This window comes from Roseateles sp. (assembly GCF_039929605.1).
Lineage (GTDB): Bacteria > Pseudomonadota > Gammaproteobacteria > Burkholderiales > Burkholderiaceae_C > Pelomonas.
This window is the reverse complement of the sequence record NZ_JBDSQX010000099.1, coordinates 1-56,519: the sequence shown is the minus strand read 5'-3', so window position 1 is coordinate 56,519 and position 56,519 is coordinate 1. Positions and strand designations below refer to the sequence as shown.

The window sequence follows — 56,519 nt, the reverse complement described above, 5'->3', positions numbered from 1 at the left end:
GATACGACGACGGCTGCCATGCAGTTCGTCGAGAACCACCCGTGGATCGAGCGCTTCGCTATCAACTACCACCTCGGCGTGGACGGCATCTCGATGTGGTTCGTGCCGCTAACGGCCTTCATCACCGTCATCGTCGTCATCTCCGCCTGGGAGGTCATCGAGACGCGCGTCAACCAGTACATGGGCGCGTTCTTGATCCTGTCGGGTCTGATGGTGGGCGTGTTCTCGGCGCTGGACGGCATGCTGTTCTACGTGTTCTTCGAGGCCACGCTGATTCCGATGTACATCATCATCGGCGTGTGGGGCGGCGCGAACCGCGTCTACGCGGCCTTCAAGTTCTTCCTCTACACGCTGGCCGGCTCACTCTTGATGCTGATCGCGCTGCTCTATCTGTACACACAGGCCGGTGGCAGCTTCGACATCCAGACCTGGCACAAGCTGCCGCTGTCGGGTACGGCGCAGACCTATCTCTTCTTCGCCTTCCTGGCCGCCTTCTCGGTGAAGGTGCCGATGTGGCCGGTGCACACCTGGCTGCCCGACGCCCACGTCGAGGCGCCCACCGGCGGCTCCGTCGTGCTGGCGGCCATCATGCTGAAGCTGGGTTGCTACGGCTTCCTGCGTTTCTCGCTGCCGATCGCACCGGATGCGGCTCGCGAATGGGCTTGGCTCATCATCGCGATGTCGCTAATCGCCGTCGTCTACATCGGCCTCGTGGCCCTGGTGCAGAAGGACATGAAGAAGCTGGTGGCCTACTCATCTATCGCCCACATGGGCTTCGTGACGCTCGGCTTTTTCATCTTCAACGAGCTCGGTGTGTCCGGTGGCCTCGTGCAGATGATTGCCCACGGCTTCGTGTCGGGCGCCATGTTCCTGTGCATCGGCGTGCTCTACGACCGTGTGCATTCGCGAGAGATCGCGGCCTATGGCGGTGTCGTCAACACCATGCCCAAGTTCGCCGCCTTCGCCGTCTTCTTCGGCATGGCCAACTGCGGCCTGCCTGCCACGGCCGGTTTCGTTGGCGAGTGGCTGGTCATCCTCGGCACCGTGCAGTTCAACTTCTGGCTGGGCGGCATCGCGGCCACGGCTCTGGTCTTCGGTGCGGCCTACACGCTGTGGATGATCAAGCGCGTCTACTTCGGCGACATCGCCAACGACAAGGTCCGCGCGCTGACCGACATCAACAGCCGCGAGTTCCTCATGCTGGCCCTGCTGGCCGTGGCGACGCTCTTCATGGGCCTGTATCCCAAGCCCTTCACCGACGTGATGCACCAGTCGGTCACCGAGCTGCTCAAGCACGTTGCGCTCACCAAGATCCCGGCCTGATCCCGAGCAGAGGCAAGAACAATGAACGACATGAACTGGCTCGCGATCTACCCTGAAATCCTGCTGCTCGTGATGGCCTGCGTCGTTGCGCTGGCGGACCTGTGGGTCACCGACGAGCAACGCCGCCCGACCTACTGGCTGACCCAACTGACGCTGGTCGTCGTGGGCGGCATGCACTTCTACTACTACGACGCGGGCGCGACGTCCTACGCCATGCAAAACATGGTGGTGGCCGACCCCATGGGCCACTTGCTCGCGGGCTTCGCCTGCCTGGCCACGCTGATCACGCTGGTCTACGCGCGTCCCTACGCGGCGCACCGCGAGATGCTCAAAGGCGAGCTCTTCATCCTCAGCCTGTTCTCGCTGCTGGGCATCAACGTGATGCTGTCGGCCAACAACTTCCTGGTTGTCTACCTCGGCCTGGAACTGATGAGCTTGTCGTTGTACGCGCTGGTGGCGTTGCGCCGCGACCATGCCGTGTCGACCGAAGCCGCGATGAAGTATTTCGTCCTCGGCGCGCTGGCGAGTGGCTTCCTGCTGTACGGCCTGTCGATGATGTACGGCGCTACCGGCTCGCTGAACATTCCCGAAGTCTTCGACGTCATCTCCAAGGGCATTCCGAACAAGTCCGTGCTGGTTTTCGGCACCGTCTTCGTCGTCGCCGGCCTGGCGTTCAAGCTCGGTGCCGCACCCTTCCACATATGGGTGCCCGACGTCTACCGGGGCGCACCTACCGCCGTCACGCTGCTGATCGGCGGCGCGCCCAAGCTGGCCGCCTTCGCGATCACCGTGCGTCTGCTCGTCGAGGGCATGATCGGCCTGGCCGTGGACTGGCAGCAGATGCTCATCGTGCTGTCCGTCATGTCGCTGCTCATCGGCAACCTGGCGGCCATCGCGCAGAGCAACCTGAAGCGCATGCTGGCGTACTCGACCATTGCCAACATGGGTTTCATGCTGCTGGGCATGGCCTCTGGTGTCGTCAACAACAACACCTTGTCTGCCGCCAACGCGTACAGCTCGGCCATGTTCTACGCCATCACCTACGTGCTGACGACGCTGGGCACCTTCGGCATGATCATCCTGCTGTCGCGCCAAGGCCATGAGGCCGAGGAGATCAAGGACCTCGCCGGTCTCTTCAAGCGCAGCCCGTGGTTCGCGCTGGTCATGGCGCTCTTCATGTTCTCGCTGGCCGGCCTGCCGCCCACCGTCGGCTTCTACGCCAAGCTTGCCGTGCTGCAGGCGCTGGTGTCCACCGGCCTGCCGTTCTACCTGTGGCTGGCGGGCTTTGCGGTCGTCGTGTCGCTGATCGGCGCCTTCTACTACCTGCGCGTCGTCAAGGTCATGTTCTTCGATGAGCCGACCGACATGGCGCCGCTTGCCGCGCCCGCCGATGTGCGCTTCGTCATGACGCTGAACGGCGCGGCAGTGCTGGTTTTCGGCCTGCTGCCCGGCGGCCTGCTGGAGCTGTGCAAGGTCGCGATCCGCCAAGCCTTGGCGACCTGAGGCGCGGCCAGGCATGGACCAGTCCGTCGCCGTCTGGCTGGTCCTTGCGTTGGCCGCCATCGCGGCCAATCTGCCGTATTTCAACGAGCGGCTGCTGCTCGTCGGCCCGCGCCGCGCGCCCAAGGCGGCCTGGTGGCGGCTGCTGGAGCTGGTGCTGATGGCCGCGCTCACCTTCGGGGTTGGGTCTGCGCTGGAGGCCCGCATCGGCCAGCGCCACGCGCAGGGCTGGGAGTTCTACGCGGCGGGTGCCTGCCTCTTCATCACGCTGGGCTTTCCCGGCTTTGTCTGGAGATACCTGCGCCGTGGCCCAGTCTCAAGAGCCTGACGACCATCTGATCGAGCGCCCGCTCGAAAGCACTCAGGTCTATCGCGGCCATTTCCTCGACGTACGCCGCGACCTCATCGCGCTGCCCGACGGCAACACTTCACACCGCGAATACATCCGCCATCCTGGCGCCGTCATGGTTGTGCCACTGCTCGACGACGGCCGCCTGCTGATGGAGCGCCAGTACCGCTACCCGATGGCGCGCGTCATGCTGGAGTTCCCGGCCGGCAAGCTTGATGCGGGCGAGGCCCCGCTCGTCTGCGGCCAGCGCGAGCTGCTTGAAGAAACCGGCTACAGCGCCGCCGAATGGGCCTATGCCGGCGTGCTGCACAACGCCATCGCCTACTCGGACGAAGGCATCCACATCTACTTCGCGCGCGGCCTGCAGCGTGGCGAGCAGAAGCTCGACGATGGCGAGTTTCTGGAGATCGTCACGCATACAGCCGACGAACTCGACCGCCTGGCGGCCAATGGCGAGTTGACAGACGCGAAGACGCTGATCGGCCTGCTGTGGCTGCAGCGCTGGCAGCAGGGCGCCTGGGCACTCGACTGGCAGCCGGCCTGACGTCGCTGCGCCTGTCCGTTGCGCAGGCCGGGCCCTCGTGCATGACCTCTGGCGGCTTTGTATCAGGCCGTTACCCTCAAGCGTTTTGTCTTCCGAACCCCGTCCTCAGAAGAAGGTCTTTCCATGACTCGCGCAACGCCGATCCTCACCGTTCTGACGCTGGCCCTGGCCCTCACCGCCTGCGGCAAGGGTGGCAAGCCCGATGACGCCAAGGCTGCGGCGGCCAAGCCCGCTGCCCCTTTGCTGCTGGCGCCCGAGGACCTGCGTGCGGTGGGGCAGAGCGGCCTGATCGGCGGCGCCGTCATCTCCGGCGCCATCGAGCCGGCGCGCCGCGCCGACCTGCGTGCCGAGGTGGCCGCCGTCGTCGTGCAAGTGGCCAAGGACAACGGTGAGCGCGTGCGCGCGGGGGACCTCATCATTCGCCTCGACCCGACCTCCATCCGCGACGGCCTCACGTCCGCCGACGAGGCCTTGCGCGCTGCCCAGCAAAGCTTCGAGCAGACCGAGCGCGTGCTGACCCGCCAGCGCACGCTGAACCAGCAGGGCATGATCTCCATGCAAGGCCTCGAAGACGCCGAAGTGCGCCGCAACGCCGCGCAGAGCGAACTGGCCGCAGCCAAGGCGCGTGCTGCCACGGCGCGCCAGCAGGTCTCTCGCACCGAGATCCGCGCACCGTTCGACGGTGTCGTCAGCGAGCGCAAGACGTCGGTCGGTGACACCGTGCAGATCGGCCGCGAACTCGTGAAGGTCATCGACCCGACGTCCATGCGCTTCGAAGGCCAGGTCTCCGCCGACCGCTTGGGTGAACTCAAGGTCGGCCAGCCGGTGGCCTTTCGCATCAATGGCTTCGGCGATACCGAGTTCAGCGGCAAACTGTCCCGCATCGACGCTTCTGCCAACGCGACGACCCGCCAGGTCGAACTCATCGCCGAGTTCAACGACCGCAGCAAGGCGCCGCAGGTGGCCGGCCTCTACGCCGAAGGTCGCGTCGAGAACGCCGATCGTCGCTCGCTGGTGCTGGCCGAAGGCTCGGTGCAGCGCCAGGGCGACACCGCCGTCGTCTGGAAGGTGGCCGGCAATCAGTTGAAGAAGGTCACGGTGACGCTCGGCGAGCGCGACGACCGCCGCGGCGAGGTCGTGATCGTCTCGGGCCTGGCCCTGGGCGACCAAGTGCTTCGCGCGCCCACCGGCAGCCTGGTCGACGGCGCACCGGTGCAGCGCGTTGGCGCCGGTGCCGGCGCGGCCTCCGCCATCCCGGCGGCCGCCGCTGCCAGCAAGTAACCGCAGGAGGCTGCATGTTCCTCTCCAACTTCAGCATCAACAAGCCCGTCGCGACCGTGGTCATGGTCATCGGGCTGATGCTGGTGGGCCTGCTGGCGCTGTCCAAGCTCAAGGTCAACCAGTTCCCCGAGGTCGAGCCGCCGGTGCTCGTCATCAACATCCCCTATCCGGGTGCGTCGCCCGAGACGGTGGAGCGCGAGGTCGTCAACCGCATCGAGAAGGCGCTGCAGAGCATCTCCGGCGTGGATCGCTCCAACTCCACGTCGCGCGAAGGCAGCGCCACCATCGTGCTCATCTTCGACTTCTCGAAGAACATGATCGAGGCCGCCGACGAGGTGCGCAACGCCATCGCCTCGGTGCGCTACAAGCTGCCCACCGAGATCCGCGAGCCCATCATCACGCGGGCCGACCCCGGCGCCCAGCCCATCCTGCAGCTGTCGCTGTCCAGCACGATGCTGACGCACGCCCAGCTCAGCCGGCTGGCCGAAGACCAGCTCGCCGAGCGCTTTCGCGGCATCACCGGCGTGGCGGTCGTCACCGTCAATGGCGCGCTCAAACGTGAGCTGTCCATCCTGCTGCGCGCCGAGAAGCTGCGCGAGTTCGGCGTTTCGGTCACCGAAGTCACCACCGCCGTGCGCGCGCAGAACACCACCGCGCCGGTGGGCAAGGTGCGTGGCGAGCTGGAAGACCAGAGCATCCGCCTGCTCGGCCGCCTGGAGAGCCCGGCCGAGTTCGAGCAGATGATCGTCAAGCGTTTGGTCACAGCCACGGGCAACACCGTCGTGCGCCTGGGCCAGGTCGCCGAAGTGAAGGACGGCTTTGCCGAGATGACCGGCTACAGCTTGCGCAACGGCCGGCCCAACGTCGGCCTCTCGATCACGCGCTCACGCGACAGCTCCACGGTCAGCGTCGCCGTCGCCGCCCGTGCGCTGCTGAAGGAAGTCGAGAAGGACCTGCCCAAGGGCACGACGCTGGAAATCACGCAGGACGGCGGCAAGGACGCCGAGAACAGCCTCGACAACGTGACCCATGCGCTGGTGTTCGGCGCCGGCCTGACGATCTTCGTCGTCTACGCCTTCCTGAACAGCTGGCGCTCGACGCTGATCACGGCGCTGTCGCTGCCCACCTCCGTGCTGGCCGCTTTCATCGCCGTCTGGCTGCTCGGCTTCTCGCTGAACTTCATGAGCCTGCTCGGTCTGAGCCTGGCCATCGGCGTGCTCATCGATGACGCCATCGTCGTGCGGGAGAACATCGTGCGGCACATGGAGCGCGGCAGCGACCGGGTCACCGCCGCGCGCGAGGGTACGGCCGAGATCGGCCTGGCCGTTGCGGCCACCACCTTCGCCATCGTCGCGGTGTTCGTGCCGGTCGCCTTCATGGGCAACGGCCCCGGCCAGTGGTTCAAGCCCTTCGCACTGACCGTCGTCGCCTCCGTCATCGTCTCGCTGCTGATCAGCTTCACGCTCGACCCGATGCTGTCGGCCTACTGGGGCGACCCCCCGGGCTACCACCACGCCGAAAAGAAGGGCATCAGCAAAGTGCTGCACCGCTTCAACGAGTGGTTCGACCGCGTGGCCAACGGCTACGGCCACGTCATCGCCTGGGCGCTGCATCACCGCCGCTGGATGGCCGCGTTCGCCGTGGTGAGCTTCGTGGGCGCCATCGCGCTACAGGCCACGATTGGCGGCTCCAGCTTCCTGCCGCAGGCCGATGCCGGCTTCCTCATCATCGACGTGCGCGCACCGGCGTCCAGCAGCCTGGAGTATTCAAAGCTCAAGCTCGACGCCGCTGCGGCCCTGGCCTCGACGATGCCCGAGACCAAGGCGACGACGGCCTATCCCAACGCCAGCGGCGGCCGCATCTATGTCGACATCGGCAAGAGCACCGAGCGCCAGCGTTCGGCCGGCGACGTCGCCAAGATCCTGCGCGAGCGGGTCGGCCGCCTCGTCGGCGCCGAGTACGTCGTGCTCGACGACCTGAACAACGGCGCGCAGAAGCCCGTGCAGATCCGCTTCTACGGTGCTGATTCGCGCAAGCTCCAGGAGATCACGCAGCAGTTCGTGACCACGCTGCGCGGCGTCAAGGGCGCGGTCGATGTCGGCTACTCCGAGCAGGACCCGCAGAACGAGCTGCAGATCGAGCTCGACCGCGGCCTGGCCAACCAGATGGGCATCTCGGTCAACGACGCGGCCCAGGCGCTGCGCGTGGCCTTTGCCGGCGTCGAGGTGGGCGACTGGATCGACCCGACCGGCGAAGCCCGCGACGTGGCCGTGCGCCTGCACCCGGCCGACCGTGTTGACGCCGCCAACATCGAGCGCTTGCCCATCACCGTCACCGGCACCAACCGCATGGTGCCGCTGGACCAGATCGCCACCGTCACGATGGGCAAGGGCCCCGGCCAGATCCAGCACGGTGACGGCAAGCGCACCATCACCGTCAGCGCCAACGCCCAGGGGCGCGCGCCCGGCGAGATCACGTCGGAGGCGAAGAAGTTGGCCAGCGCCATCAACTTCCCCCCGGGCTTCGGCGTCGAGCTGGCGGGCTCCGCACGCGACCAGGAAGTGGTGTTCACCGCCATGATCACAGCGCTGCTGTCGGGCATCGCGCTGATGTACTTTGTGCTCGTCATCCAATTCAACAGCTTCACGGCGCCGCTGGGCGTCATGCTGTCGCTGCCGCTGAGCCTGATCGGCGTCGTGCTGGCGCTGATCCTGACGGGCGGCACGCTGAACCTGATGAGCCTCATCGGCGTCATCATGCTGATGGGCTTGGTGGCCAAGAACGCCATCCTGCTGCTGGACGCGACGCGGCAGGAAGAGAGTGCCGGCATCGACCGCGAAGAGGCGCTGATGCATGCGGGCCGCAAGCGCTTCCGCCCCATCCTGATGACGACGCTGGCGCTGATCGCCGGCATGCTGCCGGTGGCCGTGGGCATCGGCGAGGGCGGCGAGTTCTACCGCCCGATGGCCGTGGCCATCATCGGCGGCACGATCACGTCGACCTTCCTGACACTGCTGATCGTGCCGACCTTCTACGACAGCATCGAGCTCGCCCGCGATGGCGCGTTGGCCAAGTTCCAGCGCCGCGTGCCGCGCTTGACGGTGGTGGGCGCTTTCTTCGTGACCCTGATCGAGGCGGTGCTCACCTTGGTGATGCTGCGCTTCGTGTTCCGCATGATCGTCAAGCTCGGCCGCCTCGCCACCGGCCGCCGCGTGCCGGTCACACCAGCCGCCCAGGGTTGAGCAGGTCGAGCGGGTCCAGTGCCCGCTTGATCGCCCGCATCAGCGCGAGCGCCGTCGGGTCCTTGCGCTGCGCCAGCTCCTCGCGCTTGAGCCGGCCGATGCCATGCTCGGCCGAGATGGAGCCGCCGCGCTGCTGCACGGCGTTGTAGACCAGCTCGTTGATCGCCGGCTCGTGCCTGGCCAGGAACTCGGCCGGCGCGATACCCGCAGGCGCCTGCACGTTGTAGTGCAGGTTGCCGTCGCCGAGGTGGCCGAAGTTGATGACGGCTATGCCCGGCAGATAGTCGGCCAGCACCGCATCCATCTCGCTGACGAAGCTGGGGATGGCCGACACCGCCAACGAGATGTCGTGCTTGATGTTCAGCCCCGCCTGGGCCTGGGCCAGCGGGATGGATTCGCGCAAGTGCCAGAAGGCGTTCGCTTGCTGCAGGCTCTGAGCGATGGCCGCGTCCTGCACGGCGCCGCGCTCGATGGCGGCCTGCAGCAGCCCTTCGAAAACGCTGCGCGCATGCTCGGCGCTCTCGGCGTCGGACAGCTCCAGCAACACCGTCCATTCGGCGGCACCCAGTGGCTGGGCCAACTGCGGCAACTCGCGGGCCACGAGCGCCAGCGACGCGCGGCTCATCACTTCAAAGCCGGTCAACGCATCGCCTGCGCGGTCGCGCGCCAGGCCCAGCAGCGCGACGGCATCGTTCAGCGTGCCGCATGCGGCCAGCGCCGTCAGCCGCTCCTTGGGCTGCGGATAGAGCTTCATCGTTGCTGCGGTGATGATGCCCAGCGTCCCCTCGCTGCCGATGAAGAGGTCGCGCAGGTCGTAGCCGGTGTTGTCCTTGCGCAAGCCGGACAGGCCGTGCCAGACGTCGCCGGTGGCTGTTACCACCTCCAAGCCAAGACACAGCTCGCGCGCGTTGCCATAACGCAGCACCTGCGTGCCACCGGCATTCGTCGCCAGGTTGCCGCCCAGCGTGCACGAGCCCTCGGCCGCGAGGCTGAGCGGGAACAACATGCCGGCCCCGGCGGCGGCGGCCTGCACCTCGGCCAGCACGCAGCCGGCCTCGGCCGTCAGGCTGGCGTTGGCCAAGTCGATCTCGCGCACGCGCTTCATGCGCGATAGGGTCAGCACGAGTTGGCGGCCGCTGTCGTCCGGCGTCGAGCCGCCGACCAGCCCGGTGTTGCCGCCCTGCGGCACGACAGCGACGCGGTGCTGGTGGCAGAGCCGCATCACTGCGGCCACTTCGTCCGTGCACGCTGGCCGAGCGACGGCCAGCGCGCGGCCCACGTAGCGCTTGCGCCAGTCGTTCTCGTAGGCGGCCAGGTCGCCACCCGCCAGCAACCCCGCCTCGCCGAGCCGCTCACGCAGCGCGTCGAGCAACGGGTTCATATGGCCTTCGCTGCCGCCAGCCGCTGGCGGATCTGCGCCGTGCAGGCGATGAAGATGACGGCGCCGAGGATGACTTCACCCAGCGCCAGCCACTGGCCGAGGCCGCCCTCGCTCGTCGAGCGCACCAGGCCTTCCAACACGTAGAGCCAGATGGCCAACGACAGCCAGCGGTAGGTGTACATGCGGTAGCGCCACAGCCCGACGGGCGCGGCCAGCAGCGGCAGCGCCTTGACGGCGAGCGTGCCGCGGCCGGTCGGCGCCAGCCACAACTCCCAGGCCAGGCACAGCAAAATCAGCGCGACGGTGGCCCCCAAAGCGACGTGATGGGAGAGGCGCTCGCGGGCCGTTGGTTCGGTTCTTTCAAGGGCAGGGGACATAGCTGCGGCATCATAGAAGCCATGTCCCTGCCGCCTGCCGCTCCCGTCTCCGCCGATCCCGATGCGCCGCTGGCGCGCAACCCCATCGCCTTCGCGGGCAACTTCGTCACCGACCTGCTGGCCTGGCCCTGGCTGCAGACGCTGCACACCTTCCGCCAGCGCTTCCGCGAGGAGAAGCTCGGCCTCACCGCCGGCAGCCTCACCTTCACGACGCTCATCTCACTCGTGCCGCTGCTGACGGTGATGCTGGCCATCTTCACGGCCTTCCCGATGTTCTCGAACTTCCAGGCGGCACTGGAACAGTACTTCCTGAAGAGCCTGATCCCGCCCAACATCGCCAAGCCCGTGCTTGCCTCGCTGACGCAGTTCGCGGCCAAGGCCAACAAGCTCGGTGTCGTGGGCCTGGTCTTCCTCGGCGTCACGGCGCTGGCGCTGATGCTCACCATCGACCGCACGCTGAACGCCATCTGGCGCGTGCCGCGGCCGCGGCCCATGGCGCAGCGCGTGCTCGTCTATTGGGCCGCGCTGACGCTGGGGCCGCTGCTGCTGGGCGGCAGCCTCACGCTGACGAGCTATGCCGTCAGCGTCGGCGAGGGCCTGTTCACCAAGATGCCGGGCAACCTGGCTGCGCTGCTCGGCGGGGCCGACATCCTGCTGCTCGGCCTGGCCATGGCGGGGCTCTTCCACTACGTGCCCAACACCCACGTGCGCTGGCGCCACGCGCTGCTGGGCGGCGCCTTCGTATCCATCGGCTTCTCGTTCGCCAAGTCGCTGCTCGCCTGGTACTTGAAGCTGGTGCCGACCTATTCGACGCTCTACGGCGCCTTCGCCACCGTGCCGGTCTTTCTCGTCTGGGTCTACCTGGGCTGGGTGATCGTGCTGCTCGGCGCCATCCTGGCGGCCAACACGCCCAGCCTGACCGGCCGCCTTCACCTGCGCCCCGACACGCCGGGCCAGCCCATGGCGCTGGCGCTGGAGGTGCTGCGCGAACTCTGGCGCGTGCGCGAGGCCGGCCAGCAGGGCTTGTCAGACCTGGGCCTGGCCAGCGCCTTGCGCGTGGACCCGCTGCAGCTCAGTCCCGTCGTCGACAAGCTGCTGGCGATGGACTGGCTGGGTCGCTTGGAAGAGGAGGGCGCCCAGCGCCTGGTGCTGTTGTGCTCGCCCGAACGGGTAGCGGCTGCGCCCTTGATCGCCACCTTCTTGGCCGAGCGCCATGGCTTGCTGGCCAACCTGTGGGCGCGCGGTGAGCTGTCCAGCCTGACGCTGGACCAGTTGCTCACTGAGGCTGGAAGCGCCCGCTCCTAGGAGTGCAGCACCACCAACAGGGCCGTCGCTGCGGACTTGCCCACGTTGCGGATGGCATGCGGCCCGTCCACCGCATAACGTGCTGTCTCGCCGGCCTTGAGCTTGCTCGTCACGCCTTGCGCGGTGACCTCCAGGCTGCCGGTCAGCACGCTGAGGTGCTCGCGCGAGCCGGGCTCGTGGGCTTGCGAATCGAGCACGCCCCCGGCCTGCATGCTCAGCTCGTACCACTCGAACTGACCCGCCAGCTCGATGGGCCCGAGGATGCGCAGCTTGCACAACCCGTCCGGGCTGGTGAGCCCCGGCGTCGCGTGGGCCGGTACGGTCTCGATGGCCGGCGTGGCCGTGCGTTCGGTGCCGAGCAGCTCGCCCATCTCCACACCCAGCGCGTTCGCCAGCCGCCACACCACGGCCACCGTGGGATTAGCCTGGTTGCGCTCGATCTGCGACAACATCGACTTGCTCACGCCGGCCCGCTTGGAGAGATCATCCAGCGACAGGCCACGGCTGGCGCGCAAGGCTTGCAGCGCGGCGCCGACGCGCGGCGGTTCGAGATCGGTAGCGGGCTTGTTCATGCTTGACGGCAATAGACGTTTTTCAGATACTGCACGAATGTTCGATATATCGAACGCGTCCACTGCCGAATTGTGCACCAGGAGAGTGGCCATGAGCCAAGCCTTCTTTCAACACCTGCAAACCGAACTCGACGGCATCCGCGCCGCCGGCCTCTACAAGTCCGAGCGCGTCATCACCACGCCCCAGGGCGCCGTCGTGCAGACAACCGAGGGCCGCGAGGTCATCAACCTGTGCGCCAACAACTACCTCGGGCTGTCGTCGCACCCGCAGGTGATCGAGGCGGCGCATGAGGCGTTGCGCACCCATGGCTTCGGCCTGTCGTCGGTGCGCTTCATCTGCGGCACGCAGGACGTGCACAAGGAACTCGAAGCGCGCATCGCCCGTTTCGTCGGCTGCGAGGACGCCATCCTCTACGCCGCCGCCTTCGATGCCAATGGCGGCCTGTTCGAGCCGCTGCTGGGCGAGCAGGACGCCATCATCAGCGACGCGCTCAACCACGCCTCCATCATCGACGGCATCCGCCTGTGCAAGGCGCAGCGCTGGCGCTATGAGCACAACAACCTCGACGACCTGGAGCGCTGCCTGAAGGAAGCCAAGGAGAAGGGCGCCCGCTTCACGCTGGTGTTCACCGACGGCGTGTTCTCGATGGACGGCACCATCGCCCAGCTCGACAAGATCCGCGCGCTCTGCGACCGCTACGACGCGCTGCTCGGCATCGACGAATGCCACGCGTCAGGCTTCATGGGCAAGACCGGCCGCGGCACGGCCGAGCACCGAGGAGTGTTCGGCAAGATCGACATCATCACCGGCACTTTCGGCAAGGCGCTGGGTGGCGCGAGCGGCGGCTTCACGGCCGCGCGCAAGGAAGTCGTCGAGCTGCTGCGCCAGCGCTCGCGGCCCTATCTCTTCAGCAACACGCTGGCGCCCAGCATTGCCGGCGCGTCGCTCGCGGTGCTAGATCTGCTGGAAGCCTCCACGGCGCTTCGCGACAAGCTCGAAGCAAACACCGCCTGGTTCCGCGAGGCCATCCAGGCCGCCGGCTTCGAGATCAAGCCCGGCACCCACCCGATCGTGCCCATCATGGTCTACGACGCGGTGATGGCGCAGAAGCTCAGCGCGCGCATCCTGGAACTGGGCATCTACGCGGTGGGTTTCTTCTTCCCGGTTGTGCCCAAGGGCCAGGCGCGCATCCGCGTGCAGGTGTCGGCTGTGCATGAACGAGAGCATCTGGAGAAGGCCGTTGCCGCGTTCACGCTGGCGGGCCGTGAACTGGACCTCATCAAATGAAGATCCTCATCATTGGCGCGAATGGCCAGATCGGCACCGAGCTGGCGACGGAGCTGGCCAAGCTGCACGGCAACGACGCCGTCGTCACGAGCGACCTCAGTCCCAAAGGCCGCGTGCCCCAGTTGCACCACGAGACACTGGACGTGACCGATGCCGGCGCGCTGGCCACCATCGTCAAGCGCCACCGCATCACGCAGATCTACCACCTCGCTGCGGCCCTCTCGGCCAATGGCGAGAAGCACCCGATGTGGGCCTGGGACCTGAACATGAAGGGCCTGCTCAACGTGCTGGAGCTGGCCCGGCACGAGAAGCTGGACCGCATCTTCTGGCCCAGCTCGATTGCCGCCTTCGGCCCCAACACGCCGGCCATCGACACGCCGCAGACGACCGTGATGGACCCGACCACCGTCTACGGCATCTCCAAGCTGGCAGGTGAGCGCTGGTGTGCCTGGTACCACGCCAAGCACGGCGTGGACGTGCGCAGCCTGCGCTACCCCGGCCTCATCAGCTGGAAGACGCCGCCCGGCGGTGGCACGACGGACTACGCCGTGGAGATCTTCCATGCGGCGCTTCAACAGGGTCGCTACACCTGCTTCCTCGAAGCCGGCCAGGCGCTGCCGATGATGTACATGCCCGACGCGCTACGCGCCACCATCGAGTTGATGCACGCGCCGGCCGACCACGTCAGGCAGCGCGGCAGCTACAACCTCGCCGGCGTCAGCTTCACGCCCGAGGGCATCGCCGCCAGCATCCGCCGCCGCTTGGCCGCCTTCACGATGGACTGCGTGCCCGACTTCCGCCAGGCCATCGCCGCGAGCTGGCCGCAGCGCATCGACGATGCTGCGGCACAAGCCGACTGGGGCTGGGCGCTGAAGTACGACCTCGACGCGATGGTCGACGACATGCTGACGAATCTGGCACGGGAACTGAAACGCACCTGAAAGGCCGTGCGCGCTGCCGCTGTTAGGCTGACCCGCATGACAAACATGCTGCCTGCCGGCCTGGTGACCGTGGCCCTGATGTCCGCGCTGCAGGCGTTCGCGCAGGTTGCGTCTGAGGCCCCGCCTGAGAAGGACGAGAGCTTTCGCTACTTGCTCGGCGCGTCCGTTGCCAGCGTCCCGGAGTACGACGGCGCCAGCCAGCGCCAAATCAAGATCAGGCCGCTGTGGGCGGCCCGCTTCGGCCGCATCCGTGTCGCCACCTCGGGCGGCAGCGCCTTGCTCGGCTTCGGCCGCGAGAGTGTGGGCGCCGGGGCGAGCACCCAGCTCATCGAGGGCAAAAAGTGGCGCCTCGGCCTGTCGCTGCGCGTCGACAGTGGCCGCAGCAGTGGTGATGCCGACACGACGCGGGGCCTGCCGGATGTGAAGCGCACGCTGCGTGCCCGGCTCAATGCGGGCTACAGCTTCACCAAGGACTGGAATGCGAGCGCCTCGGTGTCCCAAGACGTTTTGGGCCGCAAGGGCGGCATGACGGCGGGGCTGGATCTCGGCTGGCGCTTCTACCGCAGCGACGAGACGGAGTGGACGACCGGCGTCGGCCTGTCCGCAGCCAACGGGCTCAACCTGCGCAGCTATTTCGGCGTGCCGGCTTCGGCCGCCGCTGCTTCGGGCAAGCCGGCCTACGAGCCGGGCGGCGGGTTGCGTGATACGCACATCGGCGTCAACTTCAAGCATGCGCTGACCCCGCACTGGTTCGTGTTCGGCGGCGCCGGCGCGAGCCGCCTGCTCGGCCCGGCGGCCGCCAGCCCGCTGGTGCAGAGCCGCACGAACACCACAGCCGCCATGGGCGTCGCCTGGCGGAATTAGCGGCGACCTCTACAGCTTGACGCGGCCACGCCAGATGTCGGCGTACATGACCCAGTCGCCGATGAAGCTGTAGAGCGGGTACTTGAAGGTGGCCGGCCGGTTTTTCTCGAAGAAGAAGTGGCCTATCCACGCAAAGCCGTAGCCGCACAGCAGGCCGTTCAGCAGCCAGACGAAGGCGCCCGTTCTGAACAGTTGCCACAGGCAGACCAGCACCAGCGTCGAGCCGATGAAGTGCAGGCGCCGGCAGACAACGTTGCTGTGCTCGCGCAGGTAGAAGGGGTAGAAGTCGGCGAAGCGGGTGAAGCGTTCGGTGCTCATGCGCCGATTCAAGCGCGCGGCAGCGCAGGCAAACATGGTGTTTTCTATGGGGTGGAAGCGCAGGGATAGTGTGCTATGTTGCCCATGAAATTTGCCTCGGAGGCACCTATGAAAGTCGTCGATATCCTGCGTGTCAAAGGCGGCACCCTGTTCACCGTCACGCCCGACGAACTGCTGAAGGAGGCGATCGCGGCCATGGCCGAACGCGACATCGGCTCACTCGTCGTCATGGAGCATGGCGACCTCGTCGGCATGTTGACCTTTCGCGAGGTCATCCAGGCGGTCGTCAAGAACGGTGGCGAGGTCGGCACGACCATCGTGCGCACGGTGATGGACGATGCGCCGCTCACCTGCACGCCCGAGACCGAAATCGACGAGGTGCGCCGCATGATGCTGGGCCGCCACGCGCGCTACATGCCCGTGCTGAACGGCAAGACGCTGATGGGCGTGATCTCGCTGTACGACGTGGCCAAGGCCGTGGTGGACAGCCAGGACTTCGAGAACCGCATGCTCAAGGCCTACATCCGCGACTGGCCGGTGGAAGAGAACGCCGAGCCTGAGTCCAAGCTCTAGGAAGTTCGCAACGCATGAAGGCGGCCTTGCAGGGCCGCTTTTGCTTTTCAGGGCCGCCTAAAATTCAGCGCATATGTCAGGCAGCACCTTCGGCGAACTCTTTCGCGTCACCAACTTCGGCGAAAGCCACGGCCCGGCCATCGGCTGCGTTATCGACGGCTGCCCGCCGGGGATGCGCTTGAGCGAGGCCGACATCCAGCCCGAGCTGGACCGCCGCCGCCCCGGCACCAGCCGCCACGTCACGCAGCGCAACGAGCCGGACGCGGTGGAGATCCTGTCCGGCGTCTACGAAGGCGTCACGACCGGTACGCCGATCTGCCTGCTGATCAAGAACACCGACCAGCGCAGCAAGGACTACGGCAACATCCTCGACACCTTCCGCCCCGGCCACGCCGACTACACCTACTGGCGCAAGTACGGCGTGCGCGACCCGCGCGGCGGCGGGCGCTCGTCGGCGCGGCTGACGGCGCCGATGGTGGGCGCCGGCGCGGTCGCCCGCAAATGGCTGCGCCAGGCCTACGGCACCGAGTTCCGCGGCTGCATGACGCAGCTCGGCGATATCGAGATCCCGTTCGAGGGCTGGCAGCACGTCGGCCAGAACCCGTTCTTCGCCTGCAACGCCAGCAAGATCGACGAGCTGGAGGCCTACATGGACGCGCTGCGCAAGGCCGGCGATTCGGTCGGCGCGCGCATCCGCGTCGAGGCCACCGGCGTGCCTGTCGGCCTGGGTGAACCGCTGTTCGACAAGCTGGACGCCGACATCGCCTACGCGCTGATGGGCATCAACGCCGTCAAGGGCGTGGAGATCGGCGCCGGCTTCGGCGTGGTCGCGCAGAAGGGCACCGAGCACGGTGACGAATTGAGCCGCGACGGCTTCGCCAGCAACAACTCGGGCGGCATGCTGGGCGGCATCTCCACCGGCCAGGACATCGTCGCCAGCCTCGCCATCAAGCCCACCAGTTCCATCCGCAGCCCCAAGGCCAGCATCGACCGCGCCGGCAACCCGGCCGTCGTGGAAACCTTCGGCCGCCATGACCCCTGCGTAGGCATCCGCGCCACGCCCATCGCTGAGGCCATGCTGGCCCTGGTGCTGATGGACCATGCGCTGCGGCATCGGGCTCAGTGCGGTGATGTGGTGCTGCCGGTCGACCCGATTCCGGCAGCCCGTCCGGACTGAGCCGCAGTTCGTCGGCCAGGCCGCCGGGCCGATCCCGGGCCGGTGCAGCTCAGCCCTCACAAACCGCGTTTCGTCACACCGCCGCTGCGCCTTGGCGCCTCTGTTTCTAGACTGCTGTGTCTGTGGCAGAGAGTGTCTGGGGGAGTCATGCGCAAGTCCGTGAAATTGGGTGGCATCGCAGCCGTTGTGCTGCTGGTGGGTGGCGCCGGTGTGGCCGTCATGGCCAGCAAGGGCGACGGCCCCAAGAAGCCGGGTGACGAGAAGGCCAAGCCGACGCTGGAGTTCGTCGCCAGCGAGGTCGTCAAGCCCGTGCTCACCGCCATGCCGGCCCAGATCGAATTCAGCGGCCCGCTGGTGGCACCGGGCACGGTCGTCGTGCGCGCCAAGTCCAACGGCACGCTGCTGAACCTGGCGGTGGGCGAGGGCAGCCGCGTGAAGGCGGGCCAGGTGCTGGGCCAGGTCGACCTGGAAGAGCTGCGCTATCGCATCGCCGAGCGCGGCGCGAGTGTCGAGGCCATGCGTGCCCAGATGGACCAGGCCGGCCGCACGCTCAAGACCAACGAGGACCTGGCGGCCAAGAACTTCATCGCCCAGACGGCGTTGGACAACTCGCGCGCAGCCTACGAGTCGGCCCGCGCCAACTGGAATGCCGCCAAGGCGCAACTCGACACCAGCCAGGTGACGATGCGCCAGGCGGCGCTCATCGCGCCCATCAACGGCATCGTCGCCAAGCGCCACGCGCTGCCGGGCGAGAAGCTGGCGGCCGAGCAGCAAATCCTGAGCATCGTCGACCTCGCCAAGCTGGAGCTGGCCGGGTTGGTGGGCACGCACGAGGTGAGCCGCCTGCAGCCGGGTATGGCCGTGCAAGTCAAGGTAGAGGGCGTTGACGAGCCGGTCGAGGCCAAGATCGCGCGCATCGCGCCGGCCGCCGAGCCGGGCACGCGCTCCATCGGCGTGACGCTGGTGCTGGACAACCCCAAGGAGCTCTACCGCGCCGGCCAGTACGCCGTCGCCAAGGTCGTGCTTCAAGACGACACCCAGCGCCTGACCGTGCCTATCGCCGCCATCAGCCGCAACTCGGGGCAGGAACAGGTTTGGATGATCGAGAAGGGCGCCCTGGTGCGCCGTGTTGTGACGACCGGCCGCAGCGATGCCCGTGAAGGCCGCGTCGAGGTGCTGAACGGGCTCAAGCCTGAAGCCCAGGTGCTGGCTGCGCGCTTCGACAACCTGCGCGAGGGCGACCCGGCGCAGATCGTGGCCACCAAGTCCGCCAAGGTCGCCAGCGCCGCCGGCGCTGCGTCCGCCCCGGCGCAACAGTGAGGAGCGTGCCATGTGGATGACTCGCGTTTCCATCCAGAACCCGGTCTTCGCGACGATGGTGATGGTGGCCCTGTGTGTGCTGGGCCTGTTCTCGTATTCCAAGCTCGGCGTCGAGCAGATGCCCGACATCTCGCTGCCCGGCGCCAGTGTCGACATCCGCTACCCCGGCGCCTCGCCCGAGGCCGTGGAGCGTGAGATTGCCAAGCCTCTGGAAGAGGCACTTAACACCATTGCCGGCGTGGACCGCATCCAGTCGCGCAGCTTCGAGGGCCGCGTGCAGGCCAGCGTCGAGTTCTCGCTGAACACCGACATGAGCCGCGCCATGCAGGACCTGCGTGACCGCGTCGCCGGCGCGCAGGCGGGCTTCCCCAAGGACGCCAAACCGCCGACCGTGCAGCGCTTCCAGGCGGACAACGCCCAGCCCGTCGTCGTGATGGCGCTGCTGTCGCCCAACCGCGGTTCGCGCGAGCTGTCCATGATGGCCGACCTGATCGTCGCCAAGCGCCTGGGCCGCGTCGAAGGCGTGGCCAAGGTGGACGTGGGCGGCATGACGACGCGCGAGGTGCGCATTGACCTCGACCCGCTGCGCCTGCGTGCCTACGGCGTGACGCCGGCCGAGATCGCCAAGGCACTGGGCGAGGCCAATGCCGATCAGCCGGTCGGCCTGCTGTCCGACCAGACCTCCGACGCCATCCTGCGCGTGGAAGGCCGCGTGAAAGACCCCAAGGCGTTTGGGCAGATGGTCGTCGCCCGCCGCGGCAACCTGGCGCTGACGCTGAACGACCTCGGCACACTGGTCGAGCGCGAGCGCGAGCAGGACAGCATCGCCCGCATCAACGGCCAGCCGGCCGTGAGCTTCAACATCTTCAAGCAGCAGGACGCCAACATCGTCAAGACCGGCGACGCCGTGAAGGAGGCCATGGAGGAACTGCGCAACGTGCTGCCCAAGGACGTCGAGCTGCGCCTGATCTACGCCAACAGCGACTTCGTGAAGGGCTCGCTGACGGGCCTGAAGCACACGTTGATCGAAGGCGCACTGCTGACGGTGGCCATCGTCTTCCTGTTCCTGCACAGCTGGCGTTCCACCATCATCACGGGCCTGACGCTGCCCATCGCCGTCATCTCCAGCTTCATCGCCGTGCATGCCTTCGGCTTCACGCTGAACTTCATGACGATGATGGCGCTGAGCCTGTGCATCGGCCTGCTCATCGACGACGCCATCGTCGTGCGCGAGAACATCGTGCGCCACGTCGGCATGGGCAAGGACCACCGCACCGCCTCCTTCGACGGCACCAACGAGATCGGCCTCGCCGTCATGGCCACCACCTTCGCCATCTGCGCCGTCTTCGTGCCGGTCGCCTTCATGGGCGGCATCATCGGCAAGTTCTTCTACCCCTTCGGCATCACGGTGGCCGTGGCGGTGATGGTCAGCCTGTTCGTCAGCTTCACGCTCGACCCGATGCTGTCCTCCGTTTGGCATGACCCGCCGAGCACGCATCTGAAGAAGTGGCCCGTCATCGGCCACCTCATCCGCGCGACCGACTGGGGCATGGAGCGCCTGCACGACCTCTACGCGCACCTGATCGACTGGGCCTTCTCCGGCCGCCGCTACCGCGTCTTCGTGCCGCCCATCCCCGCCTACGGTCACCCATTCAGCGCCGATGGCAAACGCGACAAGGCCGCCAAGCGCGTCTTCCGCTTCGCAACGCTGACGCCGCGCGGCCTCGTCATGTGGGGCGCAGTCGCCAGCTTTGTGGCGGCACTGGCGCTGGCGCCGCTGGTGGGCAGCGAGTTCGTACCGCAGACCGACAACGGCTTCACGCAGGTCAACCTGCGCATGCCGGTGGCATCGAGCATCGAGCGCGGCAGCGCCAAGGTGGCGCAGATCGAGGAGATCCTGAAGAGCTACCCCGAGATCAAGACCGTCTCGACCGTGGTGGGCAGCACCGGTGAAGGCCTGTCCACCGGCCGCAACCAGGCCGCGCTGAACATCTCGCTGACCGACCGCAGCGAACGCAAGCGCTCGCAGAAGGAAATCGAGGACGCCATCCGCGCCGACATCGCCAAGATCCCCGGCATCGAGGTCAGCGTCGGCTTCGACCGCCCGATCTGGATCACCATCCTTGGCACCGACCCCGAGGTGCTGACCCAGACCGCCAAGGACCTGGTCGAGAAGATCAAGCTGATCCCTGGCGCGGTGGACGTGGACACGACGGTCAAGCCCGGCGTGCCCGCCTTCGCCGTGCGCCTGAAGGACTCGGCCATCCGCGAGCTCGGCTTGACCGCGCCGCAGATCGCTTCCAGCCTGCGCGCCTACGTCAACGGCGAGATCGCGACCTACTGGACGACGCCCGACGGCAACCAGGTCGAGGTGCTGCTGCGCCTGCCGCGCGAACAGCGCGAGCGCATCGAGCAGATGGCTAAGCTGCCGGTCGCCTTCTCCAAAGACGGCGCACCCATCACGCTGGACCAGGTCGCCACCATCGAGCCCGTGTTCAACCCCGAGGTCATCCGCCGCGAGAACCTGCAGCGCCGCGAGGCCGTGTTCGCCGGCGTGCAAGGCCGCCCGGGTGGCGACGTGAACGACGACGTGCAGAAGCTCATCAAGAACACACAGCTGCCCCCGGGTACGAGCTTCAAGGTGGACGGCGCCGGCAAGCAGCAAGCCGAAGCCTTCAACGGCCTGCTCGCCGCAATGGGCCTGGCCGTGGTGTTCATCTACATCGTGCTGGCCAGCCAGTTCGGCAGCTTCCTGCAGCCGATCGCCATCATGGCTTCGCTGCCGTTGGCGCTGATCGGCGTGATGCTGGCGCTGCTGCTGTGGCGCTCGACGCTGAACGTGTTCTCGATGATCGGCCTGGTCATGCTGATGGGCCTGGTGACCAAGAACGCCATCCTGCTGGTGGACTTTGCCAACCACGCCCGCAAGGCCGGCGCCACGGTGGCCGAGGCGCTGCGCGAGGCCGGCCTCATCCGTATGCGCCCCATCATCATGACGACGTCGGCGATGGTCTTCGGCATGCTGCCGATGGCGATTGCGCTGAACGACGGCGGCGAGATTCAAGCGCCCATGGGCCGCGCCATCATCGGCGGCGTTATCACGTCGACGCTGCTCACGCTGGTAGTGGTGCCGGTGCTGTACAGCTACCTGGTGCGGGACAAGAAGCCCGCCGTCAAGAAAGCGGAGCAGGGCGGTGGTGCGCTGCCTTTGCACGGCATGCCCGGCGCGATGCCGGCCGATAAGGAATAACCGAACCGATCTCCCTCGAGCGCTTCAGCGCTTGGGCCGGCCTCTTCGGGGGCCGGCCTTTTTGTTGGCCCGGGGAGGGCAGTCGAATTACAATCGGCGCGAAAGTAAGGAGACGCCATGGCTGAATCTACCGTCACCGCCAAGGGGCAAACCACGGTACCTGCGGACATCCGGGCTCTCATCGATGCCAAGCCGGGCACCCGCCTCGTGTGGTCGGCCATGCCGGACGGGACCATCATCGTGCGCGCCAAGACCAAGTCCATCCTGGACATGGCCGGCATGCTCAAGGCGCCCAAAGGCAGGCAGGTCAGCGTCGACGACATGAACCCCTGGCGCTGACGGGACGCGAGCCGTGCCGGCGCTCGACACCAACGTGTTGGTGCGTTACCTCGTCGAGGACGATGCGGCCCAACTCGCTGCAGCGCGCCGGTTCATCCGCCGCTGCGTCAGTGAAGGTGTCACCTTGTTCGTGCCCGTCACCGTCGTGCTGGAGCTTGAATGGGTGCTCCGCAAGAGCTTCGGCTTCGCCAAGGACGACGTGCTGCTGGCCTTGTCGCATCTGTTCTCGGCGGCGGAGCTCAGCATCGAATCGGAGCGCGCACTTGAAGTGGCGCTGCAACTGTTCCGCCAGGGCCCGGCCGACTTTGCCGACTGCCTGCACATCGCCTTGGCCGCCCAGGCCGGCGAGCAGCCGCTGTGGACGCTCGACAAGGGGGTGGCCAAGGTGGATGGCGCGCGGCTGCTGGCGAAGGGCTGAGCTGTGGATGGCCGTCGGCCCCTGCTACTTCCGTCGCTTGCAAGTCTTCAGCGCCCTCTCGACTCTGCTTGCGTCCTTCGGCGATTTCCCGAGAACCCAGGGATACGAAGGGCCGAACACATCCGCAGGCTCGCCTTCAATGGCGACGGCATGCAACAGGTAGCGCTGCCCTTCAAGATCGCGCTTCAAGCTCTCCACGGCGAAGTACCCGCCGCCAAATTGATATCGAACCGTCTGCGGAGCTTTCCAGTTCTTCGGATAAAGAACCTTCTCGACCTTCACGTCAACTTCTGCCCTTCCGCACAGCGTAATGAAGCCGCCGTCCACGGCAGGCTCGCCTTTGCAGGCACTCGGACCCTTGGCGGTCACGAAGCGGACATTGCTGGCGGTCCCAACAAAAACGTGCGTGGCCGCGCAAATCTCCTGCTCGAAGCTTGCCTCGGGGGGAGGCGGGGTGGCCATTGCTGCCGTCGCGAGCAAGGAAAGTGCGAACAAGGCGGCGGCTGTTGGATGCGGCATGGCGTCTCCCTCCCGGGCAGTGGATGCGTGGCGACTATGCCAATGAAACTTCGCGAATAACGCCTCGCAGCCATCGATGCGCCGCATCTCCATCCATGCGCGGATGCCACAGTAGCGAGACGGTGAAGGGCTGCAACGCCAGCGGCAACTCGAAGCTCAACAAGCCCTCGCGCAGATGTGCGGTATGCCGCTCCGGCACGGTGGCGATCAGGTCGGAGGCGCGTGCCAGCGCCAGCGCTTCGGCAAAGCCAGCCACAGTGACGCTGATGTCGCGGCGCAGGGCCAACAGGCTCATTGCCTCGTCGACCGGCCCGTGCGCCGCGCCGCCGCGCGAGACGGCGACGTGGCGACCGGCCGCGTAGCGCGCCGCCGTCAACTTGCCGCGACCCAGCGCATGGCCGGCTCGCACAACGGCGATGAAGCGCTCCCGGAACAGCGCCTGGGCGCGCAGCTCCGGCCCGGTGGTCGAGCCGATGACACCGGTCTCAAGATCCACGCGGCCATCGCGCAGCGGCGTGCTGTCCCGGTCAGGCTTGGGCACGAAGCGCAGGCGCACACCCGGCGCCTCGGCGGCCACGCGCGCCAGCAGCGCCGCGCCGAAGTTCTCGACGAAACCCTCGCGTGTGCGCAGCGAGAACTCGCGTTCCAGCTTGGCCAGGTCCAACGCCGCCGCCGGCCGCAGCGCCGCTTGCGCGCCCTGCACCAGCGGGCCGATGAGTTCGCGCAGTTCCAATGCCCGAGGCGACGCCACCAGCCCGCGCCCGGCGCGCACCAGCAGCGGGTCGCCGGTGGCTTCGCGCAGGCGGGCTAGGGACCGGCTCATGGCCGACGGGCTCAGCCGCAGCCGGCGTGCGGCACCGGCGACGCTGCCTTCGGCAAGCAGCGCATCGAGCGTCAGCAGCAGATTGAGGTCGGGGTCTGACATGGCGTCTGGTGCAGCAATGAAGTGCACATGATGCGTCTTCCGCCATGGCCGGTAAATGCCTAAGGTTGCGGCATGACGACCACAACCCTTGCCCCAACCGCCGCGCCACCCATCACCGGCGTGCTTGCCAGCCTGGCGTTGGCGACCTTGCTGCCCTCGCTTGCAGTCAGCAGCGCCAACGTCGCGCTGCCGACGCTGGCCACGGCGTTCGGCGCGCGTTTTGCCGACGTGCAATGGGTCGTGCTGGCCTATCTGCTCGCCACAACGATCCTCGTCGTCGGCGCCGGCCGCCTGGGCGATCTGATCGGTCGGCGCCGCGTGCTGATGGGCGGCATCGCGTTGTTCACCGTGGCATCGGCGCTGTGTGCCGTGGCACCCAGCCTTGCATGGCTGATCGCCGCGCGCGCGCTGCAGGGCGTGGGCGCGGCGGCGATGCTGGCGCTGACGATGGCCCTCGTCGGCGCGGCGCTGCCCAAGGCGCGTGCGGGCAGCGCGATGGGCTTGCTGGGCACGATGTCGGCCGCGGGCACCGCCCTCGGGCCGTCGCTCGGCGGCGTGCTCATCGCCGCTTTCGGCTGGCCGGCGATCTTTGCTGCCAACCTGCCGCTCGGCCTGCTGGCCTTGGTGATGGCCTGGCGCTGGCTGCCGGCAGATGGCGAGGTTAGGCAAACAACCAGCTTCGACCTGCCCGGCATGCTTTGGCTGGCGTTGACACTGGCCGCCTTCGCGCTCGCGATGACACAGCACCTCGGCCTGCTCGCCGTGGCGCCAATCGGCTTGCTCCTCTTCATACGCACCGAGGCCCGCGCCGCGTCGCCGTTGATCCGACTGGAGCGGCTGCGCGAGCCCGCCCTGGGCGCCGGCCTGGCGATGAACACGCTGGTCTCTGCCGTCATGATGGCCACGCTCGTCATCGGGCCCTTCCACCTCAGCGGCACGCTGGGTCTTGGCGCTGCGGCGGTGGGTGCGCTGATGTCCATCGGCCCCGTCGTGTCGGCCTTCAGCGGCGTGCCCGCCGGCCGGTTGGTCGACCACTTCGGCACGCAGCGCATGGCGCAGTTAGGCCTCGTCGCGATGGCGGCGGGCTGCGGGCTGATCGGCCTGCTGCCGGCATCTCTCGGCGCCATCGCCTACGTTGGGCCGCTCGTCATCGTCACGCCGGGCTATGCGCTTTTCCAGGCTGCCAACAACACGGCCGTCATGGACGGCGTGCAAGCCGAGCAGCGCGGCGTCGTCTCCGGCGTGTTGACGCTGTCGCGCAACCTCGGCCTCATCAGCGGCGCCTCGGCCATGGCGGCGGTCTACGCGATGGGCGGGCTGAGGGTGAGCTTCGCGATTGCTGTACTCATGCTTGCCCTGGCCATCGGGCTTGCCAGGCGCGTGCGTTGACCCGCACAATCGCCCCCGCTCCGGGGTGCCCGGGACTGGCTTGCCAGACCCAGACGCTGAGACGATCCAAAGGGATCGAACCCGTGAACTTGAACCGGCTAATACCGGCGTAAGGAGAGCGCATGCCTTGTGGCGTGCTGGCGCGGCCACCCAGTGGCGCGCACGCACCCCGCAGGCGGCCTTGGAGCAGAAGACCCACCCGCTCCAGGAGACCGCCGTGAACGCCCCCGAAAAACACCTCTCGATTGATGACCGCCTGTCGCTGACGCGTGAACCCTTTCCCGCGTCGACCAAGGCCTACGTCGCCGGCAGCCGGCCTGACGTGCGCGTGCCGATGCGCGAGATCGCGTTGACGAACGGCGAGACGGTCGTCGTGCACGACACCTCCGGCCCCTACACGGACGCTAACGCCACCATCGACGTGCGCCAAGGCCTGCCCGCCATCCGCACCGGCTGGGTCAGTGACCGTGCCGACACCGAGGCCTACACCGGCCGCACCCGTGTGGCGCTGGACGACGGCGGCAAGGAGGACAACGAGCGCATCGCCACCCTCCGCGCCGAGGCCGAGGCCCTCCAGCGTCAACCCCGCCGGGCCCAGCCCGGCGCCAACGTAACCCAGATGCACTACGCCCGCCGCGGCATCGTCACGCCGGAGATGGAGTTCGTGGCGCTGCGCGAGAACGGCAAGCGCGAGTGGATGCGCGAGTACCTGGGCGACGCCGAGCGCGAGGCGCGCCTGCGCGGTGATGCGATGGGTGCTGCCATCCCCGACATCATCACGCCCGAGTTCGTGCGCCAGGAGGTGGCGCGAGGCCGCGCCGTCATCCCGGGCAACATCAACCACACCGAGCTGGAGCCGACCATCATCGGCCGCAACTTCCTCGTCAAGGTCAACGCCAACATCGGCAATTCGGCCGTCACGTCCAGCATCGAGGAAGAGGTCGAAAAGCTCGTCTGGTCCATCCGCTGGGGCGCGGACACCGTGATGGACCTCTCCACCGGCCGCAACATCCACACCACGCGCGACTGGATCGTTAGGAGCTCGCCCGTGCCCATCGGCACCGTGCCCATCTACCAGGCGCTGGAGAAGGTGGGCGGCATCGCCGAAGACCTGAGCTGGGCCGTCTTCCGCGACACGCTGATCGAGCAGGCCGAGCAGGGCATCGACTACTTCACCATCCACGCCGGCCTGCGCCTGCCGTTCATCCACCTCACCACCAAGCGCCGCACCGGCATCGTGTCGCGCGGTGGCTCCATCCTCGCCAAGTGGTGCATCACGCATCACCGCGAGAACTTCCTGTACACGCACTTCGAAGAGATCTGCGAAATCATGAAGGCCTACGACGTGACCTTCTCGCTCGGCGACGGCCTGCGCCCCGGCAGCGGCGCAGACGCCAACGACGAGGCCCAGTTCGCCGAGCTGCGCACGTTGGGCGAGCTGACCAAGGTGGCCTGGAAGCACGACGTGCAGACCATGATCGAAGGCCCCGGCCATGTGCCCATGCACCTCATCCAGGCCAACATGACGGAGCAGTTGAAGCACTGCCACGAGGCGCCGTTCTACACACTGGGCCCGCTGACCATCGACATCGCGCCGGGCTACGACCACATCGCCAGCGCCATCGGCGCGGCCATGATCGGCTGGATGGGCACGGCCATGCTCTGCTACGTGACGCCCAAGGAGCACCTCGGCCTGCCCGACCGCGACGACGTCAAGCAAGGCCTCATCGCGTACAAGATCGCCGCTCACGCGGCCGACATCGCCAAGGGCCACCCCGGCGCCCGCGCGCGGGACGACGCGATGAGCAAGGCGCGCTTCGAGTTCCGCTGGAACGACCAGTTCGCACTCGGCCTGGACCCGGACACGGCGCGGGAATATCACGACGAGACGCTGCCCAAGGATTCGTCCAAGGAAGCTCACTTCTGCTCGATGTGCGGCCCGAAGTTCTGCTCGATGAAGATCACGCAGGACGTGCGCGAGTACGCGGCGACGCGCGGGCTGGAGGCCTCTGATGTGGTGGCCGACGGCATGGCGCAGAAGTCGGCCGAGTTCCGCGCGGCGGGCGGCGAGCTCTACATCCCCATCAAGCCGCAAGCCTGATGGATATCGCCATCGCAGGCGCCGGCGTCATGGGCCGGCTGCTGGCCTGGCAGCTGGCGCGGGCCGGGCATCGCGTGTCCGTTGTCGACCGGGCTGCTGGGCCGACCGAGCCCGTTGCCGCCGCCTTCACGGCCGCCGGCATGCTGAGCCCGTGGGCCGAACAGGAGCATGCCGAGCCCGAGATCACGGCACTGGGCTGGCGATCGCTCGAACTGTGGCCAGGCATTGCCGGCGCGCTGAGCCAGCCCGGCCTCGTGAGGACCGACGGCAGCCTGCTGCTGGCCCATGGCAGCGACGTGGGATCGGCGCAGCGCGTGCTCGCCCGGCTGAAGGGCGGCCCCGAGCCGTTGAACCGCGCCGCGCTGCAGATGCTGGAGCCCTCGCTCGCGCCCGACCTCAAGGCCTGGTGGCTGCCCGGCGAGGGGCAGCTGCTGCCGCGCGAGCTGCTGGCCGCGCTCGTGCAGCAGGCGCCCGGCGCCGACTGGCGCTGGGGTCGGCGTGCGACGGCCGTGCAGCCGCATCGAATCGAGCTGGGCGACGGCACTCGCATCGACGCCGACCTGGTCATCGACACGCGGGGCCTCGGCGCCAAGCCCGACCTGCCGACCCTGCGCGGTGTTCGGGGCGAGATCCTGTGGCTGCATGCACCGGGTGTCACGCTCAACCGCCCCGTGCGTTTGATGCACCCGCGCCACCGCGTCTACCTCGTGCCGAGGCCGGGCGATGTCATCGTCGTCGGCGCGTCCGAGGTCGAGAGCGAGGACCGCTCGCCGGTCAGCCTGCGCAGCGCCGTCGAGCTGATGGCTGCGGCCCACAGCGTGCTGCCCGCGCTGGCGGAGGCGCGCATCGTGCACATGGAAACCAACCTCCGCCCGGCCTTGCCGGACCATCGCCCGTGCATCCAGCAGCAGCCTGGATTGCTGCGTATCAACGGCCTGTTCCGCCACGGCTGGCTGCTGGCGCCAGCGCTGGCCGAGAAAGCTTTTGAACATGTCTGACTTCACGCTCAACCACGAGCCCCGACCCTGGCGCGAGGCCTTGAGCGTCGCCGCCTTGGTGGCCGAACAGGGCAGGGCGCCCGATGCCGTCGCCACGGCGATCAACGGCATCTTCGTGCCACGCGCTCGCCGCGACACGACGCTGATCCAACCCGGCGACGAGCTGACCTTGATCCAACCCATTACCGGAGGCTGACCATGTCGCCCTGGACTCTCTACGGCCGCACGCTGACGAGCCGTTTCCTGCTCGGCACAGCAGGCTATCCCTCGCCCGAGATCCTGCGCCGCGCCGTGCTCGCCAGTGGTGCGCAGGTGCTCACCGTCGGCCTCAAGCGCACGCTCGCCGCAGCCGGTGACAACGGTTTCGTCGCTGCCATCCGCGAGACGCTGCGCGAAACCGGCGGCCACCTGCTGCCCAACACCGCCGGCTGCCGCACCGCGCGCGAAGCCGTCACGCTGGCGCAGATGAGCCGCGAGCTGTACGAGACGAACTGGATCAAGCTCGAAGTCGTCGGCGACGAGTACACGCTGCAGCCCGACCCGTGGGAGCTGGTCATCGCGGCGGAGGCGTTAGCGAAAGACGGTTTCGAGGTCTTCCCCTACTGCACCGACGACCTCGTCACCTGCCGCCGCCTGCTCGACGCGGGCTGCCAGGTGTTGATGCCCTGGGGCGCGCCCATCGGCTCGGGCCAGGGCCTCCTCAACCCCTTTGCGCTGCGCACGCTCCGCGAGCGCCTGCCCGGCGTGCCGCTGATCGTCGACGCCGGCATCGGCGCGCCCTCGCACGCGGCCCAGGCCATGGAGCTGGGCTACGACGGCGTGCTGCTGAACTCCGCCGTCGCCCAGGCCGGCGACCCCATCCGCATGGCCGCCGCCTTCGGCCAGGCGATTGAGGCCGGGCGGTTGGGCTTTGAAGCCGGCGTGATGGCCAAGCAGGACATGGCGGTGGCGAGCACGCCGGTGGGTGGCCGGCCCTTCCTCATCCCATGAACAAGCCCGTCATCTGGAGCATTGCCGGCCTGGACAGCGGCGGCGGCGCGGGGCTGTCGGCCGACCAGCGTGCGGCGGACGCAGCCGGCGTTCATCTCTGCTCCGGCGCCGCCGCGCTGACGGCGCAAAACAGCGTTGCCGTCGAAGCCATCTTCCCGGTGCCGCCCGAGCAGTTGGACGCCCAGCTTGCGGCACTCGCCAGCGACCTGCCGCCCGCGGCCATCAAGACCGGGCTGCTGGGTGGCGTCGAGCAACTGCGTGTCGTCACGCGCTGGGTGGACCGCCTTCGCGAGCACGCGCCCATGGCACTCGTCGTCGACCCCGTGCTGCGCGCTTCCACCGGCGCGAGCTTTACCGACGAGGCGCTGCTGCGTGCCTACCGCGAGGAGCTGCTGCCGCGCGCCACGGTCGCCACGCCCAACCGGCGTGAAGCCGCGCGGCTGGTGGGCGAGGGCAGTGCGCCCGAACAAGCCCGCGCGCTGCAGACCCTGGGTGTGGCCAGCGTCTGCATCACCGGCGGCGATGAAGCCGGCCCGCTCGCCGTCGACTGGCTGGCCAGCCCGCACGCCAACGGCTGGCTCGCCCTGCCGCGCCGCGACGCACGCAACAACCATGGCACCGGCTGCTGCTTCGCGACCGGCCTGGCCGCCGCGTTGGCGCGGGGCTTTGTCGCTGCCGATGCGGCGGTGCTGGCCAAGATGCTGACGACCTCGGGCCTGCGTGCCGATGCCGCTCCCGGCGCCGGGGCGGGCCCGGTGCTGCCGTCGGCAGGCTTCATCACCGACGCCAGCCTGCTGCCCGCGCTGTTCGAGACCTTACCCGCCGGGTTGCCTGCCCGCCGCACCGACCCGCCCGCCGTCGAAGGCGTCTACGCCATCACCGACAGCGGCGCCCATGCCGCCCGGCTGTTCGGCGCGGGTGTGCGCACCGTGCAACTGCGCATCAAGCGTGCCGAAGGCGAAGGCGCCGCCGCCTGGCACACCCGCCTGGCCGGCGAGGTGCAGCCCGCCCGCGACGCCGCGCGTCGCCACAGCGCGACCTTCATCGTCAACGACCACTGGCGCGCCGCGCTCGCGCTGGGGGTGGATTTCGTCCACCTCGGCCAGGAAGACCTGCTGGCGCTGGACGCCACCGCCCGCGCCGATCTCGCCCAGGCCCGCGCTCGCGGCCTGCGCCTGGGCCTCAGTTCGCACAGCCTGTGGGAGCTGGCCCGCGCGGCGGCCTGGGCGCCCGATTACGTGGCCTGCGGCCCCGTCTGGCCCACGCTCACCAAGGCTATGCCGTGGCGGCCACAGGGGCTGGACAACCTGGCCTGGTGGGCGGCCATGTCGCCCGTGCCGGTAGTGGGCATCGGCGGTGTGCTGGCGCCGGAGCAGCTGATCCAGATCGCGACCTGCGGCGCCAGCGCCGGCTGCGTGGTGCGCGGGCTGACGCAGTTGCCGGTGCGCGAGTGGCTGGATGCCTGGCGCAGCGGCGCGGCCATGCCGCTGGCGACGCGGGCCGGCTGGCCGCACCCCAGCCTGCCGCGTTGATCAGCCTTGGTCGGCCTCGATCAAGGCCTGGTTCAAGGCCAGGTAGACCCGCAGCGAGGCGTGCGCGTCGTTGGCCGCGTACTGCAGCTGCTGCGGGGTCAAGGTCTTGTTGGCCCAGTTGGAGGTGGTCGCCTTCCTGGACTTGGAGAAGCGCCGGCCCAGCACGATGGCGACTGCCGCCTTCACGCCCACCTCATCCTTGAAGCCCAGCCGCTTCACCAGGTGCGCCAGGTCGATGGACTGGCCCAGGCGCAGGCCCAGCTTGCGCTGGATCTGGGGCCGGTCCGAGGCCAGGCCGAAGCCCACTTTGACGACATCGTCCGACTCGATCATGGCCTGCAGGAAGTCGCCCACACCCGGCGTGGCGGTCTGCACGATGAAGGCATCGGTCAGCGTGGCGAACTGGATGACCTCGGGGCCCGTCTGCGGCGCGCCGGCCACGAAGGTGGGCTTGCTCTCGGTGTCGAAGCCGACATGCCCGGCCTGCCGCAGCGCCTGCTCGGCGAACTCGAGTTGCGCGGCGGTCTTCAGCACGTGGATGCGGCTGGCCGGTAGCGCTTCGTAGGCCGGCAGGGCGGCGATCTGCTCAGTGGTGGGCCGCTGTAGCGGTGGTTTACGCATGGCGGCAGTATGGCCGCCTGCAACTCGCTCCACTCACGGGTTCAATATGAGCTGTCCGGCGGCTCGCCCGCCAGCAGCCTCGCCACCTGATCCGGCGGCACCGGCCTGCAGAAGCCGAAGCCCTGCATCAGGTCACAGTCCATCCCGATCAGCGCGGCTTCGTCGGCGGGCAACTCCACGCCCTCGGCGACGACGAGCATGCGCATCGCGTGGGCGACGCTCACCATGGACTCGACCAGCGTGCGGGAGTCGGCGCTGCTGGCCAGGCCGTGCACGAAGAAGCGGTCGATCTTGAGCTTGCGGCAGCGGATGCGGCGCAGATAGGCCAGCGAGCTGTAGCCGGTGCCGAAGTCGTCGATGGCCAGGCCGTAGCCCAGCCCCTGCAGCGTGAAGACAAAGGAGTCGGGCTTGTCGATGTCTTCGAAGCCGGCGCTTTCCGTCAGTTCGAACTCGATCTCTGCCGGGGTCAGATGCAGGGACTTGAGCTGCTGCAGGAAGCGTTCGCGGTGCTGGGGCTTGCGGCATTGCTCCCACGACAAATTGATGGCGACCAGTGGGCAGCTGAGGCCGAGCGCCTTCCAGGCGTCCAGGTCGCGGCGCAGGATGGCCAGCGTGGCCAGGCCGAGGTCGACGATGAGGCCGGAGCTTTCGGCCACGGGGATGAACTCGACCGGCGAGATCCAGCCGCGCTGCGGGTGCTTCCAGCGCGCCAGTGCCTCGAAGCCGTGGATGCGGCGCTGGGCGTCGTACTGCGGCTGATAGGCCAGCGAAAGCTCGTCGCCGGCCGCCAACGCGGTGCGCAGGTCATGCTCCAGCGCCAGGCGCAGGCGCAGCGCTTCGCCGATCTGGGGCGTGAAGAGCTGGAAGCTGTCCTTGCCCAGCTGCTTGGCGTGGCGCATGGCGGCGTCGGCGCAGCGCATGGCCTCGCTGGCGTTGCGTGCGTGGTCGGGCAGCGAGACGGCGCCGATGCTGACATGCAGGGGCAGCCATTGGCCGTCATGAAAGACGGGTTGGGTCAGGTCGGCCTGCAGTTGTGCGACATGGGCGCGCAGCGCGTCCTCGGGCAACCCGGGCACCAGCAGCATTGCGAACTCGTCGGCAGACAGGCGAGCCACCTGGTCTGCGTGCCGGCACAGCAGGCGCAGGCGCTGGCCGATGGCCTGCAGCACCGCGTCGCCGGTGGCGTGGTGGTGCTGGTCGTTGATCTGCTTGAAGTCGTCCAGGTCCAGGATCAGCAGCGTGGCGCCGCCGCCCTGCTGCAGCGCGCGCTCCAGCCGGCCGCGCAGATGCTCGCGGTTGGGCAGGTCGGTCAGCGCATCGAAGCGGGCGAGGTAGCGGGTGCGGCGCTCGACCTCCTTGATCTGCACACGCAGGCGCTTGGACATCCACCAGGCCAGGCCCGCCGTCGCCAGCAGCGTGCCCAGCGTGGCGCCCAGGAACTGGGCCAGGTCCAGCCACATCGGCAGGCGGCTGGCTTCCACGGCCAGCGTGCCGACGCGGCGCCCGGCAGCGTCCACCGGCACCTCCACCTGGGCGCTGCCGGCCAGCATGTCCAGGCTCGACAGCGCGGCTGCGGAGCGGGCGTAGAGCGTGAAGACGCTGCCGTCCGCCTTGAGCAACCGCGCGTGCAGGATGGCCGGGTTCTGCTGCAAGGCGGCGAGGCTCTCGCTGGCGTCGTTGCGGCTGTCGAACACCAGCGCTGCGGACACGGTCTGCGCCACGATGCTGGCCTGGGTCTGCAGGTCGCTGGTCTGGCGCTCCTTCAGGCGCAGGTATTGCAGCAGGCTCAGCACGAGGGCGAAGGCCAGCAGCGCCGCCAGCGCCACGACGAGTTCGCGCAGGCGCTCGAAGGCTTCGGAAAAACCTGGCTTCATGGCGTGGCCGTCTGATGACGCACAAAGCGGGCGAGGCGCAGCAACTTGGTGCTGATCACCAGCCCTGCGCGCCGCGCGGCGTCGAGCTCGACGTCGAAGACGATGCGGCCGTCTTCGACCTGAAGATTGATCATGGCGCCCTGGTCCAGCATCGCTGCGGTGTCGGACACCACGAGGACCGACGCCTGCGCCAGCATAGGCCGCAACGCCGGTTGTGGCGCGGGCAGATAGAGCAGGTGGCAACCGGCCAGCTGGTCGGCACGGGCGATGCGGCGCACGGCCACGGTCAGCTGGCGGATGGGTCGCCCGGACAGCGCCTGCAAAGAGCCTTCCATGCGGCCTTCCGTGCGGCTTTCGCCCACCGTGCAGACCTGCAGGCCGCCCTCCGGCGCGTCGCGCTCGGGCGGCCAGGTGACGAACATCAGCACGCGGTAGATGACCTCGGCCTTCAGCGACTCGGGGCTGGCCGTCTGCGCCAACGCCGCTGCCGACAAGCATCCAGCGAGCGCGCAGCCGGCCACCCAGCGCCAATGCGCTGACTGGCTTGAAATCCGCTGCTTGTAGGGCATGGGCGTTGTCAGAGCGAGAACCGCCAATCAAGGCGCCAGGCGCGCCCGGGTTGGGGGATGCTGCCCAGCGTCACATCCGGTGTCGAAGGGTCGAGGTTGCGCCGGTTCAGCGCGTTGTTCACGTGCAGGGCCAGGCTCTGGCGGTCGTTGAGCCGGTAGCGCAGATGGGCGTTGACGATTGCCGTGGAAGGCACTTCCTCCACACGGCCCAGGCGCGGGCCGAGCAGGTTCCACTCGGCGCCCAGTTGCCAGCGCTGCCATTCAGGCGTGACGACGTGGCCCTTGAGCATCCAGCGCGGTGCATTGCTCAGCCGGTCGCCCGCGTCGTCGCGCGCGTCCATCCATGAAGCGCTCGCGCGCCACAGCCAGCCCTCGGTTGAGCGCTGCTCCACCCCCAGGTCCACGCCGCGCAGGCTGACACGCCCGACGTTGCGGTACTGCACGACGGCGTCGGGCTCGTTGCCCAGCATCACCGGCTCGATGAGGCGGCTCATGCGCGTGTAGTAGGCGTTGGCACTCACGGCCTGGCCACTGAGCAGCAGGTATTCCCAGGCTGCCTCGGCCGAGTTGACATGCTCTGGCTTCAACGCCGTGTTGCTGAGCTGGGTGGCGCCGTCGTCGTAGAAGCGCTCGTAGAGGTTGGGCGTGCGGAAGGACCGGGCCCACATCAGCTTGAACGATTCACGCTCATCGGGCCGGAAGGCCAGCACGGCGCGCGGTGACAGCGCGGGCGAGAAGCTGCGCACGCGGTCCACGCGCAGGCCGGTGGTCAGGTGCAGCGTGGACGACAGGCGCCACTGGTCCTGCGCGTACACCGCTGCGGAGTCCTGCGAGACCCGGGAATCCAGGCTCACCCGATAGGGCTCCAGGTCGAAGTTGCGCTGCACGCCTTGGGGCGAGGTGCGCAGCTCCGCGCCCAGCATGAGCTGGTGATTAAGCAGGCCGCGCCACAGCATGCGGCCCTCCAGCGTCGTCCACTGCGCATGAGCCACGTCCTTGTTGACCAGGTCGGGCGCCTGCCCGAACACGTAGCGGCCGCGGAAGTCGTAGCCGGCCACGCTCAGGCGCACGGTGCGGTGCACGTCGTCCTGCCAGCCTTCGTCGTAGGAGACCTCGCCGAGGACGAGGCTGTCGACGTAGTAGGTGCCGGGCACGCCGGCCAATGTGCCGTAGGGCGCGGTAGCCGCATCCTTCTCGCGGCGCACGGCGTTCAATGCCAGCCGCCAGGGGCCGTGACGGTACTTGGCCAGCAAGGCCGCCTGCCGCTCGCCATCCAGGCCGCGCACCCAGCCGTCGGGGGTACCGAGTTCGGGCAGATAGAGATTCTCGCCAGCGCTGCGCTGCAAGTTCAGGCCGATAAACAAATCGCGGTCGGCGGCGCTGCTGGCGCCGTAGTGCATCTCGACTCGGCGCAGGCCCTGCTCGCCCAGGCTGGCCTGGGTGGTCAGGCCAGGGGCATCCGCGCCATTCAGCGTGACGACGTTGACGACGCCCAGCAGCGCATTGCTGCCATAGACCGACGAGCCGGGGCCCTGCACCAGTTCCACCCGCTTGACCCACTCGGCCATCACCGGCAATTCGAGCTGAGGCAGGCCCTGGTCGTAGATGGCGTCGTTGACGCGCTGGCCGTCGATGGCCATCAGCAGGCGCGAGCTGTAGTCGCCCGGGCGGTTGAAGCCGCGCAGCCCCAGCGCGCTGTAGGTGCGCGAGTTGCTGACGTAGACGCCCGGCAACCGGGCCAGCAGGTCGCCTACCGTCTGGTGGCCCAGGGCGGCGGACTCCTGCCGCTCCAGCACGCTGACCGAGGCCGGCGCGTCCATCAGGCTCTGCGCATAGCGCGAGGGGCCTTGGACTTCGCGTTTGAGCAGGGCTTCCAGCGCAGCGTCGTCGGATGAATCGGCAGGCGGGGCGGCGTGAGCTGCCAGCGGCCAGGCGAGCGAGGCCAGCCAGGCCAGCCGGGCCAGCGCGAGGAAATGGCAGGTCATGAGGTCGGTCGCCGTCACCTGCGACGGCCGATGGGAACATGCCGGAAAGCTTATCTGCGGCTCTGCTCGCAGTCGCTGTCGGATGTCACGGAGGTCGCGTTTGATGCCGCGCTTTTACGCCTCAGTCCCTGAGCCTGCGCTGCCACAGCCGGTCGGCGGCCTCGAAGATCGTCTTGCCTTGAAGTGACTCGCGGTCGCGCGCCAGGGCCAGCCAGTCCAGCGTGTCGTGGTGGCTGCCCGGCACCAAGGCGGCCGAGCGCTCGGCCACGAGCCAGGCGTGCAGCCGGGTGTAGAGCTCGGGGTGGTGCTGGCGCGTCCAGGCCAGGCCGACGAGGTCGCCATAGGCTTCTTCGCGGCGGGTGGAGCGCATGTCGAGCCAGGCCTGCTGCAAGTGGGGCGCCAGGTTTTCGGGCACCTGGGCCGCGACGAAGCCGGCCGGCAGGCGGTACCAGGCGCCGTCGAGGTAGCGGCGGCAGTGGCCCAGCTCGTGCGCGGCCATCAGTTCCAGCGCGGCGGCGCGCAAGTCGGGGTCGATCGAGTCCAGCTGGCGTTGGCCGTCCGGGTTGCCGCGCATCGAGAACACCATCTTGCAGCGGCCCTCGTCATAGCCCAGTGCCAGCGGCGCGGCGCCGGGCGCGTCCTGCGGCTGTACGACGAGGTCCAGCGGCAGCGCCAGGCTCTGCTTGGCATGCACGATGACCGGCCAGATGCCTTGCAGCCAGCGGGTTTCGAGCGCCGTCAGGTCGGCGGCGTGGGCGCTCTGCGACAGCGCGGCGGACAGCAGGGCGATGAGGATGGGCAGTCGGCGCAGCACGTCGGAGGCTCCTTTGAGAGCATCTTCGGCGCGGCAGGGCCGCTGCTTCACACGGCACGCTGCGCGCGTCGTGAACTATTCGGACAAGACCGTCACAGAGCTGTAACCGCCCGGCCGCGCGCACCGTCAATCCGTCACGAACCGCAGGACGGTTGTCGGCGGCGCCCGCATGGGTTGCCCTGCGTCGCTAGCATCGTTCGCTTCGCAAGACGGCCCCCCCGCGGGCGACTCCGATGATGAATCCTTCGTTCCGGCGCAGGCTGATGCTCGCCACCGCATTGGTCGGCTGCGTGCTGCCGGCCGTCTCGGCGCCCGGCGACGCCGAGCCTGCCAGCTGGCGCGACGCCACCACCGGCCAGCGCATCGTCCGCATCGACGACCGCCCGGGCAACTACGGCCTCTACTTCAACTACAACCCCTTCACGCCCCAGGGCGACCTGATGATCTACCTCACGCCCGAGGGGATCCGCGTGGCCGACACCCGGACCTGGCAGACGCGGCTTGTGCTGAAGGGTCAGGTGGACCGGCTGCTGTTTGCGGGGCCGAAATCGCGCTCGGCCTACTACACGCTGCGCGACGCAACGGTGGAGGAGGGCGGTCCGTTCTCGGTATGGTCGGTGGACCTGGACAGCGGCAATGCTCGCAAGATCGCTGACCTGCCCGGCGGGCGCGTGCAATCCATCAACGCCGACGAGACGCTGCTCGCGGGCGCCTATGAGGTGGAGCCGCCGCCGCCCGACATCGCCGCCCAAGGCCGGCGCGACCCGGTGACAGGCTCGCCCGCCTACGCGGGCGTGGGGCCGGATGGCAAGCCGCTGTCGTTCGCAGCGGCCAAGGGCAAGTGGATGGCGGACCGCCTGGCCGCGCGCGTGCCGATGGAGATGTACAGCGTGTCCATCGCCACCGGCGAGCGCAAGCCCATCCACCGTGCGACGGACTGGCTCAACCACCTGCTGTTCTCGCCGAGCGACCCGACGCTGCTGATGTTCTGCCACGAGGGGCCCTGGCACGAGGTGGACCGCATCTGGACCATCCGCACCGACGGCACGCAGCTGACCAAGATCCACACCCGCACGATGGCCGGCGAGATCGCGGGCCACGAGTTCTGGGGCAGCGATGGCAAGACCGTCTGGTACGACCTGCAGATGCCGCGCGGCGGCACGACCTGGCTGACGGGGCGCAACCTGGCCACCGGCGAGCAGTGGCGCTACGAGGTGGCGCGTGAGCAGGCGTCGTATCACTTCTCGCAGTCGCCCGACGGCCAGCTGTTCTCGGGCGACGGCGGCAACGCCGGCAAGTGGATCAGCCTGCTCAAGCCGGTGGCGCGCGAGAAGCCGGTGCCCGGCCTCATCACGCCGGGCCGGCTGGAGACCGTGCGCGTGGCCGACCTGGGCAAGCAGGACTACACGCTGGAGCCCAACCAGCACTTCACGCCGGACGGCAAGTGGCTTGTGTATCGCGCCAACGTCGAGGGCAAGCCAGCGATCTACGCGGTGGAGCTGCCGCACTGAGCGTGGGCTTCGCGCGCTCAGCCCAGTTCGCGGCTGGCCAACGCGGCGGCTGCGGCTCGGGTTTCGACGCCGAGCTTCTGGAAGACGTGTTCGAGGTGCTTGTTCACGGTTCGCGGGCTCATGCCGAGGATCTCGGCGACATCGCGGTTGGTCTTGCCCTTGGCGATCCAGGACAGCACCTCCGTCTCGCGCAGGGTCAATGAGGCCGTCGACAGGCGCGATGGGGCCGGCGCGTCCGCCGTGCGCAACCCCAACAGCCACATCACCTCGCCCAGGCCCGCATTGCCGAGGCGGCGCGCCGTGAGCGTCTGGCCGGCGAGCGTCAGCGTGCGCAGCCCCTCGGTGTTGCCGGCCGCCTGCCCGGCCAGCCACGCCATGCAGACCGCATCGCCGCGCGCACCGAAGAACCTGGCCAGCCATTGCTGCGCCTGCGGCGAACGCCAGGCCATCCGCTGCTGCGCGTCGATCATCAGCACGCCGTGCCCGCCGATGTCGATGGCGTCGCGCGCCATGCGTACCGCCCGCGCGTTGCGCACATGGGTGGCCAGGCGCACGAGCACCTCCTGCGCCCGCAGCGGCTTGACGACGTAGTCCACCCCGCCGGCATCGAAACCCTGCACGATGTGGCTGGTTTCCGACAGGCCGGTCATGAAGATCACCGGGATGTGCGACCACGCAGGGTTGGCCTTGATGCGCCGGCACAGATCGAACCCGTTCAGGCCGGGCATCAGCGCGTCCAGCAGGATGGCGTCGGGGCTGACGAGGTCGAGCCGCGCCAGCGCCGAGGCGCCGTCGGCGGCCACGAGCACGGTGTAGCCCGCCTGGTCAAGCTCGATGCACAGGGCGCCCAGCGACTGCGGCATGTCGTCGACGACGAGCACGACGCTGCCGCCTGATGTACCCGTTTCGGAGGGGCGGTTCACGACACCAGCTCCGGGTCGCTCAGATCGAGCGCCGCGCTGAGCCGCTCGACAAGCTCTTCCCATGCAAAACGGGCGACCAGGCCGCGCAGCACGAGCACTTCAGGCACGCACTCGCTGTGGTCCACGGCGAGCGCATCCAGCGCCCGTTGCAGGCCGAAGGCGTGGCCAAGCCGCGCCAGCCGCAGCAGTTCCTGCGCCTGCTCCGCCGGCAAGGGTGTGGCACTGTCGGCCGGCGCCGCCTCGGAGGGCGCCCAGCTCGGCAAGGCGAGTTCGGCCACCCACTCCAGTTCGAGGTGATGCTGCAGCACGACGAGCAGCTCGGACTCGATCACCGGCTTGTCCACAAAGCCCTGGCAACCCGCCGCCTCCAGCTTGTCGATCTGGTTCTCGAACGCATTCGCCGAGACCATGATGATCGGCAGGTCGCCGAGGCCATGCGCACGGATGACACGTGCGGTCTCCCAGCCGTCCATGCCGTCCATCGAGATGTCCATGAGCACCGCGTCGGGTGTCGAGCGCAGCACGCTCTCCAGGCACTCGCGGCCGCTGGCGGCCTCGCGGATGCGAAAGCCCAGTGGCAGCAGCATCCCGGCGAGCATCTGGCGTTGTATGGGATGGTCGTCGACGATGAGCAGCGTGCGCCGTTCGCCGATGTAGCCGCTGACCGGACGATGCGCTGCGGCGCGGGCACGCGCAGGCTCGGACGTTTCGCTGAGGTACAGGCGCGCGGTGAAGGTGCTGCCTTCGCCCGGCACGCTGCGCACCGTCAGCTCGCCGCCCATCAGCTGGGTCAGCAGGTGCGTGATCGTGAGGCCCAGGCCGGTACCGGGCTCGCCCGTGCGCCGGCCGGCGCTGCCGCGCTCGAAGGGCAAAAAGATGCGCTCCAGGTCCTGCGGCGCGATGCCGATGCCGGTGTCGATGACGTCGAAGCGCGCCACCTCGCGGGTGTGGTCCAGCAGCAGCGTGACGCTGCCCGAGTCGGTGAAGCGCACGGCGTTGCCGAGCAGGTTGATGAGGATCTGGCGCAGCCGGCGTGCGTCTGCCCGCACATAGGTCGGCACGCGGCCGAGCGTGCGCAACTCGAACACCAGGCCCTTGCTAGCTGCCTGCGGAGCGACCATGCGCACCACATCATCAAGGAAGTCGCGCATCGGCAGTGGCGCGATGTCCAGCCGCAGCTTGCCGGCCTCGATGCGCGCCAGGTCGAGCAGGCCGTCGATCAAGCCGTGCAGGTGCTCGCCGCTGTGGTGGATGGTGTCGACCGCCGCCCGCTGCGCACCGCTGATCTTGTCGTCCTTCAACAAGATCTGCGCGTAGCCCAGGATGCCGTTCAGCGGCGTGCGCAGTTCGTGCGTCATGCCGGTGACGTAGCGCGTCTTGGCCTGGTTGGCGGCTTCCGCCAGCTCCTTGGCGGCCTGCAGCGCGGCGTCGGTGCGTCGGTGCGCGCTGATCTCACGCACCAGCAGTTCGTTGTGGCGGTTGGACTCGTCCTCCGCCATGCGTCGGCTCTCGCTGCCGAGCACCATCCACCAGGCACCCACGGCCGCCGCCAGCGACAGCAGCGCAAAGGCCTTGAGCAGCGGGTCACGCAGCAGCAGATGCTCGGCGCTGTGCAGGGCCCCCTGCTGTTCGTAGACCACGCCGAGGATGACGGCGAAGAGGGCCACCAGCGACAGCGCCACCACCAGATAGTGCGCAACGCGGAAGTTGACGCGCCGGCTCAGGCTCTGGGGCAGCACGGAGCTGAGCACGGCATGCACCTGCTCGGCGGCGCGCGAATCTGTCTTGCAGCGGTCGTGGCAGCGCGACTCCAGCGTGCAGCACAGCGAGCAGATCGGTGCGGCGTAGGCGGGGCAGTGCGCCATGTCTTCCGACTCGAACGCGTTCTCGCAGACCGAGCAGTTGACGAGTTGGCCCGGCTTCCAGGTCGCGAGGTTGGGCCGCGCCTCGTAGAACCGCCCGCGTGTCCACCAGGCCAGCAGCGGCGACGCGGTCATGGATGTGAACAGCGCGATGAACGGCGCAAACGCCTTGGCCGTCGGCCCGAACGCGCCGACATAGGCGGTCATGCCGAGCACGGCGGCGACCAGCATCGCGCCGAGGCCGACGGGGTTGATGTCGTAGAGATGCGCGCGCTTGAACTCGATGTGCGGCGGGCTCAAGCCCAGCGGCTTGTTGATGACGAGGTCGGCCACGAGCGCGCCGACCCAGGCGATCGCCACGTTGCTGTAGAGGCCCAGCACGCCTTCCAGCGCCTCGAAGACGCCGAGCGTCATCAGCAGCACCGAGATCAGTACGTTGAACACCAGCCAGACCACGCGCCCGGGGTGGCTGTGCGTGAGCCGCGCGAAGAAGTTCGACCAGGCGAGCGACCCGGCGTAGGCGTTGGTCAGGTTGATCTTGACCTGCGAGACGACGATGAACAGCGTGGTGACGCCCAGCACCCAGGCCGGCGAGTCGAACACGTAGCCGAAGCCGGCGAGGTACATCTGCGTCGGTTGCACGGCCTTGTCGACGGTGATCTCGTGCTGCAGCGCCAGGAAGGCCAGGAAGGCGCCGCCCAGCATCTTCAGCATGCCGGGCAACACCCAGCCCGGCCCGGCCACGAGCACGGCCCACCACCAGCGGCTGCGGTTTGCGGCGGTCTTCTCGGGCAGGAAGCGCAGGTAGTCGACCTGCTCGCCGATCTGCACGACGAGCGAGAAGGCCACCGTGGCGGCAGCGCCGAACATCACCGCGTCAAAGCCGTTGCTGTGCGAGACGCCGCCCACCAGCGTCGTGAAGTCGGCATAGGCCTCCGGTCGCTTGAGCAGGACGGCCAGGTAGGGCAGCAAGAGCAGCAGCAGCCAGACCGGTTGCGTCCACCACTGCAGGCGCTGGATCAGCGTCACGCCGTGCATCACCAGCGGCACGACGCACAGTGACGAGACGAGGTAGCACACAGCAATCGGCCAGCCGAAATAGAGCTGCAGCGCGAGCGCGAGGATGGCCGCCTCGAGGGCGAAGAAGATGAAGGTGAACGAGGCGTAGACGAGCGAGGTGATGGTCGAGCCGAGGTAGCCGAAGCCGGCCCCGCGCGTGAGGAGGTCCATGTCGACGCCGTACTTGGCGGCGTAGTAGCTGATCGGCAGCCCCGTCAGGAAGGTGATGAGGCCGACGACGAGGATGGCCCACAGAGCGTTCGTGAAGCCGTAGCTCAGTGCGATGGCGCCGCCGATGGCCTCCAGCGCGAGGAATGACGTCGCGCCGAAAGCGGCATTGGCGACGCGGAACTCGCTCCACTTGCGAAAGCTGCGCGGCGTGTAACGCAGCGCGTAGTCCTCCATGGACTCGTTGGCGACCCAGGAGTTGTATTCACGTCGGATGCGAAAGATGCGCTGGGGCTGCGAGGACACGTAACAGGATCTCCCGTTCAGGCAATGAAGCCGGAACAGGAGATCTAGCAAGAACTGTGCGCCGCCCGGGTAACAGGCGGGCAGCCAGTGTGATGGGCAGCGTGCGCACAGGCACTACGTCGATTGACGTATTCGCCAAGCCGGGACCGGCTCGCAAGATGCACATCAGTCCGACGCCAGTGCACCGTTTTGAACGTGATGGCTTTCGGCGCAACGCTTGCCTCACCACCTGCCTGGAGCCTCCAACATGTCCCGTGACAACGATCCCTCCGCACCCGACTCCAACCGCCGCCGCCTGTTGCAGGGCGCTGCGGCCCTGCCGATGTTGGGCATCGGGGGCCTGAGCTTCGGCCAGCCGACCGCCTCGGTGAACACGACCAAACTCGCCGTCACCGACACCGAAGTCACCGTGGGGCAGCTGCACTCGTCGACCGGCACGATGGCGATCTCGGAGACGGGCTCGATCCAGGCCGAACAGCTCGCCATCGACGAGATCAACGCCATGGGCGGCATCCTCGGCCGCAAGATCAAGGTCATCAAGGAAGACGGCGCCTCCGACTGGCCCACCTTCGCCGAGAAGTCCAAGAAGCTGCTGATCAACGACCACTGCGCCGCCGTGTTCGGCTGCTGGACCTCCGCCTCGCGCAAGGCCGTGCTGCCGGTGTTCGAGAAGGAAAACGGCCTGCTGTACTACCCGACCTTCTACGAAGGCCTGGAGCAGTCCAAGAACGTCTTCTACACGGGCCAGGAAGCGACCCAGCAGATCCTCTACAGCCTGGAGTGGGCCAAGAACGAGAAGAAGGCCAAGACCTTCTTCCTGATCGGCTCGGACTACATCTGGCCGCGCACGTCGATGAAGATCGCGCGCAAGCACATCGAGAACTTCCAGAAGGGCAAGGTCGTCGGCGAGGAGTACTACCCGCTCGGCAGCACGAACTTCGGCTCCTTGATGAACAAGATCAAGCTGCAAAAGCCCGACTGCATCTATGCCGCCGTCGTCGGCGGCTCCAACGTCGCGTTCTACAAGGCGCTCAAGGCTGCCGGCATTACGGGCGACAAGCAACTTCTCGTCACGTTGGCCGTGACGGAAGACGAGATGACCGGCGTGGGCGGTGAAAACTTCGCTGGCTTCTATTCCTCGATGAAGTATTTCCAGTCGCTCGACAACCCCAACAACAAGAAGTTTGTGGCGGCCTTCAAAGCCAAATACGGCAAGGACGCCGTGATCGGCGACGTCACCCAGGCGGGCTACCTCGGCCCCTGGCTCTGGAAGGCGGCGGTCGAGCGCGCCAAGAGCTTCGACGTCGACAAGGTGGTCGCCGCTTCGCCGGGGATCGAGCTGAAGATGGCGCCCGAGGGCTACGTCAAGCTGGACGCCAACCACCACCTGTGGAGCAAGTCGCGCATCGCGATGGGCAATGCGGACGGCACGTTCAAGATCGTCTCCGAGTCGCCGGAGCTCATCAAGCCGGACCCGTTCCCCAAGGGCTACCAGTGAGTGCACGGGCATAAACCTACTGCGCGACCCGATCTCGCGTCTGCGGTGCTCACCGTACGGGAGTACGGCTCCGCTCCTCGACGCGACCTCGGGCCGCTCGCTACGGTTTCTGTCCCGCGCTCTGCCATCGTCAACTCTTGTGCCCAGGACCTCACCATGAGCTTCGACGAACTACTGAACATCGGCCTGATGCAGGGCTTCGCAGGCCTGAGCCTGTTCGCGGTGCTGCTGCTGATGGGCCTGGGCCTGGCCATCATCTTTGGGCAGATGGGCGTCATCAACATGGCGCACGGCGAGTTCATGACCATCGGCGCCTACACGGTCTACCTGGGCTCGCACCTGACGAGCCTGTATGCACCGTCGCTGGTGCCCTTCTACTTTCCGTTCGCCATCGTGCTGGCCTTCGGCTTTGCCTTCATCGGCGGCTGGTTGGTGGAGTGGGGTCTCATCCGCCACCTCTACAAGCGCCCGCTCGACACGCTGCTCGCCACGTGGGGCGTCAGCCTGGCCATGCAGCAGTGCTTTCGCAGCTTCATCGGCCCCAAAGAGGTGAGCCCGACGCTGCCCGACTGGCTGCTCGGCTCCTGGGCGCCATCGCCGGGCCTGGACATCCCGATCAACGGCATGTTCGTGCTGGGGCTGACCACTGTCGTCACGCTCGGCGTGCTGATCGCGCTGAGCAAGAGCCGCTGGGGCCTGCGCGTGCGCGCCACGGTCAGCAACCGCGTCATGGCCAATGCGATCGGCATCAACACGATGAAGACCGACCGGCTCACCTTCGCCATCGGCTGCGGCATCGCCGGCATGGCCGGTGCCGCGTTCACCACCATCGGCTCGACCGGCCCAACCTCCGGGCAGCTCTACATCGTCGACTCCTTCCTCGTGGTGACCTTCGGCGGTGCCGCCAGCCTGCTCGGCACGGTGGTGTCGGCCTTCGGCATCGCGCAGACGCAGTCGATCTCGGAGTTCTTCCTGGCCGGCTCGATGGCCAAGGTGCTCACGCTCTCCTTGATCGTGCTGATCTTGATGCTGCGTCCGCAGGGCCTTTTCGCCAGCAAGGTGCGCCGTTGAAGGCATGCATGAATCTACTGCGCGACCCGATCTCGCACCTGCGCTCGCGACGATTCCTGCACGCCTTCAAGGCCTGAATTTCCCTGGGAGCCTCTGACATGAATGCCCTTCGAACCCTGATCAAGCGCTACCAGCTCGCGAGCGTGCTGGTACTCGCGGTGCTTCTCGCCGTCGTGCTGCCGCTGGCCCTGGACATCTTTCGCCTCAACCTGGTCGGCAAGTATTTGACCTACGCCTTCGTGGCCGTCGGGCTCGTCATGGTGTGGGGCTACGGCGGCGTGCTGAGCCTGGGGCAGGGCGTGTTCTTCGGCCTCGGCGGCTATGCGATGGCGATGTTCCTGAAGCTTGAAGCTTCGGACCCGATCACCACCAAGATCCAGTCGACGCCCGGCATCCCGGACTTCATGGACTGGAACCAGATCACTGCCTTGCCGGCGCTGTGGGTGCCGTTCAAAAGCCTGACTTTCGCGCTCTTCGCGGTGGTGGCCGCGCCGACGCTGCTGGCCTGGATCGTCAGCTTCGCGATGTTCAAGCGCCGCGTCGGCGGCGTCTACTTCGCCATCATCACGCAGGCGGTGGCGCTGATCGTCACCGTGCTGATCATCGGCCAGCAGGGCTACACCGGCGGCGTCAACGGCATGACCGACCTCAAGACCGTGCTGGGCTGGGACACGCGCACCGACCAAGCCAAATACATCCTCTACTACCTGTGCGTGGCGCTGCTGCTGGCCAGCATCCTGCTGTGTCGCTGGGTCCAGACCGGCAAGGCCGGCACGCTGCTGCTGGCGATGCGCGACAAGGAAGACCGGGTGCGCTTCTCCGGCTACGACGTCGCCAACTTCCGCATCTTCACCTTCTGCCTGGCGGCGGCGCTGTCGGGCATCGGCGGCGCGCTGTTCTCGCTGCAGGTGGGCTTCATGTCGCCGAGCTTCGTGGGCATCGTGCCGTCGGTCGAGATGGTGATCTTTGCGGCGGTCGGCGGGCGCATGAGCCTGGTGGGTGCGGTCTACGGCACCTTGCTCGTCAATGCCGGCAAGACCTTCTTCTCGGAGAGCTTCCCCGACCTCTGGCTGTTCCTGATGGCCGCCCTGTTCATCGGCGTGACGATGGCCTTCCCGATGGGGCTGGCGGGGCTGTGGGAAAGCACCGTCGTGCCGTGGTGGGCGAAGCGCCAGGGACGCAAGCAACCCGTCGCCGAGTTGCCCGTCGCAGCCGCCACTGCAACCAGTGCCACGGCGCCTGATCCCACCGGTGGCGCACGCCTGCCCGCCGGTGTCACCGGCCAGCAGGCCTGATCGCGAGAGCAAGCCATGAGCAACACCGATTTCGCCCTCGCCATCGAGGACCTGACCGTCTCCTTCGACGGCTTCAAGGCCATCGACGCGCTGACGCTGTACATCGACAAGAACGAGCTGCGCGTGATCATCGGCCCCAACGGCGCCGGCAAGACGACGCTGCTCGACCTGATCTGCGGCAAGACCAAGGCCAGCGCCGGCAGCATCAAGTTCAAGAACACCGAACTCACCAAGATGGCGGAGTTCCGGCGCGTGCACCTGGGCATTGGCCGCAAGTTCCAGACGCCGTCCATCTACGAGAACCTGACGGTGTTCCAGAACCTGGAGGTGTCCTTCCCGAAAGGCCGTTCCGTCATGGGCGCCCTGGCGTTCAAGTGCACCGACGAGGTGAAGGCGCGGGTGCAGGTCGTCGCCGAAGACATTTTCCTGTCAGACCGGCTGGACATCGAGGCCGGGCTGCTCAGCCACGGCCAGAAGCAGTGGCTGGAGATCGGCATGCTGCTGATGCAGGAGCCCGAGCTGCTGCTGCTCGACGAGCCCATCGCCGGCATGAGCGCTCGCGAACGCGAGCTCACGGCCGAGCTGCTGCAGCGCATCTGCAAGAACCGCTCGGTGATCGTCATCGAGCACGACATGGACTTCGTCAAGCGCATCGCCCACAAGGTCACCGTGATGCACCAGGGAAAGATCCTCGCCGAGGGGCCCATGGAGCAGGTGCAGGCCGATCCCAAGGTCATCGACGTCTACCTCGGCCACTGAAAGCCCACCATGACTCCCGACCCGCACCCCATGCTCAAGGTCGCCGACCTGTTCGTCGCCTACGGGCAGAGCGAAGCCCTGCACGGCATCTCCTTCGAGGGCCGCAAGAATGAGACGGTGGCCATCATGGGCCGCAACGGCATGGGCAAGACCACGCTGTTCAAGAGCCTGATGGGCGTGCTGCCGGTCAAGAGCGGCAGCATCGAAGTCGCGGGCGGCGAGGTCTCCAAGGACGAGAGCTTTCGGCGTGTCGCCAAGGGCATCGCCTATGTGCCGCAGGGCCGCATGATCTTCCCGACGCTGACGGTCGAAGAGAACATCCAGACCGGCCTGGAGAACTCCAAGACGCGCCGCATCCCGGACGAGATCTACGCGCTGTTCCCGGTGCTCTTCGACATGAAGCGCCGCAAGGGCGGCAATCTCTCCGGCGGCCAGCAGCAGCAGCTCGCCATCGCGCGCGCGCTCGTCACCGAGCCCAAGGTGCTGCTGCTCGATGAGCCGACCGAGGGCATCCAGCCGTCCATCATCAAGGACATCGCCAAGGCGCTCAACGAGATCCGCAAGCTGCGCGAGATCACGATCATCGTCTCCGAGCAGGTGCTGAGTTTTGCGATGGATGTCGCCGACCGCCTGTTCGTCATCGAGGGCGGTCGCCTCGTGCACGAGACCTCGCGCGCCGACACCGACGTGAGCCGCATCAAGCAGTACCTGTCCGTCTGAATCCGCCATCACCCAACCCGCAGGAGACGCCCCATGGCCGAAACGCTGATCAAGGTCGACCTCACCAAGTCGCCCACCGAGAACGAGAACATCCACAACCGCTGGCACCCGGACATCCCGATGGCCTGCTGGGTCAAGCCGGGTGACGACTTCATCCTCGAGACCTTCGACTGGACCGGCGGTTTCATCAAGAACAACGACAGCGCCGACGACGTGCGCGACATCGACCTGAGCACGGTGCACTACCTCTCCGGTCCCGTCGGCGTGACGGGTGCGGAGCCGGGCGATCTGCTCGTGGTCGACCTGCTCGACATCGGCGCCAAGCAGGACAGCCTGTGGGGCTTCAACGGCTTCTTCTCCAAGAAGAACGGCGGCGGCTTCCTGACCGAGCACTTCCCGCTGGCGCAGAAGTCGATCTGGGACATCGAAGGCATGTTCACGCGTTCGCGCCATGTGCCGGGCGTCAGCTACGCCGGGCTCATCCACCCGGGTCTGATCGGCTGCCTGCCCGACCCGAAGATGCTTGAGATCTGGAATACGCGCGAGCAGGCGCTGATCGATTCCGACCCCGCCACCAGCGGCCTCGCTAACCCGCCGTTTGCCGGCACCGCCCACATGGGCCGGATGACGGGCGAAGCCAAGGCCAAGGCGGCGGCCGAGGGCGCGCGCACCGTGCCGCCGCGTGAGCACGGCGGCAATTGCGACATCAAGGACCTGTCGCGCGGCGCCAAGGTGTTCTTCCCGGTCTACGTGGACGGCGCGGGCCTGTCGGTCGGTGACCTGCACTTCAGCCAGGGCGACGGCGAGATCACCTTCTGCGGTGCCATCGAGATGGCCGGCTGGGTGCACATGCGCGTCTTGCTGATCAAGGGCGGCATGGCCAAGTACGGCATCAAGAACCCGATCTTCAAGCCCAGCCCGATCACGCCGAACTACAACGACTACCTGATCTTCGAGGGCATCTCGGTCGACGAGAGCGGCAAGCAGTACTACCTCGACGTCAACGTCGCCTACCGCCAGGCCTGCTTGAACGCCATCGAGTACCTGAAGAAGTTCGGCTACTCGGGCGCGCAGGCCTATTCCATCCTCGGCACGGCGCCGGTGCAGGGCCACATCAGCGGCGTCGTCGATGTGCCCAACGCCTGCGCCACGCTGTGGCTGCCGACCCAGATCTTCGACTTCGACATCAACCCGAATGCCTCGGGGCCGACCAAGTTCCTGGACGGCTCGGTCGTGATGCCGCTGTCGCCGGACAAGGACTGAGGAGGAGCGCCCGCATGCCCACCTATGACTACGCCTGCGCCGGCTGCGGCGGCTTCGACGCGATCCGCTCGGTCAGTGCGCGAGACGAGCCGGCCGCCTGCCCGGACTGCGGCGCCGCCGCCCCGCGCGTCTTCGTCACGGCGCCGCGCCTGGCTCTGATGAGCGGCGGCACGCGCGCCGCCTTCGCCACGAACGAGCGGGCCCGCCACGAGCCCAAGACGTCGGGCGAGTACGCGCGCCTCAAGCACCCGTCCGGCTGCGGTTGCTGCGGTAGCAGTGGTAGCGGCAAACGTGGCGCGACGCTCACCGGCGCGAATGGCAACAAGGCCTTCCCAAGCAAACGGCCCTGGATGATCAGCCACTGACGGCGGGCATCACAACACTTCTTGCAACCAGGAGAGCCCCATGCACCACGGCGACATTTCAAGCAGCAAGGACACGGTGGGCGTGGCCGTCGTGAACTACAAGATGCCGCGCCTGCACAGCAAGGCGGAGGTGATCGCCAACGCGAAGCAGATCGCGGCCATGGTGGTCGGCATGAAGCAGGGTCTGCCGGGCATGGACCTGGTGATCTTTCCCGAGTACAGCACCCACGGGATCATGTACGACTCGCAGGAGATGTACGAGAACGCCGCCACGGTGCCGGGTTTCGAGACCGAGATCTTTGCCGAGGCCTGCCGCAAGGCCAAGGTCTGGGGCGTGTTCTCGCTGACCGGCGAGCGCCACGAGGAGCACCCGAACAAGGCGCCGTACAACACGCTGATCCTGATGAACGACCAGGGTGAGATCGTCCAGAAGTACCGCAAGATCATGCCGTGGGTGCCCATCGAAGGCTGGTACCCGGGCAACTGCACCTACGTGTCGGACGGCCCCAAGGGCATGAAGATCAGCCTGATCATCTGCGACGACGGCAACTACCCCGAGATCTGGCGCGACTGCGCGATGAAGGGGGCCGAACTGATCATCCGCTGCCAGGGCTATATGTACCCCGCCAAGGAGCAGCAGATCATGATCTCCAAGGCCATGGCCTTCGCCAACAACACCTACGTGGCGGTGGCCAACGCGGCCGGCTTCGACGGCGTGTACTCGTACTTCGGCCACAGCGCCATCATCGGCTTCGACGGCCGCACGCTCGGCGAATGCGGCGAGGAGGACATGGGCATCCAGTACGCGGCCCTGTCCAAGAGCCTGATCCGCGACTTTCGCAAGAACGGTCAGAGCGAGAACCACCTGTTCAAGCTGCTGCATCGCGGCTACACCGGCCTGATCAACTCCGGTGAGGGCGATCACGGCGTGGCCGCCTGCCCGTACACCTTCTACAGCGACTGGGTCAACGACCCGCAGGGCACCCGCAAGCGCGTCGAGGCCCTCACGCGCGACACCGTCGGCACCGACGAAGCGCCCATCGACGGCATCCCTAACGGGTCAACCGTCAACCAGCGCTGATGACCAGCGCGGTGCGCGCGCAAGCTGTTTCGCGCACCGCTTGGCAGCAGGCCGCCGCCGGTCGGCGGTCAACCATCGGCGTTGGATTGGCTTTCGTCCGACGCGGTGCCCGACGGCTCTGGTCTAGGCTTGCGACATGGCGAACTACATCGGCACGGCGGGTTGGTCGCTGCCCTCGGCGCATGCGGGCGCCTTCCCCGCCGAAGGCTCGCAGCTGGAGCGTTATGCGGCGGTGCTGAACGGCGTCGAGATCAACTCCTCCTTCTACCGCCCGCACCGCGCGCAGACCTATGAGCGCTGGGCCCACAGCACGCCAGCAGCCTTCCGCTTTGCGGTCAAGTTGCCGAAGACGATCTCGCATGTCGCGCGGCTGGCGGGCGCCGACGAGGCCTTGGCGCGCTTTGTCGGCGAAGCCGGCGCGCTGGGCAAGAAGTGGGCGGTGCTGCTCGTGCAGCTGCCACCGTCGTTGAGCTTCGACGCGCGCGTGGCGGGAGCCTTCTTCGACAGCGTGCATGCGGCCTTCGGCGGCGCCGTCGTTTGCGAACCCCGTCATGCAAGCTGGTTCACGCCCGAGGCCGAGCAGTTGATGACGAGCTGCGAGGTTGCCCGCGCCGCCGTCGACCCGGCCAAATGGCCTGGCGCCGACATGCCAGGCGGTCATCCCTCGGTCTTCTACTTCCGCTGGCACGGCTCGCCGCGGATGTATTGGTCAGCCTACGAAAGCGACTGGTTGACCGAGCGGGCAACCGCCTTGAAGGCGCTGCGCAAGCGCGTGCCGCGCTGGTGTGTGTTCGACAACACGGCTTCCGGTGCGGCGCTGGGCAACGCGCTTGAGCTGCGCGAATTGCTCTGACTCACCAGTTGCAGCCCTTGCCGCGCGCTGCGTCCAGCGCCAGTGGCACGACGGCGAGGATGCCGGCGCCGGCGTAGGCCTTGCGGCAGTCCTTGTTGGTGGCGTCTTCCATGGCCTGCTCCAGCTTGGATTTGCGCTCGGGCGGCGGCGGGATCAGGTCGATGAGACCGGTGCCGCGCTTGGCAGACATGTCGCCGCGCGGCAGCGACAGGTTCAGCGGCGTGCGTGCCGGCGCGCTGGCCGCAGCGGTGGGCGCGATCGACGGGATAGGCGGCGCCGGCAGGTCGGGGCCGAGGCGCGAGCCGGCGTTCGGTGAGCCGGCCGAGGCCTTGGGCGCGGCATAGGGGTTGGCGGTGGGGTTGGCGGTGGGGTCCCCGCGCGCGGGGCCGGCGGGGGCGTTGACCTGGCCGGGCAGCGCGCCCGACAGCTCGGCCAGCGTGGCCGCGCCCGGCGCGGCGGCGGCGGCTCGGGCGTTGGGTGCGGGCTGCAGTGGCGTCACGCTGCTGCCACCGTCGGCCGACTCCAGGCGGCGCGCCGGGGCGGGCAGGTCCCGCGCACCGTGCAGCTCGGTCACGGCGGCGGCGGGCACGGGCGCGCGCAGCTCGTTGGAGCGGGCCAGCGGTGTCACGGTGGCGCCGTCGGCTGTTGGCGCTTCGAGGCGTTGCACCGGCGACGGCAGCGGCGTGTCGGGCGCAAGCGAGGGCGATGCGGTGGTCGTCGCGCGCAGCTCGGCGGGGCGGGGCAGGGGCGTCGCCGCACCTTCGGCGGCCGCGGCTTCGAGCCGGCGCACGGGGGCTGGAAGTTCGGCGTCCAAGGCGAGGGTCGTTGCCGGGGAGGGCAGGGCACGCAGGTCGGCAGGGCGCGGCAGCGTGGCGGTGGCCGGCGTGGCGGGTGCAGCCTCCAGCCGGTTCACGGACGCCGGCAGGTCCGTGGGCGCGGCAGGCAAGGCCACCGGGCGGCTGGGCGTGCGCAGGTTGGCGGCGGGCTGCAGCGGTGCCACGCTGGCATCGGGCAGCGCCTCCAGGCGGCCGAGCGTTGCGGCCGGCAGCTCCGGCGTGGGCATCTGCAGCGGCGCGCTGCGCGGCGCGGGGCTCAGGTCCTGGCGCTCCACCGGGCGAAAGCCCTCGGGCAGTTCCAGGGTGGCGGTGCTGGGTGGCGCCGGTGATGGTTCTTCGGTGCGGGCGGCCTCGGGGGGCACCTGCTGCGGGTTGGGGTGACCGACTGCAGCGGCCCCCGGTTCGGCGGGTGCGGCCGGGCTGCTTTGGCGCGGCGGGGTGGCGGAGCTGGCATCGCCGGGCGCCGCGTCCGACTGGGCACCGCTGCGGCCGACCAGCTTCACGGTCAGGCTGCCCCACACGCCCTGGCCGGGCGCGGCGGTGCCGGCGGCGTTGCCGAACATCAGCACCAGCCAGACGTGCAGCAGCGCGGCCAGCAGCAGGCAACGCTGGAACTGGCGGGGGTCGGGCGGCGGGCGGCGGAGGGCTACAACGGTCACTGCGGGCGCATTGTGTGTCAGCCCAGGGCCACCCCTGTAAGAGGGCCAATGCTGATGCGGCACGAGGGACAACGCTGTCCAATGCCAAGGACTCCTCGACCTCACGGATGACCATGATTCGCTTCGCCTCTTCTTCTCGTTCGGCGCCAATGCTGAGCCGCTCCGCCCTGAGCCTGGCCGTGGCGCTGATGGCGGGTTGTGGCGGCGGCGGTTCGGCGGCGGCCGCTGTATCCGCTTCGAGCACGCCGGCCGCGCCCGTGGTGCCAGCCCCGGCGACCGCCGCCTGCACCAACGCGACAACGGTGATGCCCCACCAGAGCGGCAGCGCGCTGCCCTTCTGCGCGTCCTTGAGCGCCGACCCCGACGGCGACGGCCAGGGCAGCGAGGGCGGCAAGGCCTGCCAGATGCGAACCGGCTTCGACATCACCGCTGCGATGGGCGCCGGCTGGAACCTCGGCAACACGCTGGACGCGACCGGCCAGACCGCCGACACGCTGGCCGACGAGACGGCCTGGGGCAACCCACGCACCACGCAGGCCATCATCGACGCCATCAAGAAGGCCGGCTTCAGCTCGCTGCGGTTGCCGGTGAGCTGGGACGACCACGTCACCGGCAGCGGCTGGACGATCCACAAGGCCTGGCTGGACCGCGTCGACGAGATCACCGGCTACGCGCTCGCCGCGGGCATGACGGTCATCGTCAACATCCATCACAACGGTGACTGGGGGGCGCCGACGTTGGCGAACGAAGCCCGCGCCGCCGACGTGCTGGGCAAGCTGTGGCCGCAGATCGCGCAGCGCTTCGAGAAGTAGGGGTGCCCTCAAGAAACGGGAAATTCTGTACGTTAAGCCTGCGAGGTCTAACGGCTGCCGCGTATTGATGCGAATTGCATAAAGCTTCCCTGCGTCGGCTGTCGCCAAATGGGTTGGCAGGCCGACCATCGGGAAGTTCATCGCCTGCTGCTGATCATTGCAACAATCGCCATGGTGAACTGGCGCAGCGCTCGAGCGCTGATCCGCAAACCAGTTGTCGGAGGCAAAGATGATCGGCTGGTGGATCGTGATTTCGACCGAGACCCCTGAAGAACGCAGCCGTCATCCCGACGACCGCCGGGCGTCGATCCTGGCGATGTGGGAAGTCGGCTTGGGCGGCCTCGACTGGCTCGAACGCCTGGTAGCGTTGGCCGCTGCGCAAAAATTCCGTGGCGATGGCTACCCCAACATCTACATCGCGTCGGCTGAGGCCGTGCTTCCGCTGCTACTCGACGGACCGCCAGCGCACGACGGTGCCATGGTCATCGGTGATGACTATGTGATGCCGGCGAAATGGATCGGCAAGGTCGAGATGCACCCCGATCGCATAGCGGCATGCCCCAGCCTGCACCAGCTCACCATCGAAGCATGGGATCTCTCGTGAAGAGCCAGGCGGGCGTACACCTGAAGCCTGCAGCCAAGGCCGCCGGCTGGCCGATAAAGATTCTGCCGATAATCCGTGCCGGGCTGGCTCGTGAGATCTGGCCCCCTGCTTCACCTCCCTGAGCAGGAGCCTTTGCGGCATGACAGCGCAAGGGCTTTAGCGCCTCGGCCGTCCTGCGGCCGGGGCTCTTTTTTGGGCGCGGTCCCACTCACTTTGCAGCGAACGCCGCTCCCAGTTGCCGGGCGCGCTTGACCTCGTCGCCGTGGAGGTAGATCGATGTCGTGGTCAGGGACGCATGGCGAAGGTTGTCGCGCACGGTCGTCAACTCCGCGCCGCGTGCCAGCGCATGGGTGGCGTGTGTGTGGCGCATCCAGTGCGGGCTGGCGCGGCGCAGCTTCTCGGCCGTCGCCGGGCTTTGCTCCTGGATCACGTCGGCCACGGTAGCGAAGAACCGCTTCATGATGGACCACAACCGAGGGGCGGTTATGCCTGCCTGGCTGTCTGGCTGGAGGCTTCCCACAAGCGGTGTCGACGGCTGCCATTGCGCCCTCGTCGTCGGCAACTGTCGCTGTACCAGGTAGCGGTCCAGCGCCGCACGGGCCAGCGGTGGCAGCGAGACCTTGCCGGCCTTGCTCCCCTTGCCGACCAGGTGCAGCCATTGCTCGCCGTCTGCGTCCGCCTCGATCATCCCGAGCGTGGCGCCCACCAACTCACTGGCACGCAGGCCGGTCGCGTACGCGAAGTCAATCACGAAGCGCAGGCGCTGGGCGGCCTCCCGCTCCCAGCCATACGACCACTCCAGCCCCTCGGCAACGGTCTGGACCATGGACCACTCGCCTTCAGCAAACACCCGCGTCGCTGGCATCGCCGCCAACTTGTCTGCGCCACGTACCTTGATGCCCGCAAACGGGTTGGCCAGCACGTAGCGTTGCTGAATCAGCCAGCGGAACATTCCGCCCAGCACCGATAGCGCGTACGCCACTGAGCGCGCGGCAAGCCCGTCCGCGAAGGGTCGCCATTCGGCCGAGGGTCGCGGCCGCGGCGGACCCACCCAACGACCACGCGGCGACGGATGACGAAGAAAGGCGCGGTACGCCACTGCATCCTCGGTGGTCAGCGACGACAGTGCGCGTCCGCGCTCGACGATGGCCCAAAGAATCAGCCGCTCGGCCTCCTTTCGGTAGGCTCGCTGCGTCGCGGCCGACTCGTGCAGCGCCAGCCAGGCGTGCACCGCGTCGTAGTCATTGCTCGCGCTCAGGGTGCATGTCGCCTGCGGTGCGCGGAATGTTCCCTGCGACCCGTCAACGTCCTGCGGGACCGTCAATAGCTCCCATGGCGCGATGGCCTGCGGCGCCGCGATGGGCACCAGTGCGCGGGCGCGCTCGGTGAGCTGCGGGTGTGCTGCGAAGAAGGCTTCGATCTGCCTGGCGCTGGCAGCGCCCAGCCCCGGAACGGTCGTCCACCAGCGGCGCCGGCGTGGGATGCGCAAAGTCAACGCGGCCAGTGTCTTGATGCCCTGCGCCTGCAGCGCGCGCACGGCTCGCGGCGCGAGCCATTGCGCGATGTCGTCGCCAATCAAAGGCTCAGCTGCCACCAAGGTCGGCAGGACCTCGATGGCATGGGCGACAGCGCGCGCGTGCTTGGCCCGCTCGGAGTCCGGGTGCGTGAACAGGGCAGCCATGTCCTTGCGGTGCTTGGCCCTGGCCAGGGCGATCAACTGGCGCCGAATCGCACCGAGCATGCCCCGAGAGGATTCGCCGTCGGCCTTGCTGTGGCCCAGGTAGCGCGCGACCGCCTCGCGCGCCGACAGGCCCTCGTACCAGGCTCGCAGCGCGGCGAGCGATGCCGCGTTGGGCATGCCATCCCAGTCCTGCGGGCTGGCCGCTTCCTTCGGCGGGGACTGGCGAGTTTTCATGAAGTCCAGTTTAGGCGCCAGACGTAGCGATTGCGATAAGAAGGATTATCGCAACAGCACGATTTAAGAGCCTTCTATTGGACGCGAGCGCCACACGGCCTGTAGCGATTGCGGCGCACACACCCTAGACGGTCCGTCACAAACAAATCGAAGCAGAAAGGCCGTTGATCCCACGAGATCAGCGCAAACCCTAGACCTTCAGCGCAGTGTGAAAAATCACCCAGTTCCAGAAGGCGAACGTCACACATCTATCAGCAAAATCCACCTGCATTGAAATGAC

Annotated in this window: 50 protein-coding genes and 1 riboswitch (1 of these 51 running past the window's edge); of the genes, 35 read left to right on the top strand and 15 right to left on the bottom strand. The window is 67.9% G+C overall.

Annotated features, from left to right (window positions below; all coding sequences use genetic code 11):
* The 6 genes from ABIS05_RS13685 to ABIS05_RS13660 all read left to right on the top strand — a co-directional run.
* Positions 1–1,323, top strand: partial view of an NADH-quinone oxidoreductase subunit M gene (locus tag ABIS05_RS13685; protein WP_348010668.1) — the 3' portion only. The gene continues 153 nt to the left of window position 1, outside the view; the window shows 1,323 of its 1,476 coding nt (coding positions 154–1,476); its start codon lies beyond the left edge, outside the window; its stop codon occupies positions 1,321–1,323.
* Between the two features lie 21 nt (positions 1,324–1,344).
* Complete coding sequence (gene nuoN, locus ABIS05_RS13680) at positions 1,345–2,826, top strand: NADH-quinone oxidoreductase subunit NuoN (protein WP_348010667.1); 1,482 nt, start codon at positions 1,345–1,347, stop codon at positions 2,824–2,826.
* A 13-nt stretch (positions 2,827–2,839) separates the two neighbouring features.
* Positions 2,840–3,151 (top strand): DUF2818 family protein, encoded by a 312-nt coding sequence (locus ABIS05_RS13675; protein WP_348010666.1) that lies wholly within the window; start codon positions 2,840–2,842, stop codon positions 3,149–3,151.
* Positions 3,129–3,716, top strand: coding sequence for an NUDIX hydrolase (locus tag ABIS05_RS13670; RefSeq protein WP_348010665.1), 588 nt, complete (start codon positions 3,129–3,131; stop codon positions 3,714–3,716). The genes ABIS05_RS13675 and ABIS05_RS13670 overlap by 23 nt, the downstream gene beginning before the upstream one ends.
* A 123-nt stretch (positions 3,717–3,839) precedes the next feature.
* On the top strand, positions 3,840–4,997 hold the full coding sequence (locus ABIS05_RS13665) for an efflux RND transporter periplasmic adaptor subunit (protein WP_348010664.1): 1,158 nt from the start codon (positions 3,840–3,842) through the stop codon (positions 4,995–4,997).
* Between the two features lie 14 nt (positions 4,998–5,011).
* Positions 5,012–8,239, top strand: coding sequence for an efflux RND transporter permease subunit (locus ABIS05_RS13660; protein WP_348010663.1), 3,228 nt, complete (start codon positions 5,012–5,014; stop codon positions 8,237–8,239).
* Here the strand turns inward: ABIS05_RS13660 and ABIS05_RS13655 are convergent.
* Both ABIS05_RS13655 and ABIS05_RS13650 read right to left on the bottom strand, forming a co-directional pair.
* Positions 8,217–9,620: an FAD-binding oxidoreductase gene (locus tag ABIS05_RS13655; protein WP_348010662.1), complete on the bottom strand. Its 1,404-nt coding sequence runs from the start codon at positions 9,618–9,620 to the stop codon at positions 8,217–8,219. The genes ABIS05_RS13660 and ABIS05_RS13655 overlap by 23 nt on opposite strands.
* Complete coding sequence (locus ABIS05_RS13650) at positions 9,617–9,934, bottom strand: DUF2069 domain-containing protein (RefSeq protein ID WP_348063270.1); 318 nt, start codon at positions 9,932–9,934, stop codon at positions 9,617–9,619. The genes ABIS05_RS13655 and ABIS05_RS13650 overlap by 4 nt, the downstream gene beginning before the upstream one ends.
* A gap of 84 nt (positions 9,935–10,018) precedes the next feature.
* Between ABIS05_RS13650 and ABIS05_RS13645 the strand changes: the two genes are divergently transcribed.
* Positions 10,019–11,302, top strand: a complete 1,284-nt coding sequence (locus ABIS05_RS13645; protein WP_348010660.1) for a YihY family inner membrane protein — start codon at positions 10,019–10,021, stop codon at positions 11,300–11,302.
* Here ABIS05_RS13645 and ABIS05_RS13640 read toward each other — a convergent pair.
* Complete coding sequence (locus ABIS05_RS13640) at positions 11,299–11,874, bottom strand: XRE family transcriptional regulator (RefSeq protein ID WP_348010659.1); 576 nt, start codon at positions 11,872–11,874, stop codon at positions 11,299–11,301. The genes ABIS05_RS13645 and ABIS05_RS13640 overlap by 4 nt on opposite strands.
* A gap of 91 nt (positions 11,875–11,965) precedes the next feature.
* Here ABIS05_RS13640 and kbl point away from each other — a divergent pair, with 91 nt between their 5' ends.
* The 3 genes from kbl to ABIS05_RS13625 are packed head-to-tail and all read left to right on the top strand — an operon-like array spanning position 11,966 to position 14,967.
* On the top strand, positions 11,966–13,162 hold the full coding sequence (gene kbl / locus ABIS05_RS13635) for a glycine C-acetyltransferase (protein WP_407074848.1): 1,197 nt from the start codon (positions 11,966–11,968) through the stop codon (positions 13,160–13,162).
* Entirely contained in the window at positions 13,159–14,103 is a 945-nt protein-coding gene (locus ABIS05_RS13630) for an NAD-dependent epimerase/dehydratase family protein (RefSeq protein WP_348010657.1), read from the top strand. Before kbl ends, ABIS05_RS13630 begins: the two co-directional genes overlap by 4 nt.
* Before the next feature lie 36 nt (positions 14,104–14,139).
* Entirely contained in the window at positions 14,140–14,967 is an 828-nt protein-coding gene (locus ABIS05_RS13625) for a MipA/OmpV family protein (protein ID WP_348010656.1), read from the top strand.
* A 9-nt stretch (positions 14,968–14,976) separates the two neighbouring features.
* On the opposite strand, the gene ABIS05_RS13620 is transcribed toward ABIS05_RS13625, so the two are convergent.
* The gene (locus ABIS05_RS13620) at positions 14,977–15,285 is read right to left on the bottom strand and encodes an Mpo1-like protein (RefSeq protein WP_348010655.1); all 309 of its coding nucleotides are present in this window, start codon (positions 15,283–15,285) and stop codon (positions 14,977–14,979) included.
* Positions 15,286–15,393: 108 nt separating this feature from the next.
* Between ABIS05_RS13620 and ABIS05_RS13615 the strand changes: the two genes are divergently transcribed.
* From ABIS05_RS13615 to ABIS05_RS13590, 6 genes are all read left to right on the top strand, one after another.
* Entirely contained in the window at positions 15,394–15,858 is a 465-nt protein-coding gene (locus tag ABIS05_RS13615) for a CBS domain-containing protein (RefSeq protein ID WP_348010654.1), read from the top strand.
* Positions 15,859–15,931: 73 nt separating this feature from the next.
* Positions 15,932–17,035, top strand: a complete 1,104-nt coding sequence (gene aroC / locus ABIS05_RS13610) for a chorismate synthase (protein WP_348010653.1) — start codon at positions 15,932–15,934, stop codon at positions 17,033–17,035.
* 147 nt (positions 17,036–17,182) lie between these two features.
* Positions 17,183–18,355 (top strand): efflux RND transporter periplasmic adaptor subunit, encoded by a 1,173-nt coding sequence (locus ABIS05_RS13605; protein WP_348010652.1) that lies wholly within the window; start codon positions 17,183–17,185, stop codon positions 18,353–18,355.
* Between the two features lie 10 nt (positions 18,356–18,365).
* Positions 18,366–21,605, top strand: coding sequence for an efflux RND transporter permease subunit (locus ABIS05_RS13600; RefSeq protein WP_348010651.1), 3,240 nt, complete (start codon positions 18,366–18,368; stop codon positions 21,603–21,605).
* A 117-nt stretch (positions 21,606–21,722) separates the two neighbouring features.
* The gene (locus ABIS05_RS13595) at positions 21,723–21,944 is read left to right on the top strand and encodes an AbrB/MazE/SpoVT family DNA-binding domain-containing protein (RefSeq protein ID WP_348010650.1); all 222 of its coding nucleotides are present in this window, start codon (positions 21,723–21,725) and stop codon (positions 21,942–21,944) included.
* 13 nt (positions 21,945–21,957) lie between these two features.
* Positions 21,958–22,362: a type II toxin-antitoxin system VapC family toxin gene (locus ABIS05_RS13590; RefSeq protein WP_348010649.1), complete on the top strand. Its 405-nt coding sequence runs from the start codon at positions 21,958–21,960 to the stop codon at positions 22,360–22,362.
* Between the two features lie 24 nt (positions 22,363–22,386).
* On the opposite strand, the gene ABIS05_RS13585 is transcribed toward ABIS05_RS13590, so the two are convergent.
* Both ABIS05_RS13585 and ABIS05_RS13580 read right to left on the bottom strand, forming a co-directional pair.
* A complete protein-coding gene (locus tag ABIS05_RS13585) occupies positions 22,387–22,881 on the bottom strand; it encodes a hypothetical protein (protein WP_348010648.1) in 495 nt (164 codons plus the stop codon).
* A 34-nt stretch (positions 22,882–22,915) separates the two neighbouring features.
* The gene (locus tag ABIS05_RS13580) at positions 22,916–23,806 is read right to left on the bottom strand and encodes a LysR family transcriptional regulator (RefSeq protein WP_348010647.1); all 891 of its coding nucleotides are present in this window, start codon (positions 23,804–23,806) and stop codon (positions 22,916–22,918) included.
* 72 nt (positions 23,807–23,878) lie between these two features.
* Between ABIS05_RS13580 and ABIS05_RS13575 the strand changes: the two genes are divergently transcribed.
* The 6 genes from ABIS05_RS13575 (at position 23,879) to ABIS05_RS13550 (ending at position 30,816) form a co-directional block, all read left to right on the top strand.
* Complete coding sequence (locus ABIS05_RS13575) at positions 23,879–25,195, top strand: MFS transporter (protein ID WP_348010646.1); 1,317 nt, start codon at positions 23,879–23,881, stop codon at positions 25,193–25,195.
* An 11-nt stretch (positions 25,196–25,206) separates the two neighbouring features.
* A riboswitch (TPP riboswitch) is annotated at positions 25,207–25,328 on the top strand.
* 84 nt (positions 25,329–25,412) lie between these two features.
* On the top strand, positions 25,413–27,296 hold the full coding sequence (gene thiC / locus ABIS05_RS13570; protein WP_348010645.1) for a phosphomethylpyrimidine synthase ThiC: 1,884 nt from the start codon (positions 25,413–25,415) through the stop codon (positions 27,294–27,296).
* Positions 27,296–28,294, top strand: a complete 999-nt coding sequence (locus tag ABIS05_RS13565) for an FAD-dependent oxidoreductase (RefSeq protein WP_348010644.1) — start codon at positions 27,296–27,298, stop codon at positions 28,292–28,294. The genes thiC and ABIS05_RS13565 overlap by 1 nt, the downstream gene beginning before the upstream one ends.
* On the top strand, positions 28,287–28,490 hold the full coding sequence (gene thiS / locus ABIS05_RS13560; RefSeq protein WP_348010643.1) for a sulfur carrier protein ThiS: 204 nt from the start codon (positions 28,287–28,289) through the stop codon (positions 28,488–28,490). The genes ABIS05_RS13565 and thiS overlap by 8 nt, the downstream gene beginning before the upstream one ends.
* Positions 28,491–28,492: 2 nt before the next feature.
* Positions 28,493–29,284: a thiazole synthase gene (locus tag ABIS05_RS13555; RefSeq protein WP_348010642.1), complete on the top strand. Its 792-nt coding sequence runs from the start codon at positions 28,493–28,495 to the stop codon at positions 29,282–29,284.
* Positions 29,281–30,816, top strand: a complete 1,536-nt coding sequence (locus tag ABIS05_RS13550; RefSeq protein WP_348010641.1) for a PfkB family carbohydrate kinase — start codon at positions 29,281–29,283, stop codon at positions 30,814–30,816. The genes ABIS05_RS13555 and ABIS05_RS13550 overlap by 4 nt, the downstream gene beginning before the upstream one ends.
* Here ABIS05_RS13550 and ABIS05_RS13545 read toward each other — a convergent pair whose 3' ends face one another.
* The 5 genes from ABIS05_RS13545 to ABIS05_RS13525 all read right to left on the bottom strand — a co-directional run bounded on the left by ABIS05_RS13545 (position 30,817) and on the right by ABIS05_RS13525 (position 36,679).
* Positions 30,817–31,437: a 3'-5' exonuclease gene (locus tag ABIS05_RS13545; protein ID WP_348010640.1), complete on the bottom strand. Its 621-nt coding sequence runs from the start codon at positions 31,435–31,437 to the stop codon at positions 30,817–30,819.
* A 41-nt stretch (positions 31,438–31,478) separates the two neighbouring features.
* Complete coding sequence (locus tag ABIS05_RS13540; protein ID WP_348010639.1) at positions 31,479–33,311, bottom strand: EAL domain-containing protein; 1,833 nt, start codon at positions 33,309–33,311, stop codon at positions 31,479–31,481.
* A complete protein-coding gene (locus tag ABIS05_RS13535) occupies positions 33,308–33,880 on the bottom strand; it encodes a YfiR family protein (RefSeq protein WP_348010638.1) in 573 nt (190 codons plus the stop codon). Before ABIS05_RS13535 ends, ABIS05_RS13540 begins: the two co-directional genes overlap by 4 nt.
* Positions 33,881–33,888: 8 nt before the next feature.
* Complete coding sequence (locus tag ABIS05_RS13530; protein ID WP_348010637.1) at positions 33,889–35,865, bottom strand: TonB-dependent receptor; 1,977 nt, start codon at positions 35,863–35,865, stop codon at positions 33,889–33,891.
* 121 nt (positions 35,866–35,986) lie between these two features.
* A complete protein-coding gene (locus ABIS05_RS13525; RefSeq protein WP_348010636.1) occupies positions 35,987–36,679 on the bottom strand; it encodes a hypothetical protein in 693 nt (230 codons plus the stop codon).
* 263 nt (positions 36,680–36,942) lie between these two features.
* Here ABIS05_RS13525 and ABIS05_RS13520 point away from each other — a divergent pair, with 263 nt between their 5' ends.
* On the top strand, positions 36,943–38,190 hold the full coding sequence (locus tag ABIS05_RS13520) for an oligogalacturonate lyase family protein (protein ID WP_348010635.1): 1,248 nt from the start codon (positions 36,943–36,945) through the stop codon (positions 38,188–38,190).
* 17 nt (positions 38,191–38,207) lie between these two features.
* Here ABIS05_RS13520 and ABIS05_RS13515 read toward each other — a convergent pair whose 3' ends face one another.
* Positions 38,208–39,053: a response regulator gene (locus ABIS05_RS13515; protein WP_407074849.1), complete on the bottom strand. Its 846-nt coding sequence runs from the start codon at positions 39,051–39,053 to the stop codon at positions 38,208–38,210.
* A 56-nt stretch (positions 39,054–39,109) separates the two neighbouring features.
* Positions 39,110–42,508, bottom strand: coding sequence for an ATP-binding protein (locus tag ABIS05_RS13510; protein ID WP_348010633.1), 3,399 nt, complete (start codon positions 42,506–42,508; stop codon positions 39,110–39,112).
* Between the two features lie 247 nt (positions 42,509–42,755).
* Here ABIS05_RS13510 and urtA point away from each other — a divergent pair, with 247 nt between their 5' ends.
* From urtA to ABIS05_RS13465, 9 genes are all read left to right on the top strand, one after another.
* The gene (gene urtA / locus ABIS05_RS13505; RefSeq protein WP_348010632.1) at positions 42,756–44,006 is read left to right on the top strand and encodes an urea ABC transporter substrate-binding protein; all 1,251 of its coding nucleotides are present in this window, start codon (positions 42,756–42,758) and stop codon (positions 44,004–44,006) included.
* A gap of 156 nt (positions 44,007–44,162) precedes the next feature.
* Positions 44,163–45,077, top strand: a complete 915-nt coding sequence (gene urtB, locus ABIS05_RS13500; protein WP_348010631.1) for an urea ABC transporter permease subunit UrtB — start codon at positions 44,163–44,165, stop codon at positions 45,075–45,077.
* A 98-nt stretch (positions 45,078–45,175) separates the two neighbouring features.
* A complete protein-coding gene (gene urtC, locus ABIS05_RS13495) occupies positions 45,176–46,372 on the top strand; it encodes an urea ABC transporter permease subunit UrtC (RefSeq protein ID WP_348010630.1) in 1,197 nt (398 codons plus the stop codon).
* Between the two features lie 15 nt (positions 46,373–46,387).
* Positions 46,388–47,131 carry an urea ABC transporter ATP-binding protein UrtD gene (gene urtD, locus ABIS05_RS13490; RefSeq protein ID WP_348010629.1) on the top strand — a complete coding sequence of 248 codons (744 nt, stop codon included), beginning with the start codon at positions 46,388–46,390 and terminating at the stop codon, positions 47,129–47,131.
* 30 nt (positions 47,132–47,161) lie between these two features.
* Complete coding sequence (gene urtE / locus ABIS05_RS13485) at positions 47,162–47,851, top strand: urea ABC transporter ATP-binding subunit UrtE (RefSeq protein ID WP_348010684.1); 690 nt, start codon at positions 47,162–47,164, stop codon at positions 47,849–47,851.
* Positions 47,852–47,884: 33 nt separating this feature from the next.
* Positions 47,885–49,114, top strand: a complete 1,230-nt coding sequence (gene fmdA / locus ABIS05_RS13480; protein ID WP_348010628.1) for a formamidase — start codon at positions 47,885–47,887, stop codon at positions 49,112–49,114.
* 14 nt (positions 49,115–49,128) lie between these two features.
* On the top strand, positions 49,129–49,479 hold the full coding sequence (locus ABIS05_RS13475; protein ID WP_348010627.1) for a zinc ribbon domain-containing protein: 351 nt from the start codon (positions 49,129–49,131) through the stop codon (positions 49,477–49,479).
* 40 nt (positions 49,480–49,519) lie between these two features.
* Positions 49,520–50,560 (top strand): aliphatic amidase, encoded by a 1,041-nt coding sequence (locus ABIS05_RS13470; RefSeq protein WP_348010626.1) that lies wholly within the window; start codon positions 49,520–49,522, stop codon positions 50,558–50,560.
* A gap of 136 nt (positions 50,561–50,696) precedes the next feature.
* Positions 50,697–51,413 (top strand): DUF72 domain-containing protein, encoded by a 717-nt coding sequence (locus ABIS05_RS13465; protein WP_348010625.1) that lies wholly within the window; start codon positions 50,697–50,699, stop codon positions 51,411–51,413.
* Position 51,414: 1 nt separating this feature from the next.
* On the opposite strand, the gene ABIS05_RS13460 is transcribed toward ABIS05_RS13465, so the two are convergent.
* Positions 51,415–52,908: a hypothetical protein gene (locus ABIS05_RS13460; RefSeq protein ID WP_348010624.1), complete on the bottom strand. Its 1,494-nt coding sequence runs from the start codon at positions 52,906–52,908 to the stop codon at positions 51,415–51,417.
* Between the two features lie 149 nt (positions 52,909–53,057).
* Here ABIS05_RS13460 and ABIS05_RS13455 point away from each other — a divergent pair, with 149 nt between their 5' ends.
* From ABIS05_RS13455 to ABIS05_RS13445, 3 genes are all read left to right on the top strand, one after another.
* The gene (locus ABIS05_RS13455; RefSeq protein WP_348063268.1) at positions 53,058–53,720 is read left to right on the top strand and encodes a cellulase family glycosylhydrolase; all 663 of its coding nucleotides are present in this window, start codon (positions 53,058–53,060) and stop codon (positions 53,718–53,720) included.
* 108 nt (positions 53,721–53,828) lie between these two features.
* On the top strand, positions 53,829–53,990 hold the full coding sequence (locus ABIS05_RS13450) for a hypothetical protein (RefSeq protein WP_348010622.1): 162 nt from the start codon (positions 53,829–53,831) through the stop codon (positions 53,988–53,990).
* Positions 53,950–54,324, top strand: coding sequence for a hypothetical protein (locus tag ABIS05_RS13445; protein WP_348010621.1), 375 nt, complete (start codon positions 53,950–53,952; stop codon positions 54,322–54,324). The genes ABIS05_RS13450 and ABIS05_RS13445 overlap by 41 nt, the downstream gene beginning before the upstream one ends.
* Positions 54,325–54,532: 208 nt before the next feature.
* Here ABIS05_RS13445 and ABIS05_RS13440 read toward each other — a convergent pair whose 3' ends face one another.
* A complete protein-coding gene (locus ABIS05_RS13440; protein WP_348010620.1) occupies positions 54,533–56,239 on the bottom strand; it encodes a site-specific integrase in 1,707 nt (568 codons plus the stop codon).
* Positions 56,240–56,519: the final 280 nt, after the last annotated feature.

Excerpts from the sequence above, each read along its gene's own strand:
- ABIS05_RS13470 (WP_348010626.1), top strand. The coding sequence starts at position 49,520 with ATGCACCACGGCGACATTTCAAGCAGCAAGGACACGGTGGGCGTGGCC.
- ABIS05_RS13655 (WP_348010662.1), bottom strand. The coding sequence starts at position 9,620 with ATGAACCCGTTGCTCGACGCGCTGCGTGAGCGGCTCGGCGAGGCGGGG.
- ABIS05_RS13615 (WP_348010654.1), top strand. The coding sequence starts at position 15,394 with ATGAAAGTCGTCGATATCCTGCGTGTCAAAGGCGGCACCCTGTTCACC.
- ABIS05_RS13585 (WP_348010648.1), bottom strand. The coding sequence starts at position 22,881 with ATGCCGCATCCAACAGCCGCCGCCTTGTTCGCACTTTCCTTGCTCGCG.
- urtD (WP_348010629.1), top strand. The coding sequence starts at position 46,388 with ATGAGCAACACCGATTTCGCCCTCGCCATCGAGGACCTGACCGTCTCC.
- ABIS05_RS13645 (WP_348010660.1), top strand. The coding sequence starts at position 10,019 with ATGTCCCTGCCGCCTGCCGCTCCCGTCTCCGCCGATCCCGATGCGCCG.
- kbl (WP_407074848.1), top strand. The coding sequence starts at position 11,966 with ATGAGCCAAGCCTTCTTTCAACACCTGCAAACCGAACTCGACGGCATC.
- ABIS05_RS13595 (WP_348010650.1), top strand. The coding sequence starts at position 21,723 with ATGGCTGAATCTACCGTCACCGCCAAGGGGCAAACCACGGTACCTGCG.
- ABIS05_RS13675 (WP_348010666.1), top strand. The coding sequence starts at position 2,840 with ATGGACCAGTCCGTCGCCGTCTGGCTGGTCCTTGCGTTGGCCGCCATC.
- ABIS05_RS13445 (WP_348010621.1), top strand. The coding sequence starts at position 53,950 with ATGATCGGCTGGTGGATCGTGATTTCGACCGAGACCCCTGAAGAACGC.
- fmdA (WP_348010628.1), top strand. The coding sequence starts at position 47,885 with ATGGCCGAAACGCTGATCAAGGTCGACCTCACCAAGTCGCCCACCGAG.
- ABIS05_RS13530 (WP_348010637.1), bottom strand. The coding sequence starts at position 35,865 with ATGACCTGCCATTTCCTCGCGCTGGCCCGGCTGGCCTGGCTGGCCTCG.
- ABIS05_RS13580 (WP_348010647.1), bottom strand. The coding sequence starts at position 23,806 with ATGTCAGACCCCGACCTCAATCTGCTGCTGACGCTCGATGCGCTGCTT.
- ABIS05_RS13555 (WP_348010642.1), top strand. The coding sequence starts at position 28,493 with ATGTCGCCCTGGACTCTCTACGGCCGCACGCTGACGAGCCGTTTCCTG.
- ABIS05_RS13605 (WP_348010652.1), top strand. The coding sequence starts at position 17,183 with ATGCGCAAGTCCGTGAAATTGGGTGGCATCGCAGCCGTTGTGCTGCTG.
- ABIS05_RS13665 (WP_348010664.1), top strand. The coding sequence starts at position 3,840 with ATGACTCGCGCAACGCCGATCCTCACCGTTCTGACGCTGGCCCTGGCC.
- ABIS05_RS13475 (WP_348010627.1), top strand. The coding sequence starts at position 49,129 with ATGCCCACCTATGACTACGCCTGCGCCGGCTGCGGCGGCTTCGACGCG.
- ABIS05_RS13640 (WP_348010659.1), bottom strand. The coding sequence starts at position 11,874 with ATGAACAAGCCCGCTACCGATCTCGAACCGCCGCGCGTCGGCGCCGCG.
- ABIS05_RS13600 (WP_348010651.1), top strand. The coding sequence starts at position 18,366 with ATGTGGATGACTCGCGTTTCCATCCAGAACCCGGTCTTCGCGACGATG.
- urtA (WP_348010632.1), top strand. The coding sequence starts at position 42,756 with ATGTCCCGTGACAACGATCCCTCCGCACCCGACTCCAACCGCCGCCGC.
- ABIS05_RS13515 (WP_407074849.1), bottom strand. The coding sequence starts at position 39,053 with ATGCCGCAGTCGCTGGGCGCCCTGTGCATCGAGCTTGACCAGGCGGGC.
- ABIS05_RS13660 (WP_348010663.1), top strand. The coding sequence starts at position 5,012 with ATGTTCCTCTCCAACTTCAGCATCAACAAGCCCGTCGCGACCGTGGTC.
- ABIS05_RS13565 (WP_348010644.1), top strand. The coding sequence starts at position 27,296 with ATGGATATCGCCATCGCAGGCGCCGGCGTCATGGGCCGGCTGCTGGCC.
- ABIS05_RS13575 (WP_348010646.1), top strand. The coding sequence starts at position 23,879 with ATGACGACCACAACCCTTGCCCCAACCGCCGCGCCACCCATCACCGGC.
- ABIS05_RS13625 (WP_348010656.1), top strand. The coding sequence starts at position 14,140 with ATGACAAACATGCTGCCTGCCGGCCTGGTGACCGTGGCCCTGATGTCC.
- ABIS05_RS13520 (WP_348010635.1), top strand. The coding sequence starts at position 36,943 with ATGCTCGCCACCGCATTGGTCGGCTGCGTGCTGCCGGCCGTCTCGGCG.
- urtB (WP_348010631.1), top strand. The coding sequence starts at position 44,163 with ATGAGCTTCGACGAACTACTGAACATCGGCCTGATGCAGGGCTTCGCA.
- ABIS05_RS13440 (WP_348010620.1), bottom strand. The coding sequence starts at position 56,239 with ATGAAAACTCGCCAGTCCCCGCCGAAGGAAGCGGCCAGCCCGCAGGAC.
- ABIS05_RS13465 (WP_348010625.1), top strand. The coding sequence starts at position 50,697 with ATGGCGAACTACATCGGCACGGCGGGTTGGTCGCTGCCCTCGGCGCAT.
- ABIS05_RS13450 (WP_348010622.1), top strand. The coding sequence starts at position 53,829 with ATGGGTTGGCAGGCCGACCATCGGGAAGTTCATCGCCTGCTGCTGATC.
- urtE (WP_348010684.1), top strand. The coding sequence starts at position 47,162 with ATGCTCAAGGTCGCCGACCTGTTCGTCGCCTACGGGCAGAGCGAAGCC.
- ABIS05_RS13630 (WP_348010657.1), top strand. The coding sequence starts at position 13,159 with ATGAAGATCCTCATCATTGGCGCGAATGGCCAGATCGGCACCGAGCTG.
- ABIS05_RS13620 (WP_348010655.1), bottom strand. The coding sequence starts at position 15,285 with ATGAGCACCGAACGCTTCACCCGCTTCGCCGACTTCTACCCCTTCTAC.
- thiS (WP_348010643.1), top strand. The coding sequence starts at position 28,287 with ATGTCTGACTTCACGCTCAACCACGAGCCCCGACCCTGGCGCGAGGCC.
- aroC (WP_348010653.1), top strand. The coding sequence starts at position 15,932 with ATGTCAGGCAGCACCTTCGGCGAACTCTTTCGCGTCACCAACTTCGGC.
- ABIS05_RS13540 (WP_348010639.1), bottom strand. The coding sequence starts at position 33,311 with ATGAAGCCAGGTTTTTCCGAAGCCTTCGAGCGCCTGCGCGAACTCGTC.
- ABIS05_RS13545 (WP_348010640.1), bottom strand. The coding sequence starts at position 31,437 with ATGCGTAAACCACCGCTACAGCGGCCCACCACTGAGCAGATCGCCGCC.
- ABIS05_RS13535 (WP_348010638.1), bottom strand. The coding sequence starts at position 33,880 with ATGCCCTACAAGCAGCGGATTTCAAGCCAGTCAGCGCATTGGCGCTGG.
- urtC (WP_348010630.1), top strand. The coding sequence starts at position 45,176 with ATGAATGCCCTTCGAACCCTGATCAAGCGCTACCAGCTCGCGAGCGTG.
- ABIS05_RS13550 (WP_348010641.1), top strand. The coding sequence starts at position 29,281 with ATGAACAAGCCCGTCATCTGGAGCATTGCCGGCCTGGACAGCGGCGGC.
- nuoN (WP_348010667.1), top strand. The coding sequence starts at position 1,345 with ATGAACGACATGAACTGGCTCGCGATCTACCCTGAAATCCTGCTGCTC.
- ABIS05_RS13455 (WP_348063268.1), top strand. The coding sequence starts at position 53,058 with ATGCTGAGCCGCTCCGCCCTGAGCCTGGCCGTGGCGCTGATGGCGGGT.